Annotated in this window: 61 protein-coding genes, 6 tRNA genes, 1 other RNA gene and 1 pseudogene (1 of these 69 cut by a window edge); 52 read left to right on the top strand and 17 right to left on the bottom strand. The window is 69.8% G+C overall.

Translation table 11 applies throughout. The features are described from left to right. Both serS and VFX14_22195 read left to right on the top strand, forming a co-directional pair. Positions 1-454, top strand: partial view of a serine--tRNA ligase gene (gene serS, locus VFX14_22200; GenBank protein HEU5192405.1) — the final stretch only. Its footprint begins 833 nt before the window's first position; 454 of the gene's 1287 nt are visible here — the last part of the coding sequence; the start codon falls outside the window, past its left edge; the stop codon is at positions 452-454. 46 nt (positions 455-500) lie between these two features. Then, a tRNA-Ser gene (locus VFX14_22195) sits at positions 501-590 on the top strand. Positions 591-610: 20 nt separating this feature from the next. Here VFX14_22195 and VFX14_22190 read toward each other — a convergent pair. Continuing rightward, entirely contained in the window at positions 611-2356 is a 1746-nt protein-coding gene (locus VFX14_22190) for an ABC transporter ATP-binding protein/permease (protein HEU5192404.1), read from the bottom strand. A 54-nt stretch (positions 2357-2410) separates the two neighbouring features. On the opposite strand from VFX14_22190, the gene VFX14_22185 reads away from it, so the two are divergent. The 22 genes from VFX14_22185 to VFX14_22080 all read left to right on the top strand — a co-directional run bounded on the left by VFX14_22185 (position 2411) and on the right by VFX14_22080 (position 15191). Continuing rightward, a tRNA-Ser gene (locus VFX14_22185) sits at positions 2411-2504 on the top strand. A gap of 3 nt (positions 2505-2507) precedes the next feature. Further along, a tRNA-Arg gene (locus VFX14_22180) sits at positions 2508-2584 on the top strand. A 105-nt stretch (positions 2585-2689) separates the two neighbouring features. Next, positions 2690-3148, top strand: a complete 459-nt coding sequence (tadA, locus tag VFX14_22175; GenBank protein HEU5192403.1) for a tRNA adenosine(34) deaminase TadA — start codon at positions 2690-2692, stop codon at positions 3146-3148. A gap of 17 nt (positions 3149-3165) precedes the next feature. Further along, positions 3166-3615: a VOC family protein gene (locus tag VFX14_22170; protein ID HEU5192402.1), complete on the top strand. Its 450-nt coding sequence runs from the start codon at positions 3166-3168 to the stop codon at positions 3613-3615. Positions 3616-3776: 161 nt separating this feature from the next. Further along, complete coding sequence (locus VFX14_22165) at positions 3777-4916, top strand: extracellular solute-binding protein (GenBank protein ID HEU5192401.1); 1140 nt, start codon at positions 3777-3779, stop codon at positions 4914-4916. Beyond that, positions 4916-6823: an ATP-binding protein gene (locus VFX14_22160; GenBank protein ID HEU5192400.1), complete on the top strand. Its 1908-nt coding sequence runs from the start codon at positions 4916-4918 to the stop codon at positions 6821-6823. The genes VFX14_22165 and VFX14_22160 overlap by 1 nt, the downstream gene beginning before the upstream one ends. Next, positions 6820-7194, top strand: coding sequence for a response regulator (locus VFX14_22155; protein ID HEU5192399.1), 375 nt, complete (start codon positions 6820-6822; stop codon positions 7192-7194). Before VFX14_22160 ends, VFX14_22155 begins: the two co-directional genes overlap by 4 nt. Before the next feature lie 5 nt (positions 7195-7199). Continuing rightward, positions 7200-8540: a sigma-54 dependent transcriptional regulator gene (locus VFX14_22150; GenBank protein ID HEU5192398.1), complete on the top strand. Its 1341-nt coding sequence runs from the start codon at positions 7200-7202 to the stop codon at positions 8538-8540. A 161-nt stretch (positions 8541-8701) separates the two neighbouring features. Beyond that, positions 8702-9070: a CidA/LrgA family protein gene (locus VFX14_22145; protein ID HEU5192397.1), complete on the top strand. Its 369-nt coding sequence runs from the start codon at positions 8702-8704 to the stop codon at positions 9068-9070. Beyond that, positions 9067-9762 (top strand): LrgB family protein, encoded by a 696-nt coding sequence (locus tag VFX14_22140; protein ID HEU5192396.1) that lies wholly within the window; start codon positions 9067-9069, stop codon positions 9760-9762. The genes VFX14_22145 and VFX14_22140 overlap by 4 nt, the downstream gene beginning before the upstream one ends. Positions 9763-9785: 23 nt before the next feature. Continuing rightward, on the top strand, positions 9786-10301 hold the full coding sequence (locus VFX14_22135; protein ID HEU5192395.1) for a hypothetical protein: 516 nt from the start codon (positions 9786-9788) through the stop codon (positions 10299-10301). Positions 10302-10315: 14 nt separating this feature from the next. Beyond that, positions 10316-10498 carry a hypothetical protein gene (locus VFX14_22130; protein HEU5192394.1) on the top strand — a complete coding sequence of 61 codons (183 nt, stop codon included), beginning with the start codon at positions 10316-10318 and terminating at the stop codon, positions 10496-10498. A gap of 68 nt (positions 10499-10566) precedes the next feature. Next, entirely contained in the window at positions 10567-10893 is a 327-nt protein-coding gene (locus VFX14_22125) for a hypothetical protein (protein HEU5192393.1), read from the top strand. A gap of 96 nt (positions 10894-10989) precedes the next feature. Further along, positions 10990-11081, top strand: a tRNA-Ser gene (locus VFX14_22120). Between the two features lie 40 nt (positions 11082-11121). Next, positions 11122-11211, top strand: a tRNA-Ser gene (locus tag VFX14_22115). Positions 11212-11245: 34 nt separating this feature from the next. Beyond that, positions 11246-11510: signal recognition particle sRNA large type (gene ffs, locus VFX14_22110), an RNA gene on the top strand. Positions 11511-11529: 19 nt separating this feature from the next. Then, positions 11530-13230: a DNA polymerase III subunit gamma/tau gene (gene dnaX, locus VFX14_22105; protein ID HEU5192392.1), complete on the top strand. Its 1701-nt coding sequence runs from the start codon at positions 11530-11532 to the stop codon at positions 13228-13230. After that, positions 13227-13541 carry a YbaB/EbfC family nucleoid-associated protein gene (locus VFX14_22100; protein ID HEU5192391.1) on the top strand — a complete coding sequence of 105 codons (315 nt, stop codon included), beginning with the start codon at positions 13227-13229 and terminating at the stop codon, positions 13539-13541. Before dnaX ends, VFX14_22100 begins: the two co-directional genes overlap by 4 nt. Further along, complete coding sequence (gene recR / locus VFX14_22095) at positions 13541-14143, top strand: recombination mediator RecR (GenBank protein HEU5192390.1); 603 nt, start codon at positions 13541-13543, stop codon at positions 14141-14143. Before VFX14_22100 ends, recR begins: the two co-directional genes overlap by 1 nt. A gap of 8 nt (positions 14144-14151) precedes the next feature. Beyond that, positions 14152-14379 carry a hypothetical protein gene (locus VFX14_22090; GenBank protein HEU5192389.1) on the top strand — a complete coding sequence of 76 codons (228 nt, stop codon included), beginning with the start codon at positions 14152-14154 and terminating at the stop codon, positions 14377-14379. Between the two features lie 42 nt (positions 14380-14421). Continuing rightward, positions 14422-14496 (top strand) — tRNA-Asn (locus VFX14_22085). Next, a complete protein-coding gene (locus tag VFX14_22080) occupies positions 14496-15191 on the top strand; it encodes an ROK family protein (protein ID HEU5192388.1) in 696 nt (231 codons plus the stop codon). Before VFX14_22085 ends, VFX14_22080 begins: the two co-directional genes overlap by 1 nt. A 12-nt stretch (positions 15192-15203) precedes the next feature. On the opposite strand, the gene VFX14_22075 is transcribed toward VFX14_22080, so the two are convergent. After that, positions 15204-15617, bottom strand: coding sequence for an NUDIX hydrolase (locus VFX14_22075; GenBank protein ID HEU5192387.1), 414 nt, complete (start codon positions 15615-15617; stop codon positions 15204-15206). After that, a complete protein-coding gene (locus VFX14_22070; protein HEU5192386.1) occupies positions 15614-16519 on the bottom strand; it encodes a CHAD domain-containing protein in 906 nt (301 codons plus the stop codon). The genes VFX14_22075 and VFX14_22070 overlap by 4 nt, the downstream gene beginning before the upstream one ends. An 85-nt stretch (positions 16520-16604) precedes the next feature. Here VFX14_22070 and VFX14_22065 point away from each other — a divergent pair, with 85 nt between their 5' ends. From VFX14_22065 to VFX14_22025, 9 genes are all read left to right on the top strand, one after another. Continuing rightward, positions 16605-18077, top strand: coding sequence for an FAD-linked oxidase C-terminal domain-containing protein (locus tag VFX14_22065; GenBank protein ID HEU5192385.1), 1473 nt, complete (start codon positions 16605-16607; stop codon positions 18075-18077). A gap of 39 nt (positions 18078-18116) precedes the next feature. Continuing rightward, positions 18117-19454 (top strand): FAD-binding oxidoreductase, encoded by a 1338-nt coding sequence (locus tag VFX14_22060; GenBank protein HEU5192384.1) that lies wholly within the window; start codon positions 18117-18119, stop codon positions 19452-19454. Between the two features lie 4 nt (positions 19455-19458). Continuing rightward, positions 19459-20775, top strand: coding sequence for a heterodisulfide reductase-related iron-sulfur binding cluster (locus VFX14_22055; protein ID HEU5192383.1), 1317 nt, complete (start codon positions 19459-19461; stop codon positions 20773-20775). Then, positions 20772-21098, top strand: coding sequence for a Rieske 2Fe-2S domain-containing protein (locus tag VFX14_22050; protein HEU5192382.1), 327 nt, complete (start codon positions 20772-20774; stop codon positions 21096-21098). Before VFX14_22055 ends, VFX14_22050 begins: the two co-directional genes overlap by 4 nt. A gap of 12 nt (positions 21099-21110) precedes the next feature. Then, on the top strand, positions 21111-21635 hold the full coding sequence (locus tag VFX14_22045) for a molybdenum cofactor biosynthesis protein B (GenBank protein HEU5192381.1): 525 nt from the start codon (positions 21111-21113) through the stop codon (positions 21633-21635). A 13-nt stretch (positions 21636-21648) separates the two neighbouring features. Continuing rightward, entirely contained in the window at positions 21649-23040 is a 1392-nt protein-coding gene (locus VFX14_22040) for a DUF255 domain-containing protein (GenBank protein HEU5192380.1), read from the top strand. Positions 23041-23164: 124 nt separating this feature from the next. Further along, on the top strand, positions 23165-24343 hold the full coding sequence (locus VFX14_22035; protein ID HEU5192379.1) for a trypsin-like peptidase domain-containing protein: 1179 nt from the start codon (positions 23165-23167) through the stop codon (positions 24341-24343). A gap of 8 nt (positions 24344-24351) precedes the next feature. Beyond that, a complete protein-coding gene (locus tag VFX14_22030) occupies positions 24352-26418 on the top strand; it encodes a hypothetical protein (protein ID HEU5192378.1) in 2067 nt (688 codons plus the stop codon). 35 nt (positions 26419-26453) lie between these two features. Next, positions 26454-27683, top strand: a complete 1230-nt coding sequence (locus tag VFX14_22025; protein HEU5192377.1) for a mandelate racemase/muconate lactonizing enzyme family protein — start codon at positions 26454-26456, stop codon at positions 27681-27683. Positions 27684-27774: 91 nt separating this feature from the next. Here the strand turns inward: VFX14_22025 and VFX14_22020 are convergent, their stop codons facing one another. Further along, positions 27775-28089 (bottom strand): GlsB/YeaQ/YmgE family stress response membrane protein, encoded by a 315-nt coding sequence (locus VFX14_22020; GenBank protein HEU5192376.1) that lies wholly within the window; start codon positions 28087-28089, stop codon positions 27775-27777. A gap of 578 nt (positions 28090-28667) precedes the next feature. Between VFX14_22020 and VFX14_22015 the strand changes: the two genes are divergently transcribed. The 4 genes from VFX14_22015 to VFX14_22000 all read left to right on the top strand — a co-directional run bounded on the left by VFX14_22015 (position 28668) and on the right by VFX14_22000 (position 31360). Beyond that, positions 28668-29021 (top strand): hypothetical protein, encoded by a 354-nt coding sequence (locus VFX14_22015; GenBank protein HEU5192375.1) that lies wholly within the window; start codon positions 28668-28670, stop codon positions 29019-29021. A gap of 48 nt (positions 29022-29069) precedes the next feature. Beyond that, complete coding sequence (locus VFX14_22010) at positions 29070-29408, top strand: phage holin family protein (GenBank protein HEU5192374.1); 339 nt, start codon at positions 29070-29072, stop codon at positions 29406-29408. Positions 29409-30188: 780 nt separating this feature from the next. Further along, positions 30189-30758 (top strand): hypothetical protein, encoded by a 570-nt coding sequence (locus VFX14_22005; protein HEU5192373.1) that lies wholly within the window; start codon positions 30189-30191, stop codon positions 30756-30758. Beyond that, on the top strand, positions 30755-31360 hold the full coding sequence (locus VFX14_22000) for a YajG family lipoprotein (protein HEU5192372.1): 606 nt from the start codon (positions 30755-30757) through the stop codon (positions 31358-31360). Before VFX14_22005 ends, VFX14_22000 begins: the two co-directional genes overlap by 4 nt. Positions 31361-31416: 56 nt before the next feature. Here the strand turns inward: VFX14_22000 and VFX14_21995 are convergent, their stop codons facing one another. After that, a complete protein-coding gene (locus VFX14_21995; GenBank protein ID HEU5192371.1) occupies positions 31417-31647 on the bottom strand; it encodes a putative glycolipid-binding domain-containing protein in 231 nt (76 codons plus the stop codon). After that, positions 31595-32164 (bottom strand): putative glycolipid-binding domain-containing protein, encoded by a 570-nt coding sequence (locus VFX14_21990; GenBank protein ID HEU5192370.1) that lies wholly within the window; start codon positions 32162-32164, stop codon positions 31595-31597. Before VFX14_21990 ends, VFX14_21995 begins: the two co-directional genes overlap by 53 nt. Before the next feature lie 133 nt (positions 32165-32297). On the opposite strand from VFX14_21990, the gene VFX14_21985 reads away from it, so the two are divergent. Next, positions 32298-32795, top strand: a complete 498-nt coding sequence (locus VFX14_21985; protein HEU5192369.1) for a DinB family protein — start codon at positions 32298-32300, stop codon at positions 32793-32795. A gap of 13 nt (positions 32796-32808) precedes the next feature. Here the strand turns inward: VFX14_21985 and VFX14_21980 are convergent, their stop codons facing one another. Further along, complete coding sequence (locus VFX14_21980; protein ID HEU5192368.1) at positions 32809-33177, bottom strand: nuclear transport factor 2 family protein; 369 nt, start codon at positions 33175-33177, stop codon at positions 32809-32811. A gap of 117 nt (positions 33178-33294) precedes the next feature. Between VFX14_21980 and VFX14_21975 the strand changes: the two genes are divergently transcribed. Further along, positions 33295-34209, top strand: coding sequence for an aldo/keto reductase (locus tag VFX14_21975; GenBank protein ID HEU5192367.1), 915 nt, complete (start codon positions 33295-33297; stop codon positions 34207-34209). A 132-nt stretch (positions 34210-34341) separates the two neighbouring features. On the opposite strand, the gene VFX14_21970 is transcribed toward VFX14_21975, so the two are convergent. Beyond that, positions 34342-34470, bottom strand: coding sequence for a hypothetical protein (locus VFX14_21970; protein ID HEU5192366.1), 129 nt, complete (start codon positions 34468-34470; stop codon positions 34342-34344). 262 nt (positions 34471-34732) lie between these two features. Here VFX14_21970 and VFX14_21965 point away from each other — a divergent pair, with 262 nt between their 5' ends. Both VFX14_21965 and VFX14_21960 read left to right on the top strand, forming a co-directional pair. Continuing rightward, positions 34733-36058 (top strand): ATP-binding protein, encoded by a 1326-nt coding sequence (locus VFX14_21965; GenBank protein HEU5192365.1) that lies wholly within the window; start codon positions 34733-34735, stop codon positions 36056-36058. Between the two features lie 2 nt (positions 36059-36060). Beyond that, entirely contained in the window at positions 36061-37443 is a 1383-nt protein-coding gene (locus VFX14_21960; protein HEU5192364.1) for a sigma-54 dependent transcriptional regulator, read from the top strand. A gap of 167 nt (positions 37444-37610) precedes the next feature. Here the strand turns inward: VFX14_21960 and VFX14_21955 are convergent, their stop codons facing one another. Continuing rightward, entirely contained in the window at positions 37611-38441 is an 831-nt protein-coding gene (locus tag VFX14_21955; GenBank protein HEU5192363.1) for a helix-turn-helix transcriptional regulator, read from the bottom strand. 131 nt (positions 38442-38572) lie between these two features. On the opposite strand from VFX14_21955, the gene VFX14_21950 reads away from it, so the two are divergent. Next, positions 38573-39298: a nuclear transport factor 2 family protein gene (locus VFX14_21950; GenBank protein ID HEU5192362.1), complete on the top strand. Its 726-nt coding sequence runs from the start codon at positions 38573-38575 to the stop codon at positions 39296-39298. A 19-nt stretch (positions 39299-39317) separates the two neighbouring features. On the opposite strand, the gene VFX14_21945 is transcribed toward VFX14_21950, so the two are convergent. The 3 genes from VFX14_21945 to VFX14_21935 form a co-directional block, all read right to left on the bottom strand. Continuing rightward, positions 39318-39791, bottom strand: a complete 474-nt coding sequence (locus VFX14_21945) for a hypothetical protein (GenBank protein ID HEU5192361.1) — start codon at positions 39789-39791, stop codon at positions 39318-39320. 2 nt (positions 39792-39793) lie between these two features. Further along, the gene (locus VFX14_21940) at positions 39794-40219 is read right to left on the bottom strand and encodes a hypothetical protein (GenBank protein HEU5192360.1); all 426 of its coding nucleotides are present in this window, start codon (positions 40217-40219) and stop codon (positions 39794-39796) included. 162 nt (positions 40220-40381) lie between these two features. After that, positions 40382-41338 carry a D-2-hydroxyacid dehydrogenase gene (locus VFX14_21935; GenBank protein HEU5192359.1) on the bottom strand — a complete coding sequence of 319 codons (957 nt, stop codon included), beginning with the start codon at positions 41336-41338 and terminating at the stop codon, positions 40382-40384. Positions 41339-41400: 62 nt separating this feature from the next. On the opposite strand from VFX14_21935, the gene VFX14_21930 reads away from it, so the two are divergent. Beyond that, the gene (locus tag VFX14_21930; GenBank protein HEU5192358.1) at positions 41401-42291 is read left to right on the top strand and encodes an SDR family oxidoreductase; all 891 of its coding nucleotides are present in this window, start codon (positions 41401-41403) and stop codon (positions 42289-42291) included. Between the two features lie 83 nt (positions 42292-42374). Here the strand turns inward: VFX14_21930 and VFX14_21925 are convergent, their stop codons facing one another. Beyond that, positions 42375-43370, bottom strand: coding sequence for an ABC transporter substrate-binding protein (locus VFX14_21925; GenBank protein ID HEU5192357.1), 996 nt, complete (start codon positions 43368-43370; stop codon positions 42375-42377). A 390-nt stretch (positions 43371-43760) separates the two neighbouring features. On the opposite strand from VFX14_21925, the gene VFX14_21920 reads away from it, so the two are divergent. Genes VFX14_21920 through VFX14_21905 form a run of 4 tightly spaced genes read left to right on the top strand, consistent with a single transcriptional unit; the run spans position 43761 to position 47533 of the window. Then, entirely contained in the window at positions 43761-45293 is a 1533-nt protein-coding gene (locus VFX14_21920; GenBank protein HEU5192356.1) for an MFS transporter, read from the top strand. Then, positions 45290-45652, top strand: a complete 363-nt coding sequence (locus tag VFX14_21915) for a VOC family protein (protein ID HEU5192355.1) — start codon at positions 45290-45292, stop codon at positions 45650-45652. Before VFX14_21920 ends, VFX14_21915 begins: the two co-directional genes overlap by 4 nt. Positions 45653-45662: 10 nt before the next feature. After that, entirely contained in the window at positions 45663-47144 is a 1482-nt protein-coding gene (locus tag VFX14_21910) for an amidase family protein (protein ID HEU5192354.1), read from the top strand. Between the two features lie 17 nt (positions 47145-47161). Beyond that, the gene (locus tag VFX14_21905) at positions 47162-47533 is read left to right on the top strand and encodes a DoxX family protein (protein ID HEU5192353.1); all 372 of its coding nucleotides are present in this window, start codon (positions 47162-47164) and stop codon (positions 47531-47533) included. Positions 47534-47611: 78 nt separating this feature from the next. Here the strand turns inward: VFX14_21905 and VFX14_21900 are convergent, their stop codons facing one another. Then, a complete protein-coding gene (locus tag VFX14_21900; GenBank protein ID HEU5192352.1) occupies positions 47612-48055 on the bottom strand; it encodes a YciI family protein in 444 nt (147 codons plus the stop codon). Positions 48056-48136: 81 nt separating this feature from the next. On the opposite strand from VFX14_21900, the gene VFX14_21895 reads away from it, so the two are divergent. Genes VFX14_21895 through VFX14_21885 form a run of 3 tightly spaced genes read left to right on the top strand, consistent with a single transcriptional unit; the run spans position 48137 to position 50401 of the window. Next, positions 48137-49345 carry a serine hydrolase domain-containing protein gene (locus tag VFX14_21895; GenBank protein HEU5192351.1) on the top strand — a complete coding sequence of 403 codons (1209 nt, stop codon included), beginning with the start codon at positions 48137-48139 and terminating at the stop codon, positions 49343-49345. A gap of 20 nt (positions 49346-49365) precedes the next feature. Next, the gene (locus tag VFX14_21890) at positions 49366-49851 is read left to right on the top strand and encodes a DUF1579 domain-containing protein (protein HEU5192350.1); all 486 of its coding nucleotides are present in this window, start codon (positions 49366-49368) and stop codon (positions 49849-49851) included. Between the two features lie 7 nt (positions 49852-49858). Continuing rightward, complete coding sequence (locus VFX14_21885) at positions 49859-50401, top strand: SRPBCC family protein (protein HEU5192349.1); 543 nt, start codon at positions 49859-49861, stop codon at positions 50399-50401. A 30-nt stretch (positions 50402-50431) separates the two neighbouring features. Here the strand turns inward: VFX14_21885 and VFX14_21880 are convergent. After that, positions 50432-50632, bottom strand: a pseudogene (locus VFX14_21880) (YciI family protein). Positions 50633-50748: 116 nt separating this feature from the next. On the opposite strand from VFX14_21880, the gene VFX14_21875 reads away from it, so the two are divergent. Continuing rightward, on the top strand, positions 50749-51963 hold the full coding sequence (locus VFX14_21875; protein ID HEU5192348.1) for an MFS transporter: 1215 nt from the start codon (positions 50749-50751) through the stop codon (positions 51961-51963). A gap of 37 nt (positions 51964-52000) precedes the next feature. Beyond that, positions 52001-52393, top strand: a complete 393-nt coding sequence (locus VFX14_21870; protein HEU5192347.1) for a YciI family protein — start codon at positions 52001-52003, stop codon at positions 52391-52393. 14 nt (positions 52394-52407) lie between these two features. Here VFX14_21870 and VFX14_21865 read toward each other — a convergent pair whose 3' ends face one another. Together VFX14_21865 and nrfD are read right to left on the bottom strand one after the other, a co-directional pair. Further along, positions 52408-52920, bottom strand: coding sequence for a cytochrome c (locus VFX14_21865; protein HEU5192346.1), 513 nt, complete (start codon positions 52918-52920; stop codon positions 52408-52410). A gap of 1 nt (position 52921) precedes the next feature. Then, positions 52922-53938, bottom strand: a 1017-nt coding sequence (gene nrfD, locus VFX14_21860; GenBank protein HEU5192345.1) for an NrfD/PsrC family molybdoenzyme membrane anchor subunit, incomplete at its 5' end; no start/stop codon positions are given.

The following is a 53938-nucleotide window of genomic DNA, read 5'->3' as shown; positions in this document are numbered from 1 at the left end:
GATCCGCCAGCATCAGTTCGACAAGGTCGAGCTGGTCAAGGTGACGACGCCGGCCCAGTCCTATGACGAGCTGGAGTCGATGGTCGTCGAGGCGGAAGAGGTGCTGAAGCGCCTCGAGATCCCCTATCGCGTGGTCCTTCACTGCGCCGGCGACATGGGCTTCACCGCCGCGAAGGGCTACGACATCGAGGTGTGGCTCCCGGGGCAGGGGAAGTACCGCGAGATCTCCTCGTGCTCGAACTGCGAGGCCTTCCAGGCCCGCCGCCTCGATCTCAAGTTCCGGCCCGCGGGGGGCGGCAAGCCCGAGCTGTGCCATACCCTCAACGGCTCGGGGCTGGCGGTGGGTCGGACGCTGGTCGCGGTGCTGGAGAACTACCAGGAGGCGGACGGCTCCGTGACCATTCCCGCCGTCCTGCGGCCCTACATGGGCGGGGTCGAGCGGATCACGACCTAGGCGGGCGGCCTCTTACGATAGACTGACGCCGCGCGCCCGCCGCGTCGGAGGGGTGGCCGAGTCCGGTTGAAGGCGCCGGTCTTGAAAACCGGAATCCCGCAAGGGATCGGGGGTTCGAATCCCTCCCCCTCCGCCATTTTTCCCCGCCGCCTCGCCTCAGGCCGGCTGCGCGACCTCCGCGATGCGCCCTGGCCCGGCGCCGCCGTTGTCGGCGGCCGCGGGCGTCACGACCAGTCGCCGCGCGTGGAACGGCCGGAGCGTGCTCCGGTGGCCCACGCTGAACAGGGTGGCGGCGGGGAGCCGCTCGCGCAGGAGGGCGTAGAGGCGCGCCTCGTTCTGCTCGTCGACGGCCGACGTGGCCTCGTCGAGGAAGAGCCAGTCGGGCTTCTGCACGAGGGCGCGGGCGAAGGCGATACGCTGCTGCTCGCCCGGCGACAGGCGCAGCGCCCAGTTGGCGGACTCGTCCAGCCGCCCGGTCAACTCGGGCAGCCCCACGGCCTCGAGGGCCTCACGCAGGGTCGCGTCCGAGGCGCCGTCGGGCGGCGCCGGATAGCTCACGACCTCCCGGATCGTGCCCAGCGGCAGATAGGGCTTCTGCGGCAGGAAGAGGACCCGGTCGCCCGCCGGCATCGTGACGCGGCCGTGGCCGAAGGGCCAGATGCCGGCGATCGCGCGGAACAGCGTGCTCTTGCCCGAGCCGGAGGGGCCGCTGATCAGGGCGGTGTCGCCCTTGCGCAGGCTGAACGAGATGTCGTCCACGAGCGCGCGGCCGTCCGGCAGGCCGAGGCTCACGCGATCGACCACGAGCCCGCGGCCGGTCGCCTCGTCACGACGGATCCCCTGGACGGAGGCCTCTGCCCGCACGTCCTCGAGGGCGCGCCCGAAGCCGCCGAGCCGGGCCACCACGGCGCGCCACTCCGCGATGTCGGTGTAACTCGAGACGATGTAGGAGAGCGCGTCCTGCACCTGGCCGAAGGCGGAGGCGGTTTGCATGAGGCCTCCCAGCGCGAACTCGCCCCGGAAATAGCGCGGCGCCGCCACCACGAAGGGGAAGATGATCGCGGCCTGGCCGTAGCCCGCGGTGAACGAGGTGAGGCGCTTCTGCTGGCGCATGATCGCCCACCAGTTCTGGACCACGTTCCCGAATCGCTCACGGAAGCCGCGCAGCTCGTCGGCCTCGCCGTGATAGAGGGCGACCCCTTCCGTGTTCTCGCGGAAGCGCACCAGCGAGAAGCGAAAGTCCGCCTCGTAGCGCTGCTGATTGTAGTTCAGCATCACGAGGGGGCGGCCGATCAAGTCCGTGAGCCAGGTGCCCACGATCGCGTAGAGCAGGGCGGCCCAGACCATGTAGCCCGGCACGGTGACGTCGACCCACGGGATCGTGAGCGGCCCCGAGAGGGACCAGAGAATCGCCACGAAGGAGACCAGCGTGACCACCGCGCGCAGCATGCCCAGCGAGAGGCCCAGCGTGGTCGAGACGAACAGGCGCAGATCCTCGGAGATGCGCTGGTCGGGGTTGTCGGTCTCGGCGGCGTGGAGCTGCATCCGGTAGTACGATTTGTCGCGCAGCCAGGCGCCCAGGTAGCGCTCGGTGAGCCAGCGGCGCCAGCGGATCTGGAGCATCTGGTTCAGATAGAGCTGATACACCGCCAGCACGATGTAGGCAGCGGCGAGGTAGGTGAACTTGAAGAGCTGCTGCGTGAAGACCGCGTAGTCCTTGTCCTGCAACGCGTTGTAGAACGTGTTGTTCCACTGGTTGAGCAGGACGTTGATGCCCACGATGCCGAGGTTGAGCGCGATGACGGCGACCAGCAGGCCGCGTCCCGCCCAGCGGTCCTCGGAGAACCAGTAGGGTTTGGTGATCGCCCAGGCATCCCGGAACAGCAGCCGCATACGGCTCATAGGGGTCTCCTCCACGCGGGTATAATGCCTTATACTCTGTAGGCTTTACTGTTTGGAGAGGTGGCCGAGTCGGCCGAAGGCAGCCGCCTGCTAAGCGGTTACAGGGGCAAAACCTCTGTCCCGGGTTCGAATCCCGGCCTCTCCGCCAGATGCGCCCTTAGCTCAGTTGGATAGAGCGTCGGACTACGAATCCGAAGGTCAGAGGTTCGACTCCTCTAGGGCGCGCCATTCGGGGCAGGAGGGCGGGGAACCGTCCTCCTGCCGCTCCGAGTGGTCCGGGACTCCGGATCCGGCGGGACACGCCGGGGGGAACAGGCAGTCCGAAGGCGGGAGATGGTCGAGCCACAGGACGAGCGGTTCATGGGGGATGCCCTCGACGAGGCCCGGGCCGCCCTGGCCGCGGGTGAGGTCCCGGTCGGCGCGGTGGTCGTCCTCGACGGCCGTGTGATCGGGCGCGGCCACAATCAACCGATCGGGCTCAAGGACCCCACGGCGCACGCCGAGGTGCTGGCGCTCCGCGCGGCGGCGCAAGTGCTGGGCAACTACCGGCTCGGGGGCGCGACGCTGTATGCCACCGTCGAGCCGTGCGTCATGTGCTGCGGGGCCGCCGTGCTCGCGCGCGTCGCGGGCGTGGTGTACGGCGCGCCCGATCCCAAGGCGGGCGCCGCCCGCACGCTTTACCGGCTCCTCGAGGAGCCGCGGCTCAATCATCAGGCGGAGGTACGCGGGGATGTGCGGGGCGCCGAGAGCGCCGCCCTCCTGCGCGAGTTCTTCGAGGCCAAGCGTCGCTAAACCAGGGAGACTCCACCATGCCGAAGATCAAGCACATCGCGCTCAGCGTGTCCGATCCCGACGTTACCGCCCGGTTTTACATCGACGTCTTCGGCATGAAAGAAGTGGGCAAGATCGATAACCCGAACACCCGCGGCTTCTACCTCACCGACGGCGACCTGAACCTCGCCATCCTCAAGTTCAAGAACGACGCGGTGGCCGGCGTCGAGCGCGGCAAGGACTGGACGGGCATCCACCACTTCGGCTTCCAGGTCGAGAACATCGAGGAGATCACCGAGAAGCTGGCCGCAGCCGGCGCGCCCCTCCGCGACGACATCAACACCGCCCTTGGCGTGGGCGGCGCCCATCGGTACGCGAACGTCGAGGTGAAGTACACGGCGCCCGACGGGGTCACGGTGGACGTGTCGGAGAGCGGCTGGGTGGGGACGCCGAGCTTCGACCCCGCCGCGTCGACGAAGCCGCGCTGACCGGCGTTGGCGGCGCGACGTAGTCATCTCGTAACACCACGTTCGCATTGCGCCCGGATTTCGCCGAGCACGAGCGCGCCCTCGTCGGGTAGACTCCCCCTCTGGTGAGTGCCGATGTAGCGCGCGCGCACGCGCGGTCTCGCGGTCCCTTGGAGCGCTCCATGAGGACGGTTCGGTTCTTCGGCGTCACGGCGGCGGCGCTCTGGCTCGCACTTCTCGCCGCGCCTCACCTCCTCCGCGCGCAGCCCGCCCCGCCCATCGAGGACGAGCTGGTCGTCCAGACCCCGGTGTCGGCGTTCATCGTCGAGGCCATGCTCAAGGAGTTCTCGGCCTACGCGAAGGAGCGCTGGTCGGTGACGCTCAAGGCCCGCGCGCAGCGCGCGGGCACGCCCGTGTCCTACGACCGCATCGTGAGCTGGAAGGGCCAGCCGGAGGCCGACATCTTCTGGGGCGGCGAGCCCGCGCTCTTCCATAGTTTGGCGGATCAGAAGCTCCTCACGCGTCTCGAGCTGCCGCCGGACATCTGGGAGGCGATTCCCGCCTCGATCGGGACCCCCCGCCCGATTCCTCTGAAGGATGTCAACCGGTCGTGGGTCGGTACGGCGCTCGAGGTGTACGGCATCGCCTACAGCCCCCGGCTGCTACGGAAGCTCGGCGTCCCGGAGCCGCGGGATTGGGACGCCGTGCTCAACCCCAAGCTCAAGGGGGCGGTGGCGCAATGCACGCCCCCGCGCTCGTCATCGAGCCACGCGACGTACGAAGTCATCCTGCAGTCCCGGGGCGAGGCCGATGGCTGGGAGTGGCTCAAGCGGCTTGCCGCCAACACCGGCGTGTTCGTGCCGTCGAGCCGCGACGTCCCCACCGTCGTGGCCAAGGGCGAGTACGCGGTGGGATTCGGGGTGCCGTCCTACTTCGTATTCGAGGAAAAGCTCGCCGGCTTCGACATCAAGTTCGCGGCCCCCAAGGGGGCCTTCGTCACCCCCGAGCCCTTCGCAATTCTGGCGGGGGCGCGGCACCCGCGGGCGGCGCGCGAGTTTCTCGCCTTCCTCCTGTCCGAGCACGGGCAGCGGCTCTTCATGGAGCGCGGGCTCTATCCGGTGATGCCGCGGTACAAGGTGCACGGCCCGCCGGGATCGACCATCGAGATGGGGGTGCAGCTCACGGGCGGGATTCGCTCGTTCTTCGAGCCGCCGGTGACCAACGTGTACGACGACGACGTGGCGCGCGCCCGCTTCCGCGAGGTGAACGAGCGGTTCCGCCGCGACATCGAGACCCCCTGGAACGATCAGAAGCGACGGTGATGGTCACCCAGCGCCAGCTCATCCGCCGCTACTTCCTGGTCTCGTTTTTGGTGCTCGCCGGCGGGCTGGTGGCGAGCGGGCTCGCCGAGATGTACTTCCGCTACCACGAGATCCGGGACAACATCGGCCGCCTTCAGCAGGAGGCGGCGTCGAACGCGGCCGCGAAGCTCGGCCTCTTCATGCAGGAGATCTTCAGCTCGATGGTGGCGGCCACGCGGAGCCGCGACGTGGCCTCCGCGAGCCCCGGGTTTCGCGACGGGCCGCTGCGCAAGCTCTTCGACGACATGCTGTCGGGCGAGCTGAACCGCTTGCTGCTCATCGCGCCCGCGATCACGGAGGCCATCGCGCTCGACGCCGACGGCTCGGCGCGCGCTCGCGCCTCACGGCTGCGTCCCGTCCACCCCGAGGACAAGCGCGACTTCTCCGACTCGGTCGGGTTCCAGCGAGCGCTGGGCGCGCAGCGCCATGTCGGGCCCATCCATTTCGTCCGTGACTCGGAGCCGTACGTGACCCTCTCCGTGCCCATCGAGATCCTCGCCGGCGTGACGGTCGGCGTGCTCCAGGCCGAGGTGAGCCTGATCTACGTGGGCGAGCAGGTCGTGGCGCAGCTCGAGGCGAGCGACACCGGCTACGCCTACATCGTCAGCCGCTCGGGGCAGCTCGTCGCGCATCCGCAGGTGGGCCTGGTCCTGGAGCGTCGGGACCTCTCGTCGCTGGAGCAGGTCGCCCAGGCGCTGCGCGCGGATCCCGCGGGGGCGGGCGGCACGCTGGGCACCCTCGGACGCAACATGCGCGGCGAGCGGGTGTTCAGCTCCTACGCCCCGGTCCCGGACCTCGACTGGATCGTCTTCATCGAGCGTCCCGCCGACGAGGTCTACCGGCCGCTCTACGCCTCGATCCGCCGCACCGTGGTGCTGCTGCTGGTCGGTCTCGGCATGGCCTTGGTCGTCAGCGTGCTCCTCGCCCGCCGCATCCTCCGGCCGCTCGAGACGCTCCGCCAGGGCGTGCAGCGCGTGGGCCAGGGCGATCTCGCCTTCCGCTTGCCCGTCGGCTCCGGCGACGAGCTCGCGACGCTGGCGGCGGAGTTCAATCGCATGAGCGCGCGGCTGCAGGAAGCCTACACCGGCCTCGAGCACAAGGTGGCCGAGCGCACGCAGGAGCTGGTGACCCTCAACCAGCAGCTCGACCAGGCCAATCGCCTGAAGTCCCAGTTCCTCGCCAACGTGAGCCATGAGTTCCGCACCCCGATGAACGCCATCATCGGCTTCACGCGCCTCGTGATGCGGAAGACGGAGGCGCAGATCCCGCCGCTGCAGCACGCCAATCTGCAGAAGGTCCTCATCAGCGCCGAGCACCTCCTGGCCCTGATCAACGGGTTGCTCGATCTCTCGAAGATCGAGGCCGGACGCATGGAGGTGTACCCGGTGCGCTTCGACCTCCGGGAGCTCGTCCAGGGCACCGCCGCCACCATCGAGCCCATGCTCAAGGCCGACCGCGTGAGCCTGGTCATCGAGGTAGCCGGAGACCTCCCGCCGCTCTTCACCGACCGGGACAAGCTGAGGCAGATCCTCATGAACCTCCTGAGCAACGCCGCCAAGTTCACCGAGGAGGGCGTGATCACCGTCTCAGCCGCCCGGTCGGACGACACCCTCCGGCTCCGCGTGTCGGACACCGGCATCGGCATGCCGGCGGAGGCCCTCGAGTACATCTTCGAGGAGTTTCGCCAGGTGGACATGTCGAGCACCCGGCGCCACGGCGGCACTGGCCTCGGCCTGGCCATCGTGCGACGTCTCGCCCGTCTCCTCGGCGGCCAGGTCGTCGCGGAGAGCGAGCTCGGCAAGGGTTCGACCTTCACCCTCACGCTCCCGCTCGTGCTCGAGCGGTCCGAGGCGCGGGCGGGGGCATGAGCGCGCGCAAGCGCATCCTCGTGGTGGAGGATCAAGAGCTCAACCGCGACCTCCTCGTCCAGATCCTGGAGGACGCTTACGCGGTGCTCGTCTCCGTGGACGGGGCGGACGCCATCGCCCAGGCGGAGCGCGAGCGCCCCGACCTGATCCTGATGGACTTCGGTATGCCGGTGATGGACGGTTGGGAGGCCACCCGCCGCATCAAGGCCCACCCCGAGCTGCGCCACATCCCCATCATCGCGATCACCTCCCACGCCATGGTGGGCGACGAGCAGCGCGCGCGCGACGCCGGCTGCGACGACTACATGGCCAAGCCCATCCACGAAGACGAGCTCCGGGACAAGATCCGGCATTTTCTCGGCCGAGGGTGACCGCCATGCGAGAGCGAATCCTCATCGTCGACGACGAGCCGTTCAACCTCGACCTCCTCGCCCAGGAGGTGCGCGAGCTGGGCTTTGACGTGGAGCGGGCTCGCGACGGCGCCGAGGCCCTCGCGCGCACCGAGGCGTATCGCCCCGACCTGATCCTGCTCGACTACATGATGCCGGGCATGAGCGGGCTCGACGTGCTGCAGGAGGTTCGCCGGCGGGAGTGGGACGTGCCGGTGATCATGGTCACCGCGCACGGCAGCATCGACGTGGCCGTCCAGGCCATGAAGCTCGGAGCCACGGACTTCATCGAGAAGCCCTTCGCGCCCGACCACATCGCGCTGATCATCCGCAAGGCGCTCGACCACGGCCGCCTCGCCCGCGAGGTCGCAGCCTTCACGGAGAGCATGGACGAGCGCTATCGCCTCGTGGTGGGGACGAGCGCCCGTATGGGGGAAGCGGTCGAGCTGAGCCGGAAGGCGGCGGCGAGCCGCGCCACCGTTCTGCTGCTCGGGGAGAGCGGTGTGGGCAAGGAGGTTTTCGCGCGCGCGATCCACGAGTGGAGCGACCGGCGGGCCGCGCCCTTCATCGCCATCAACTGCGTGGGTCTCTCGCGAGAGCTGCTGGAGAGCGAGCTCTTCGGTCACGAGAAGGGGGCGTTCACCGGCGCGCATCGGCTGAAGAAGGGAAAGCTCGAGCTGGCCGACCGCGGCACCGTTCTCCTCGACGAGGTGGGCGACATCTCGCAGGAGCTCCAGACCAAGCTGCTCCGCTTCCTGCAGGAGCGGGACTTCGAGCGGGTCGGCGGCACCAAGCCGATCTCGGTGGACGTCCGCATCATCGCCGCGACGAACCGCGACCTCGAGGGCGCGGTCAGGGAAGGGCGCTTCCGCGAGGACCTCTACCACCGCCTGAACGTGGTGCCGATCACGCTCCCCCCGCTTCGCGACCGCCGCGACGACATCCCCGGCCTCGCCCAGCACTTCCTGGACCGGTTCTCGCGCGAGACCAAGAAGCGCTTCACCGAGATCGCCCCGGACGCGATGGAACGCCTCATCCAGTACGCGTGGCCGGGGAATGTCCGTGAGCTGGGCAATGTCATCGAGCGCGCGGTGGTCCTTGGGCGCCCGCCCCGGATCGCGCGCGAAGACTTGCCGCCCCGGGTGGCGGCGGGGACGCCGGAGCGGGCCGCGCCTCCGTCCTACCCCGAGGCGGTCAACGCCTACCGTCGCGAGCTGATCACGGCCGCCCTCGCGCGCAGCGGGGGTAATCGCGCGGCGGCCGCCACGGCCCTCGGCGTGCACCGGACGCATCTCCTGCGGCTGCTGAAGGCGCTCAAGATCGACTGAAGCGTATCCGCTCGCCCCCGTCGCGGAAGCGCGACGCTCCGGCCCCCGCGTGGCGCCCGCCGGGGCGAGCTCTGCCGCGCGCCCACTACGCTTTTCGCGCGGTTGCGTGGCACGCGACCTCCCGGGCCCCGTGGTACGGCGCTTGCTGATAGCCCCTGGGCATGAAGACGGCCGCGCTCGTCGCCGCGCAGATTGCGGGCTTGCTCCTGATCAATCAGGCCGGCTACGTCGCCGCGTCGGCCTTCCATCTCCCAGTGCCCGGCAATCTCCTCGGCATGCTGTTCCTGCTGGCCCTGCTCGTCAGCGGCGCCGTTCCGCTCCGTTGGTTCGAGACGACCGCGTCGTTCTTGATCCGCCATCTCGCATTCTTCTTCATCCCGATCACGGTGGGCCTGATGGGCTTCGCCGACCTTTTCATCGCCAATGGCGCCGCCATCCTGCTCACGCTCGTGCTGAGCGCGGCGCTGGGCATCTGCGTGGCGGGCCTCATCGCCCAGGTGCTGGGCGCGCGCCAGCGGAGGACGCCATGAACCCGCGGTCGCTCGGCATCCCGGCCTTCTGCGTCGCCGTCACGGTGAGCGCGTATCTCCTGAGCCGGGTTCTCGCCCGGCGCTATCCGTCGCCGCTCACCACGCCCGTGTTTTTCAGCACCGTCGTGATCATCGCGGTCCTCACGCCGAGCGGGGTGGGCGTGGCCGACTACGAGCCGGCCAAGCGGTTGATGGTGTGGCTACTCGGGCCGGCGACGGTGTGCCTCGCGGTGCCGCTCTACAAGAACCGCCAGACGCTATTGCGGAATACGCTGCCCGCGCTGGTCGGCCTCGGCGTGGGCTCGCTCGTGACGCTGGCCGCAGCCGTGGTGCTGGCGCGGGTGCTCGGTCTGCCCGAGGTGATCCGCGCGTCCATCAGCATCAAGTCGGTGACGACGCCGATCGCCATCGAGCTGGCCCCGATCGTCCATGGCAACCCGACTCTGACTGCAGCATTCGTCATCGTCACCGGGATGATTGGAACCATGCTGGGTCCCTGGCTCTTGAATGTGGCGGGCATTCACGACCCGCTTTCTCGGGGCCTCGCGCTCGGCACGATCTCGCACGGGCAGGGCACCGCGCAGGCCGTCACCGAGGGCGAGCTGCAGGGGGCGGCGGCGGGCATCGCCATGGGGCTGGCCGCGGTCTTCACGTCCTGCGTCGCCCCGTTCCTCGTTCCCATCCTGCGGTAATGCCATTCCAGGAGGAGCCCGTCATGATCAGTGAGCGGCAGGCGCAGCACTGGCTGAGCTGGCGCCGACTCGCCATGTTCGTTCCGTGGGGACTGGCGCTCATCATCGCGCTGATCGCGCTCGCCGGCGGTCGCGGCGAGGGAACCGGCCGAGCCTCCCTCACCGCCCCGCCGGTGCCGCGGGCGGAGCGCTCGCTGGCCGTTCGCCTCGCCGCGCTCGACGAGGCCCTCGCGCGGCGGGACATGAGCCGTGCGGTGTTCGAGTGGCGCGAGGCCTATGGCGTGGCCCTGCGGTCCCGGCAATGGGACTCGATGACCTCGGTAGGACACGCCGCGGTGCGGATCGACCGCATCGCCCGCCTTCCGTCCGACCATCCCACCGGGTTCCGCGCCGAGGCCCGCCAGGCGTATCTCCGCGCGCTGGTCGATGCGCGCGCGGCGCATTCGCGCGAGGGCATCGAGCATGTGGCCGACGCCTTCGCCGCGCTGGGCGACGCCGAGATGGCCGCGCGCATCCGGACCCTGGCGGCCGCCCGTTGAGGCCGCCGGGACGCGTGATCTCGGTCGGCCTGGCGCTCTATGTGCTGCTGGTGGGTCTCCTGGGTGGCATGCTCGTCGAGCGCATCCGGTTCGACCGCGCGCGCAACCAGACCTTTGAGCGCTTCGAGGCGGCCGAGCACCGGCTCCACGAGCAGCTTATGGCGCTCGAGCTGCGGGAGGCAGCCGAGCGGCGCTGATAGCTGGACCGACACCGGCTACCCCGGAAGTAATTGCAGCGCGGCCGCTCCGGGGTGAGGCTGAAGGCATGGAGATCGCGGTGTGGCTCCTGGCGGGGCTGGCCGCGGCCGGCGGGATCTGGGCCGCGACGCGCGGTATTCGGCTGATCGTCCGGGGGCTCCGCGCCGCGGGTGAGGACGACGGCGCCCTCTGGCTCATTCGCGGGCTTCGCAGCCTCATCGTCGGGATCTGCCTCGGCTGCGCCGCGCTGGGCGCGGCGTTCGACGAGGTGTGGCTGCTCGTGTTCGCCGGGCTCTGGCTGCTCGAGGAGATCTACGAGACTGGGGTACTGGCCTCTATCCTTCGCGACGGCGCGCACCCTCACGCCGCGCCGGGCTCCGCACGCGCTCGGTAGCGCCGCCGCGCCCTTACTTTTGCCGTTCCCCTCCGCGCGGCTGCGGTAGACTGGCCCTCTGTACCGCGGAGCCGCAACATGCTGATAACATTTCGCGGAGGGGTGGCCGAGCCCGGTTGAAGGCGTCCGACTCGAAATCGGATAGGGGCGTAAGTCCCTCGGGGGTTCAAATCCTCTCCCCTCCGCCAAATTTCACGTTTCGCGCCTTCGTAGGTCGTCGATCAGTGTGGAGGGGTGGCCGAGTGGCCGAAGGTGCGGCACTGGAAATGCCGTGTACGGGCAACTGTACCGTGGGTTCGAATCCCACCCCCTCCGCCATTTTTGCTCACGCTGGCAATTCGTTTCCGCTGGGCCGTGCTAGACGGGGAGGTAGCGGTGCCCTGTAGCCCGCAATCCGCTACAGCGGGGTCGAACTCCCCCTTGAGGGCCGCTCGTGTCGAATGAGTCGTTCGGGACGGCGTTGAGGGTTGGGCCCCACGCGACGGGAAGTGTCGAACCCCGCCAGGCCCGGAAGGGAGCAACGGTAAGACACCCCTCCCGAGTGCCGTGGGAGTACCTGACCGGAGCAGGTTTCGGACGGAGTTCGCGGTACGGACGGTTCGATTGGGGGTGCACGGTCTTTTCCTTGGTAACCACATGACGTATCAGGTGCTTGCTCGGAAATGGCGGCCGCAGGCCTTCGACGCGGTGGTCGGGCAGGACGCCATCACGCGGACGCTTCGCAACGCGCTCGCCTCAGGCCGCGTCGCGCACGCGTATCTGTTCACCGGGCCGCGCGGCGTGGGCAAGACGACCACCGCGCGCCTCCTCGCCAAGGCGCTGGCATGCACGGGGCGCAGCACCGAGCCCGAGGCCTGTGGGAAATGTCCCTCGTGTCTCGACTTCGTCGCGAGCGCGCCGGTGGACGTGCTGGAGATCGACGCCGCGTCGAACAACGGCGTCGAGGAGATCCGTACGCTGCGGGAGAACGTGAAGTACGCGCCCGCGCGCGGCCGCTTCAAGGTCTACATCGTGGACGAGGTGCACATGCTCTCGGGGCCGGCGTTCAACGCCTTCCTCAAGACGCTCGAGGAGCCGCCCGATCACGTGGTGTTTATTCTCGCCACCACGGATCCCAAGAAGATCCCGCCCACCGTGCTGTCGCGGTGCCAGCGCTTCGACTTCCGGCCCATCCCCGCCGATCTCCTCACGCGCGGCCTCATCGAGATCCTGACCCAGGAGAAGGTGGAGTTCGACGCGGCCGCGCTCCCCCTGCTGGTCCGCGCGGCGGAAGGCAGCTTGCGCGACGCGCTCTCGCTGCTCGACGCCGCCATCGCATATGGCGAGGGGCGGCTCGAGGAGGCGAGTGTGGCGCGGCTGCTCGGCACCTCCTCGCCGGTGCAGGTGCGGGCGCTCGCGGGCGCGCTGCTCGGGCGCGATCCCGCCGCCGCCCTCGAGGCCATCGACCGCGCCGCGCGGCAGGGCGAAGACCTCGACGGGTTCTGCCGCGACGTCGTCGAGATGCTGCGGCGGCTGCTGGTCGTGAAGGTGGCGCCGGCGTCGCCGCCCGCCGAATTGACGCCCGCGGAAGCGCAGGAGCTGGCGGCCGTCGCCGAGCCTGCCGGCGTGGACGACCTCGTCTATCTGCTCCGCGTGCTCCTGGAGAGCCAGGCGGAGATGCGGCGCTCGCCGTATCCGCGCATCGAGCTCGAGATCGCGGCGGTGCGGGCGACGCGCCGTCCGCAGCCCCAGGCCATTGACGCGCTGATCAGCAAGGTCGAGGAGGCGGAGAAGCGTCTGCGCGCCGGCGGCGCCGCCGGCGTCGTCCCCGCGCGGCCCGCGTCGACGCAGGGCAGCCTGCTGGACTCGCCCGCGCCCCGTCCCTCCTCCGTCCCCCCTCAGGGGAGAGGGCAGGGTGAGGCGAGTCGTCCGGCTACCGCGCCCGCTCCTCAGCCCCGGACCGAGATGCCCGCGCCTGCGGCGGCCCCGGCCAACGATCTGGGCGAGGCTTGGCAGCGCGTGGTCTCCGCCGTCCTCGCGCGCAAGGCCCTGCTCGGCTCCGTGCTCCAGCACGCCACCCCCATCGTCGTGCGCGACGGGGCGCTCGCCGTCAACCTGGTCGCCAGCCGCTTCCACCAGGAGCTGCTCGCCGACCGCGCCAACCGAGAGCTCATTCACCAGGTCATCGCCGAGCACGTGCCCGGCGCGCGCCGCCTCGAGCTCACCGCCGAGTCCGCGCCCGCCACCGGCGCCGCCGCGCATCCCGCCGTGGAGGCCGCACGCGCGGCCTTCGGCGCGGAGATCGTGGCGGTGCGGCCGCGCATGCCCGACGAGCCTCAGGAAGGAGAAGGCCAGTGAAAGGCTTCGGCAACATCATGAAGGAGGCCCAGAAGCTCCAGGCCCAGATGGCCGCGCTTCAGGCCGAGGCCTCGAAGAAGCAGGTCGAGGCGACCGCGGGCGGCGGCATGGTCACCGTCACCGCCAACGGTATGCAGGAGATCGTCGCAATCAAGATCGACAAGGAAGTGATCAACCCCGAGGACAGCCAGATGCTCGAGGACCTCGTCCTCGCCGCCTGCAACGAGGCGCTGCGCAAGTCCAAGGAGATGATGCAGACCGAGATGGGCAAGCTCACCGGCGGGCTCAAGATCCCCGGCCTCGGAATGTGATGGCCTACTTCCCCGAGCCCGTCGCGCGCCTCATCGAGGCGCTGCAGCGACTGCCGGGCGTCGGGCCGAAGACCGCGCAGCGGCTCACCTTCTTCCTGCTCAAGCGGCCCGCCGACGAGGTCAACGAGCTCTCGGTGGCGCTGACCGAGCTCAAGACCCGTATCGTGCACTGCACGCGCTGCTGGAACGTCACCGAGCACGACCCCTGCCGCATCTGCCGCGATCCCGCGCGTGACGCCCGCAGCCTCTGCGTGGTGGAGGAGCCGAACGATCTCCTCGCTCTCGAGCGCACGGGCGAATTCAAGGGCCGCTACCATGTGCTGCTCGGCGCGCTCTCACCGCTGGACGGGATCGGGCCGGAGGACATCAAGGTGCGCGAGCTGCTCGCCCGGCTCGAGGCCGAGTCGGTGGACGAGGTGATCCTCGCCACCAACCCGAGCGTGGAGGGGGAGGCCACCGCGATCTATCTCGCCAAGCTGCTGCGGCCTCTCGGCGTGCGCATCACCCGCATCGCCCGCGGGCTGCCGGTCGGCGGCGACCTCGAGTACGCCGACGAGGTGACCCTCAGCAAGGCCCTCGAGGGCCGGAAGGAGATGGGATAGCTCCCGCCATGCAGAACCAGGTGATCATGGGCGTGTTCTTCTGGTCGACGCTGATCTTCTTCGCGTGCTGGCTCGTCATCGAGCTCGCGGAGCTCATCCGCAAGTTCCGGCGCGATGCCGCGGTCCGCGATCGGCTCGGCCTCGAGGCGCGGCCCGGGGAGTCGGCCCTGGAAGAGCGGATGCGCATCGACGCGGCCGAGACCCGGGGGGAGCCGGGGCCCACTCACCGGCCTTAGCGTGTGATATAAAAAGGTTCCGGATCAGTGCGGCCCGCGCACTCCCCGATAGCTCAATGGTAGAGCACCCGGCTGTTAACCGGGGGGTTGTAGGTTCGAGTCCTACTCGGGGAGCCATTCCTCGCCGTGTCCTCGCCATCGACATCGGCGGCTCCGGCCTCAAGGCCTCCCTGATCGACGCCACCGGGAAACTCATGGTTCCCCGCCTCCGCGTGGACACCCCGGTGGGCCAGCCTCCGCGGCAGGTCGTCCAGACCCTCGTGCGCCTGGTCGCGCCCCTCCGCGGCTACGAGCGCGTGGCTGTCGGCTTTCCGGGCGTGGTGCGGGGGGGCCGTGTCTTTACCGCCGCCAATCTCGACCACGACGGGTGGAAGGGCTACGATCTGGCCCGCGCCCTCCGGCAGGCCCTTGGCAAGCCGGTGCGGGTTGCAAACGACGCCGACATGCAGGGTCTCGCCGCCATCAAGGGCAAGGGCGTCGAGATGGTCATCACGCTGGGCACCGGCTTCGGCACCGGGCTCTATCTCGACGGCCGGCTCGCGCCCCATCTGGAGCTGGGGCACCATCCCTTCCGCAAGGGCGAGACCTACGAGGAGCAGCTCGGCAACGATGCCCTACGCCGTGTGGGCCTGCGCCGGTGGAACCGCCGGCTGAAGAAGGCCATCCGCATGCTGCGCAGGCTCACCACCTTCGATCACCTCTACATCGGCGGAGGCAACGCGCGGAAGGTCCGCCTCGAGCTCGATCCCGACGTGAGCCTCATCGACAACGAGGCCGGGCTTCGCGGCGGCGCCGCCCTCTGGAAGGACTGAGCGGGGTCCGCGTCAGGAGCGGGCGAGGACGGCGAACGGGGCGAGCAGGACGTGGTCCCGCTCGTACGTGAGCATTTCGAAGGCGCGGTCGAGAGACACCCAGCGGACGGCGTCGATCTCGTTGCGGGGCTGGGCCACGCCCGACACCGGCACCATCATCCAGTAGCGGACGATTTTCCGCCTGCCCTTTCGGGTCTGATAGGACACGCTCGGCATCTCCTCCTGGAGCGCGCAGCGGAGACCCGTCTCCTCCCAGACCTCGCGGAGGGCGCAGGCCTCGTGGGTCTCGCCCAGCTCGAGCTTGCCCTTGGGGAAGGTCCAGTCCTCGCGGTGGGACCGGTGCACGAGGAGGACTTCGGTGTCGCCGCGGCGGTTCTGGCGGTAGATCACGCCACCGGCCGCGCGCGTCGTCGCCCGGGTCTTCAGGCGTTCCTCCAGGCCTTGCGGCCGCGACGCTCGAGCCCCGGCCAGGCGTCGAGAAACTCGGCTCGTGCTTCCTGCCGGCGCGTGCGCTGCTTGTCCACGAGCCGCCTCGAGAGCGCGACGGCGAGCGGCTTCCGCTCGGCCCGGAGAAGGCGGCGCACCCGCTGCTCGGCCACCGCCGCGTCCTGATGCTCGCCGAGGGCGTCCTGGAGCTTCTTGGCCCGCTTGATGAAGCGCTGCGCCGGCTTGCCGGCCATGGGCTCGGCCAGCTCGGCGGCGTAGCGGGCTCGCTTCACCCGGATCCGCACCTTGTGCAGCTCGGCGTCGGCGGGCTTGTCGGGCAGCTGCTCGACCGCCTTCTTGAGCTTCTTGAACGCGCGCGCGGCGACCTCGGGCAGCGAGACGTCCGGATCCACCACCGGCGGATGCTCGGCGCCCGCGCGCAGCCGCTCGAGCAGGCGGGCGTAGCGTGGGCCCTCGACGGCGTCACGCGCCCGCTCGCCGGCGCGGATGCGCTGCCGGTCCAGGCGCTCGAGCATGTGCCGGGCGGCCACGCGGCCGGCGCGGAGCGGGGCCACCTCGGCGCGCAGGTGCTCATAGAGCACGTCGAGGTCGCGGCGCGCGCCGAGCGTCTCGCCGAGCCAGTCGAGCTCCTTCCGGAGACGGGCGAGCCAGCGCGGCTCGAACATGTCCCGCACCGCGCCGAGGACGGCGCGCAGCCGCCGGACGGCGGTGCGCATCTTGTGAACCTCCTCGGGATCCCGGCCGACACGGACGCCCGGCTCGGCGTCCCGAAGCGCATCGATCTGCTCGCGCAGGAGCTCGATGACGCGATCCCGCGCCTCGCCGCCCGGCGCCAGCGCGACCTCGTCGACGATCGCTTCCGGCATCATCGTCCTCAGCATCGCACGCTCCGTGAAAAGTCTGGACGGATTTCGTCGGCTCGGCGGGCCCATCGCCTCGCCCCCGCCGCGGAGTTATAATCGATCGATGGCCTCGCTGACCCCCGAGCGGAAGACGGCCCTGCGCCGGGAGATGGAAGCCCTCCTCGGCAAGGGAGCCGTGCTCTCCGACCCCGACGAGCTGCTGGTCTACGAGTCGGACGGCCTGACGCTGTTCCGCGCGCTCGCCGACTTCGTAGCATTCCCGCAAACTGCCGAGCACGTGGCCGCCCTCGTGCGCCTCGCCAACCGCGAGGGCATGCCCTTCGTGGCTCGCGGCGCCGGCACGGGGCTGTCCGGCGGGTGCCTGCCCGCCGAGGGCGGCCTCGTCATTTCGCTGATGCGGATGAATCGGGTGCTCGAGGTCGACTACGCGAACCAGTACGCGGTGGTGGAGCCAGGCCTGGTCAACCTCCACCTCTCCTGGGCGGTCGGGCCCAACGGCTTTTACTACGCGCCGGATCCCTCGAGCCAGCAGGCCTGCACGATCGGCGGAAACATCGCCAACAACTCGGGCGGCCCCCATACCTTGAAGTACGGCGTCACCACCAACCACGTCCTGGGCCTCGAGGTGGTGCTGCCGGACGGCGAGCTGATGTGGATCGGCGGGAAGACCCGGGACCCGCAGGGCTACGACCTCACCGGCCTCTTCGTGGGCTCCGAGGGCACCTTCGGCATCGCCACCAAGATCATCGTGCGCATCCTGAAGAAGCCCCAGGCCGTGAAGACCGTGCTGGCGGTGTTCGACGAGATCGACCAGGGTTCCAACGCGGTGTCGGCCATCATCGCCCGCGGCCTCATCCCCGCTGCGATGGAGATGATCGATCACCTCACGATCGAGGCGGTCGAAGACGCCTTCGGCTGCGGCTACCCGCGGGACGCGGCCGCCGCGCTCCTCATCGAGGTGGACGGCATCGCCGCCGGCATGGACGAGCAGGCCACGCGCATCATGGAGGCCTGCCGCGAGGCGGGCGCGCGGGACGTGCGGGTGGCGCGCGACGCCGAGGAGCGCGAGCTCCTGTGGAAGGGGCGCAAGTCCGCCTTCGGGGCATTCGGCCGCATCTCGCCCGCCTACATGGTCATGGACGGGGTGATCCCGCGCAGCAAGCTGCCCTACGTGCTCCGCCGCGTGAACGAGATCGCCGCCTCGTATGGTCTCCGGGTGGGCAATGTCTTCCATGCCGGCGACGGCAATCTCCACCCGAACCTCCTCTACGACCCGCGCGAGCCCGGCATCGAGGCCCGCGTGCTGGCGGCGGGCGGCGACATCCTCAGGGTCTGCGCCGAGGTGGGCGGCTCCATCTCGGGCGAGCACGGGATCGGGCTCGAGAAGGCGGACTACATGCCGCTGATCTTCTCGGGCGCCGACATCGAGTGCATGCGCCGGCTCAAGCACGCCTTCAACCCGTCAGGGCTCTGCAATCCCGGCAAGATGTTCCCGAGCCGCAAGGCCTGCGGCGAGGCGGGCATCGCGTATCGCCCGCACCCCATCGAAGAGAAAGGCCTCGCTCAGCGCTTCTAGCGCGGGCGCGGCGCGACCTCCCCTCGTAGCGGCCTCGCAATGGACGCCGAGCTGATCCGACGCCTCACTGCCCTCGTCGGCGAGCGCCATGTGCTGACCGGCGTGGAGTGCTCGCCCTATGTCCTCGAGGGCCGGACGCCCGAGGCGGTGGTGTTCCCCGGCACCAAGGAGGAAGTCGCGGGCGTGCTGGCGGCGGCGGACGCCGCCGGGATTCCGGTGACCCCGTGGGGGAGTGGCACCCGCATCTCGGTGGGCATGCCGCCGGCGCGGCCGGGCCTGGTGCTCTCGCTCAAGCGGCTCGATCGGCTACTCGAGCACGAGCCCGCCGATCTGACGGCCACCGCCGAGGCGGGCATGACCCTCGGGGCGTTCCAGGACGCGCTGGGCCAGCGGGGCCAGTGGCTCTCGCTGGACCCGCCGCACGCGCGCCAGGGCACCCTCGGCGGTGTCCTCGCCAGCAATGCGTCCGGGCCGCGGCGGCACCTCTACGGGACGGCGCGCGATCTCCTCATCGGCCTCACCATGGTGCTGGCCGACGGCTCCATCGTGCGCGGCGGCGGCAAGGTCGTGAAGAACGTGGCGGGCTACGATCTGCCCAAGCTTGCCATCGGCTCCTTCGGCACGCTCGGGGTGATCGTCGAGGCGACCTTCAAGCTCCGGCCGCGCCCCGACATGGACCGCCTGATCGTGGCGACCTTCGAGCGCGTGAAGGATGCGGGGCAGGGCGCCCGGGCCATCATGGCCTCCGATCTCATCCCCTCGGCGGTGGATCTGCTCGACGCCGAGGCCATGCGCGCGCTGGGCCTCGGCGGCCGCGAGGGGGCCGCCCTCCTGGTCGGGCTCGACGGCCTGCCGGAGCAGGTGGAGTGGCAGAGTGCCGAGCTGGCGCGGCTGCTCGCGTCCGGTGCCCGGGTCGAGACGCGGGCCCTCGACGGCGCGGAGCGGGACGGCGCCTGGCAGGCGGTGGGCGAGCTGTCGCGCTGCGCATTCCCCGAGACCACCGCGGTGATGACCTGGGGCGCGCTGCCGACCCAGGTCGCCGATCTCGTGGAGCACGGCGGCGACATCGCGCGCCGCCACGGGCTCAACGCGGCCTTTGCCGCGCATGCCGCGGTCGGGATCATCACCGCCGTGCTCGGCGCGGGCGCCGAGGCGAAGATCGCGGCGACGACGGTGGCGGCGACCCTCGGTGACTGGCGCGCGCTGGTCCGCGACGCCGGAGGCCACGGCATGCTCGAGTGGGCGCCTCTCGCGGTGAAGGAGCGCGTGCCGGTGTGGGAGCCGCCCGGGGCGCCCTTTCGGATCATGCAGCGGATCAAGGCCGAGCTGGATCCCAACGGCATCCTGAATCCCGGCCGCTTCGTGGGAGGGATCTGACGGCATGGCGCACGGCAGCGAGACCCTCGCCGCGCCGCCGGGCCCGCTCACCCTGCACGGCCACGACGTGGAGGGGGTCAACCGCTGCGTGCATTGCGGCCTCTGCCTAGCGTACTGCCCGACGTTTTCCTTGCTCGGCACGGAGATGGACTCGCCGCGTGGCCGCATTTTCCTCATCAAGTCGATGGCGGAAGGGCGCATCGCCCTCACCGAGTCGACCGCCGCGCACCTGGACCTCTGTCTGGGCTGCCGCGCCTGCGAGACGGTGTGCCCGTCGGGCGTGCCCTACGGCCAGCTGATCGAGGCGGCGCGCGCCGACGTCGAGCGGCAGCGCCCGGGCGGCGTGCTGCGCCGGCTCTTCCGCTGGGTGAACTTTAGCGTGCTCCTGCCGCACCCACGCCTGCTCTCGCTCGCCGCCGCCGGTCTCCGCCTCTATCAGGTCAGTGGGCTTCAGCGCCTGGCCCGCGCCACGGGGATCGTCCGCCTGCTCCCGTCGCCGCTCCCCGCGTGGGAGCCCTTACTGCCGCACATTCCCTCCCGCGCCGACCGGGCGCCCTTGCCCGAGGTCATCCGCGCCGAGGGCGGGAAGCGCGTCACCGTGGGGCTCCTCACCGGCTGCGTGCAGCAGGTGGCCTTCGGCCCCCAGAACCGTGCCACCGCGCGCGTGCTGGCCAAGAACGGCGTCGAGGTCGTGGCCCCGCGCACCCAGACCTGCTGTGGCGCGCTCCACGCGCATGGCGGCGAGCACACGACGGCGCTCGAGCAGGCCAAGAAGACGATCGAGGCCTTCGAGTCGGCCGGCGTGGAGCAGGTGGTGGTGAACACGTCGGGCTGCGGCGCCCACATGAAGGCCTACGGCGCGCTCCTCGCGGACGATCCTGCATGGGCCGCGCGCGCCGCGCGCTTTGCCGCGCGCGTGAGCGACGTGTCGGAGTTCCTCGCGCGGGAGCCCCTGCGCGGACCCCTCGCCGCCGTCAGGCGAAAAATTACGTATCACGACCCCTGTCACGTCGTCCACGGGCAGAAGATCCGCAAGGAGCCTCGGAAGCTCCTGGCCCAGATCCCCGGGCTCGAGGTGGTGGAGCTACGCGAGGCCGACTGGTGCTGCGGCTCCGCCGGCACGTACAATCTCACCCAGCCCGAGATGGCGACGCGGCTCCAGGAGCGCAAGGTCCAGAACATCCGCGCCACCGGCGCCGACGCCGTGGTCACCGCGAACCCGGGCTGCATCATCCAGATCGCGCAGGGGCTGGCCCAGGGCGGGGGCAAGCCCGTGCAGGTGCTCCACATCGTGGAGCTGCTCGACGAAGCATATAGATGAAGACGAAAGTGATGGACCTCGCCAGCCTGCCGCCGCTCACGCCCGTGCTGGTGACGGTCGACGGCAACGACGTGTTCCTGTACCGGCGGGGCGCGGAGGGCTCGGGCCCGAACGGCGAGATCCTCGCCATCGGCAACGAGTGCCCGCATCAGGGCGGCAATCTCTGCGACGGCTGGCTCGACGGCGACATCGTCACCTGCCCGCTGCATGGCTGGGAGTTCGACCTCCGCACCGGGGTCTGCATGACGATCCCCGGCGAGCGCGTGCCGGGCTACCGGGCCACGGTGGAGGACGGCGCGGTGTACCTCGAGCCCGCGGACTGAGGCCACGCGCGCATGGCGGACCCGAGACCCGATCAGGTTGCCCAGGAGCATCGGAGCACCGGCCACAAGACCGCCGGCTGCTTTGTGCTCACGATCTCGGACTCGAAGACCCCGAAGGACGACACCAGCGGCAACCTGATCCGCGAGCTCCTGACCGCCGCCGGCCACACCGTGGTCGGCCACGGCATCGTGCGCGACGAGCCCACCCAGGTAGTCGCGGTGATCCGCGAGGGCCTGATCAAGCCCGACCACCAGGTATTCATCCTCACCGGCGGGACGGGCATCACCTCGCGCGATTCCACGTTCGAGGCGGTGGAGGCCCTCCTCACCAAGCGCATCACGGGCTTCGGCGAGCTGTTCCGCATGCTCTCCTACGGAGAAATCGGCGCCGCCGCGATGATGTCGCGCGCGCAGGCCGGCGTGGTGCAGGGGCGCCTCGTCTTCTCGCTGCCCGGCTCGCCGCATGCCTGCCGGCTCGCGCTCGAGAAGCTGATCATTCCCGAGCTGGGCCACCTGCTCCGCGAAGTCAACCGCTAGCGCGGCGGCGGCGATGAGCGTCAAGTGGCTCCCCTGGGGCGATGCCGCCTTCGCCCACGCGCGCGAGACCGGCCGGCCCCTGCTCCTGTCGCTGAGCGCGCGCTGGTGCGGCGCCTGCCACCGCATGGACGAGGAAACCTGGGACGATCCCGGCGTGGCCGCAGTGGTCGAGGGGAGCACCGTGCCGGTGCGCGTGGACGCGGACGAGCGTCCCGATCTCTACGGCCGCTACCACCTGGGCGGCTTGCCTTCCACCGCCGTGCTGAGCCCGGACGGCGAGTTCCTCCGGGGTGGGACCTTTCTCTCGCCCACCCAGCTCCTCGGGCTGCTGGACTCGGCGCGCGCCGACCTCCGAGAAGGCCGGCGGCCTTCGCCTCGCGTCCGGGCCGTCGCAGCGCCTGCCGCGCCGCTGGTCACCGAGATGGTCGCGCGCCTTCGGCGCCGCGCGGATCGCGAGCACGGCGGATTCGGCGTGGGGGCGAAGCTCCCGGAGCCCGACGCGGTGACGCTGCTTCTGCGCGAGTGGCAGCGAACAGGCGACGCGGAGCTGGCGGCGATCGCGCGCGAGAGCCTCGACGCCATCGCGACGCATCTCGTGGACCCGGCCGACGGCGGCTTCTTCCGCTACGCGGCGGCGGCCGACTGGTCCGGCCCACACACCGAGAAGGTGACGGTGGACCAGGCCGCGCTGATCGCGCTCTACCTCGAGGCCTCCGCGGCGCTGGGGTTGGCGGAGTATCGGGGCGTGGCGCTGCGCGCGCTCGATCACGCGCGGACGCGCCTGGCCGATGCCGAGGGCCGCGCCTACGCGAGCATCGCCGCGGCGCCGCGCGACGAGGTGGACGACCGGCGCTTCGCCGACGCGGGCGCGGCGCTGGTGCGCGCGGGGCTGCTGGCGTGCGCGCTCGCGGACGTGGACACAGGCCTCGTGCTCGAGGCGCCCGGCGCGGCGCCCCACGGGGCCGTGCCGCACTGGCTGGACGCGCCCGCAGGCGTCGCGACGCCGCGCGGCCTCCTGCGTGATCAAGCCCTCACGATTGCCGCGGCCGTGGAGACGCATCGGGTACGCGGCGACGCGGCGCTGCTCGACTGGGCGACGCGCGCTGCCGCGTGGAGCTTCGCGAATCTCTGGAACGAGTCCCGCGGCGCCTTCCGCGACGCCGTTTCCTCATCCCGCTCCCCCCAGGGAAGAGGGCAGGGTGAGGGGTTTTTCTTCCCCCTCCTCGCCAACGGCGAGATGGCCCAGGCTCTGCTGGTGCTGTCGGACGCCTCCGGCGATGCGCGCTGGCGCCGCCTCGCCGCCGCGCTCGTTCGGAGCCTCGCCGTCGAGGCCGCGCGCTCGCCCGCGGGCGCCGCCCTGGCGCTGGCCGCGCAGCGGCTCGATCCCGGCGCGGCCACAACCTGATGGGCCCATGTCGCAGCGGGCGGCCACAGCGGTAGCGTCCCGTCGCTCCACGAAGATGAAGCGAACCCATGCGGTATACTCGAAGCCGGTCGAATTGGGTCCCTTCCAGGAGGCAGATGTTCCCATGAGCCATCGGGTTTCGGCGGTTGTCCTGGTCTCGCTCATCCCGCTTCTGGCCGGTGTCGCAACCGCCCAGCAACCCGCCCCCGCGTCGACCGCGCCGCCCGTCCAGTACTGGACGGAGACCCCGGCCGCGCCGGTCCCCCCCGATATCCAGCGACTCAACGACTTCATGAACGGCCTCACCGAGCGCATGAAGCCCGCGCTCGTGCAGGTGCGCGTGCGCCGTATGGTCGATCCCTCCGATCTGCCCGAGCAGCAGCCGCGCACGCCGGGGCAGCCGCCTTCGCCCCCCGATGAGCCCCGCCGCGCCTCCGGCTCCGGCTTCATCATCCGGCAGGACGGCTACCTCGTGACCAACGCCCACGTGGTGGACGACGCCGAGCAGATCCAGGTCAAGCTCTCCGACGGGCGCCGCTTCGCGGGCCGCCTCGTCGGGGTGGATACTCGGGTCGACCTCGCCCTCATCAAGATCGACACCACCGGCCTTCCCGTCGCGGCGCTGGGCGACTCGAACAAGCTCCGCGTCGGCGAGTTCGTGCTGGCGCTGGGCCATCCGTTCGGGCTCGAGCAGACAGTGTCGTTCGGCATCGTGAGCCGCAAGGGCGCGCCGCTCGAGGTGGCCGCGCCGGGCTTCGACTTCATCCAGACCGACGCCGCGGTGAATCCCGGCAATTCCGGCGGGCCCCTCATCAGCATGGCGGGCGAGGTCGTGGGCGTGAACAGCATGGCCGCCCGCAACGGCTCCATCGGCTTCGCGATCCCCATCAACCTGGTCAAGGGGCTGCTGCCGCAGCTCGCGGAAAAGGGTCGGGTGGAATGGGGCTGGCTCGGCGTCACCATCGCCGAGATCGGCGAGGACGAGGCGCCCAAGTACGGCCTGGCCGAGCCGCGCGGTGTGCTGATCCGCAACGTGGTGGTGGGCCAGCCCGCGGACAAGGGCGGCGTGAAGGCCAACGATGTGATCCTCGGCGTCGACGGCGCCTCGCTCGAGGGCCCGCGGGATCTCCAGCGCATCATCTCGTCGACGCCCGTCGGCCGCACCGTGAAGCTCAAGGTGTGGCGCGAGGGCAAGCCCACCGAGCTGGACGTGACGGTGGGCGCCTATCAGGGTCCGAACCGAGGCACTCCGCCGCGCCGGGTTCCCGAGCGCGCGCCCGCCGAGCCGGCGCCCCCCAAGTAGCTGCGCGGATGAATCGGGCGCGCTGGAGCAGGCGCGGCACCGGGTTGATCGCGCGGGCGATCCTCGCCGCTGCGCTGCTCGGCGGCCCGGCGCTCGCGCCTCCGGCCTCCGCGACGGAGGCCATCGCGATCTTCCCCAACGATCGCCTCACGACCCCTGATCCTGCCCAGCTCACCGGCCGGCGCGTCGCGCTGCTCACGCCGAGCTGCCCCGTCGATCCCGCAGGCTGTGACGACGTCGCGCTGCTGAATCAGCTCGACGGGTTCTCGGTGAACCCGCGCGTCGCCATCACGTTTGACCGCCCGATCCGCATCGAGAGCGTCACGCGCGACACCGCCTTCATCGTCCCGGTGGCCGCGGAGGGCGCCGCGGTGCCGATCCCGCTAGGGCAGTTCGTCTGGGACGAGGAGAGTAAGGTGCTCTACGCGCGGCCCGAGCGCGCGCTGCTCCAGTCCCGCGTCCATGCCCTCGTGGTGACCACCCGCATCCTCGACGGCGAGGGCAAGCGCCTGCGGCCCGCCCCCGAGTTCCTCAAGCCGCGCGAGGGCACCGACCACGGCCGCAAGGTCGAGACCCAGATGTGGAAGGCCATCTCACCCACCGGGCTCAAGTGGGCGGACATCGCGGGCATCGCGCTCTTCACCACCCAGTCCGTCACTGCCGACCTCGAGCGCATGCGCGCCGTGCTGGACAGCCGCGCGCCGCCCGCGGTCACGTTCGATCTGGCTCCGGGCGGGGCCAGGTCCGTCTTCGCGCGCGACTACGTCCAGGCCATCGACTTCCGTCGCCACGTCGCCACCAGCGGTCTGCTCCTCGGCGATCCCGTGCCGATCGCGCTCGATCTGCTGCCGCCCACCGAGGTGAAGGCGATCGCCTTCGGGCGTTACCGCAGCCCGTCCTTCCTCTCGGCCGACCGGCACATTGTCCCGGTGCCGACCCGCCGGCCGTTTCCCCAGCCCCAGGTGGAGGAGGAGATTCACCTCACGCTTTTCCTGCCCGCCGGCGAGCGGCCGGCCGGCGGCTGGCCGGTCGCCATCTTCGGCCACGGCTTCGGCAATGACCGGCACGTGATCCCGCCGGCGATCGCGGGGGGACTGGCCCGCGCGGGCTTCGCCACAGTGGCCATCAACGTGGTGGGCCACGGGTCCGGGCATGATGGCACGCTCACGGTGACGCGCGCGGGGGCGCCGCCCGTGGTGCTCCCGTCCGGCGGTCGCGGCACGGACCTGAACGAGGACGGCGAGATCGGCCTTACCGAGGGCGTGGGCACGCGCATTGGGTCGCCCCTCCAGCCGATCGGTTCGACCGACGGGCTCAAGCAGACGGTGGTCGATCTCATGCAGCTCGTGCGCGCGATCCGGCGGGGCATCGACGTGGACGGCGACGGCCAGCCCGATCTGGACCGTGAGCAGATCTACTACGTCGGCCAGTCGTTCGGCGGCATGTACGGCACGCTGCTGATGGCGGTGGAGCCGCGCATCCGCGCGGGCGTGCTCAACGTGCCGGGCGGCCCGGTGATCGAGATCGGGCGCCAGGCCGCCGCCTTCCGCCCTAACGTGATCGCGGCGCTGCAAGCACGCAACCCCTCGCTGATGAACGGCGAGAAGGACTTCGTCGAGGCGATCCCGCTGCCCGGCGAGCCGCCGGTGAAGGCGCCGCCGCCGGGGGCGCTCGAGATACAAGACTACTTCGATCGTGTGGAATGGCTCGGCCAGACGGCGAACCCCGTGGCCTTCGCGCCGTATCTCCTGCAGACGCCGCTGCGCGGCGGCCCGCCGCGCGCCGTCATGGTCCAGTGGGCGGTGGGTGATCGCACGGTGCCGAATCCCACCACCGAGAACATCCTCCGCGCCGGCGACCTCACCAAGGTCGCCTCGCTCTACCGCCACGATCAGGTGGCCGCGAGCCTCCCCGAGCGCTTCCGCGCCAACCCGCACGGCTTCCTTACCTGGACGTTCTTCCCCGACGTGGCCGACATCGCGCGCGCGGCGCAGGAGCAGGTCGTGCGCTTCTTCCTCACCGGCAAGATCGAGCAGGTGGATCCGCGATTCGAGATTCCGCCCGCCCGCCCCTGACCTACCCTCACCCGGCAAGTCCCCGAGGAGCTCCGATGAAGATCACCGGTGTCGAGACCCTGCATGCCGACGGCGGCTGGCGCCCCTGGACCTTCGTGAAGGTCAGCACCGACGAGGGCATCACCGGCTGGGGGGAGTGCAGCGACAACCGGAGCCCTCACGGCATCGCCGGCTGCGTGCGCGACATGACCGATCTCCTGATCGGCCAGGATCCGCGGCCGGTGGAGCGGCTGTACTGGGACATGCTCCGGCGCACGCGCCAGAACCTGGGCGGCGTCACCCACAAGGCCATCGCGGGCGTGGAGCTGGCCCTGTGGGATATCAAGGCCAAGGCGCTGAGCGTCCCGGTGTACGAGCTCTTCGGCGGGCCCATGCGCGACCGGATGCGGCTCTACTGGTCGCACTGCGGGACCACACGAGCGCGGCTGGGCCACGTGCTGGGCACGCCGCCGCTGCGGAGCTACGACGACATCGCGGCGCTCGGGCGCGAGGTGGTGGCGAAGGGCTTCACCGCCTTGAAGACCAACATGGTGATTCCCGGGGATCCGGCCACCGTGTACTTCCCGGGCTTCAGCAGCGGCATCAACACCACCGACGGCGCGCCGACCGTGGAGATCCTGGGCGCCATCGAGAAGCTCATCGGCACCTTCCGCGACGCCGTCGGGCCCAAGGTCGGCCTGTGCCTCGACCTCAACTACAACTTCCGGACCGAGGGCGTGCTGCGGGTGGCGAAGCTTCTCGAGAAGTTCGACATGCAGTGGGTCGAGTACGACAACTGGGACCCGCAGGCGCTACTTCAGATCAAGCAGTCGACGTCCACGCGGCTCGCCTCCTGCGAGAGCCTCGTGACGACACGCCAATATCGCCCGTTTCTGGAAAAACAGGCAATGGACGTCGCGATCATCGACGTGCCGTGGAACGGCTTCTCCCAGTCCGCGCAGATCGGGCGTATGGCCGAGTGCTACGAGATCAACATCGCCCCGCACAACTACTACAGCCACCTCGCCGATCTCCATTCCCTCCACCTCTGCGCGGTGCTCCCCAACGTGCGCATCATGGAGATCGACATCGACGACGTGGCGTGGAAGAAGGACCTCGTCACGCGCGCGCCCCAGATCCGCGACGGCCACATCTTCCTCCCGGAAGGACCGGGCTGGGGCGCGGACATCAACGAGGAGGTCCTGCGCGCGCATCCCTGGCCGGCCAAGGGCAGCAAGCCCCTGTTCTACGGCATGGACGCCGAGCAGATGGGACGCCGCACCTAGCCAGCCTCACGCAGTGAATCCGGGTGAGTTGGAACCGGAGTGAAACCAGGGCGGCCCCGGAATGGTGGCGGCCGGCCTAGGGGCTTCTGTATTAGGCCCGCGCAGTCCTCACGAACGCGAAGCGATAGATCGTCAGCAAGATGATCGAGCCGACCACAGCCATGATGAAGCCGACGGGATCGCCCTCGCCGTACAAGCCGATCAGACGACCCACGAACCCACCGACGAGAGCGCCGACGATCCCTAGGATCGCGGTGATGACGAAGCCACCAGGATCGCGGCCCGGCATTACAAACTTGGCGACAAGGCCGACGACCAGACCGAACACGATCCATCCGATTATGTGCACGATGTTCTCCTCAGCCGCCTCATTGGCGGCGCTCAACTGTTGCGCCTTCCCGCTCATCCCGGAGCCGATGATTCGGTTCCGCGACAGGTTCCGTTCCTAAACGCAGCCCGAGGTATCCGAGGACAGCCAGGGACAGCTGCCCGGTAGAAGTACGCAAGTGTCATGCCGGCCACCAGTCGCTGCCAGGCCTTCTTCATCACGTCAATCGCGGCCTGTTGACGCCGTCGGCGGCGAGGTCGCCACTTTCCTGGTCTTGGCCGTGTGTTGGCGACGAGTCGCTCGGCATGCAAGGTTCCATGCCGTTGTACTTGGCAGACGCCTTGCTCATCCAAGGAAGGGAACTCAATGAGCCAGTTGTTTTTTACCGGTTTGGCCGTGAAGATTGGTCTCGCGCCGGCGTGCCCTCTAGAGGGACTCACGACCGTCCGACCCCAGGAAAGCCCGCTCGATCGACGCCGTGAAGCACGGCCAGGGGCTTCAGGCACTCGTCACCGCGGCGCGCGCAACACAGGGTCGGCGACGAACGAGCCGAAGCTCGCCACGCTCAACTCCGACCCGGTCCTCGGTAGTCGTTACCGGGTAACCCAGACCACCAAAGACCCCTAAACCCTTCAACGCACGAGAAAGGACGCTTCATGAACGCCCATACCTCTGACGAAAAAACGGTTGGGACCGGCACCACAATCACCGCCGCCGCTCAGGAGCTCGGGGCGACCACCGCCACCAAGGCGAACGAGGCGGCCACAGTCGTCGGCGAGAAGATCGGATCGCTCGCGACCGTGATCCGGGAACACGCTCCGCAGGAAGGCGCGGTGGCGACAGCCGCCTCCACGGTGGCGAATGGGCTCGAGTCGGCGAGCTCGTATTTGCGGGAGAAGAAATTCGACGGCCTGGCACACGAGGTGACTAATGTAGTCCGTACCTATCCTCTCCAGTCGTTACTGATAGGTGTCGGCCTTGGTTATCTGCTTGCCCGACGTTCGAGGTAAAGCATGGAGCGCGGATCGTCACGGCGCGTAGGGCCAGGCTTCGTGTCATTGATCGGCGGCATCGCGAGTGATGCCAAAGAATTGCTGCTGCGGGAAGTAGCACTCATAAGGCTCGAAGTGCAGTACGAACTGCACAAGGCTAAGAGCAAGGCGATCGCAATGGGCGTTGGAATAGGAGTCACCATCTCGGGTGGAATATGCCTGGTGCTCATGCTGGTCCACCTGCTGTCGTCAGTGACATCGTTTCCTCTGTGGGAGTGCTACGGGATTGTGGGAGGCCTGCTTCTCGTCGTGGGCGGAGTCCTGCTCAAGGGCGCCAAAACCAAAGCAGCTGAACTGGACGCGGTGCTGCTGCGGCCGGTGAAGAGGATCAAGGAGAGTGCCTAATGGCTGACACACCCGACGAGAGCCGACGAAAGATTGAAAGAGGTCGTCAAGATGTCGCCGACACCAGTTCGGCAATAGCAGAGAAGCTGGCAATTTTGGAACATCGAGCCCAGGAGACGGTTGACGCGGTGAAGCACGGGGTCGATTTTCGCTATCAGATGAAGCAACGGCCCTGGCTTATGATTGGCGGGGCCGTGGTCCTGGGCTATGCCCTCGGGCGCCGGCGTGGTTGTTCAAGCAGGACACCTGATACGCCATGGGTACCGTCCGCGCGTACTCAGTCCCCGCAGAGTGTTGCGAGTCGAGCCACAAGTCCGGCTCAGGACCACCTTGCCAGCGTCAAAGGGGCAGCCTTGGCGGCTGTCACCAGTACGCTGTGGGCCATGGCCAAACAGGTTCTGCGGCCAGCGGCCCGACGGGTCGGTGATGTTATCGCCGAGGCAGGGGCTCAACCGGTCAATAGCCCAAAGGTAAACGGCGCGAAATCGCGAGCCTCGGAACCGGCGACGGCTTCACTTTCCAGGTTCGCTGAAACTCGTTGACGGGATCGGCGACATGAACTATCCCGCGTTTCTCGCTTCTTCTCCGGAGCGCCGCCCGAACTCACGTTCGGAAAGCCGGGGAAACGTCCTGATCCATCGCGCCGTTGCCGTCCTGTTGGTGCTGATCGTCGTTGTGCTCTCGGGGTGCGCTTCGACGTCTCCGCCGCAACCCACCGCGCGTCCGTTCGAGAACCTCCGACAGCTCGTTGTCGTTGCGTCCGGCGATAGCACCTTCGCGGTGACCGAGCACAACGCGGAGCCCGGCCGCACGTTCGACGAGATTCTCAAGTGGGGCTCATTTGGCGGCTGGTGGTGGAAGCCCGCCGCCGACCTCGCCCACCGAGGGATCAACTGGCTGCTCCAGCTCAACCGCAAGTCCGACGTCAGCGCGGGCCTCGGGGGCGTCTCGCCGCGCGAGGTGGTCGCCGCCGCCTTCGCCTCAACTCTCCGCGCAAGCGGACAGTACGACGAGATCAGCACACTCACGGCCGAGCCCACCAGCGACGATCGCCGAGGCGTGGACGCGATCGTACGTCTCGCCGTGCCGGCCTGGGGCCTGGTGCGTGTGCGCGAGGGCGAACCCGACCTTCACTCCGCCTTCGCGGACGTGCGCGCCGAAGTGGTCGTGCCGGGCACGGGCGTCGTCGTCTGGGAGCGCTCCGAGGACGTCACGGATCTCGAGCGAGTACCCCTCGCCACGTTCACCGCCGATCGTAAGTTCACGCGCCAGCAGCTGATCGACGTGCTGGAACGCGCGGGCCAACGCCTCGCCAGCGAGCTGCTCTATGCGCGGAGCGCCGGCCAATGAACGCCGGCCGCTCGCTGGCGATTGCGACGCTCCTGTGCAGTTTGGCGCTGGCTTCGGGCGCCGGGTGCGCGCGCAATCAGAGGCTCGACGTGGGCTATCCGGAGGCCAGCGTCAACCGCGCCCTGCTGGCCTCGGTACCACCGCAGCGCGTCGGCATCAGCCCGGTCGTCGATCGTCGACTGGACACGAGCCGTATCGGCTCCCTGCGGAACGACGGCCGGGCCATCGTGACGCGCCGCCCCGTCAGCGACATTGTTCACGACGCGCTCACGGTCGAGGTCAGCCGTAACGGTCACGCGGTGCTTACCGACGCCCAGGATGTGGTGCTCGCTGCCGAGGTCGAAGAATTCTGGCTCGACGTGGTCGTCGGCCACTCGCATGCGCAGTACGTCGGCAAGGTCGTGCTGGCGCTCGCCGTGGTCGACGGCCGCAACGGCGAAACGTTGTTCACCCGCCACTACGCCGGCACTAAACGTCGCGAGGCCGATGCTGACGCCAAGGACGTCGCCCGCGAGGTGATGGATGCGGCGCTGGCGCGCACACTGCACGACTTCGCCACTGACCCGAAAGTGGCCGCCGCGTTCGACCGTCGCGCTCGCTGACGGTCCGAAGCTCCCTCGGCCCAAATGCGCGTCGCCGCGCGATGGTACGCTAGGGCTCACCCGTTCGACGTCAATCTGCGCATGAAGTCGCTGTCGAGCGACTCCAAGCGGCAGCGCTGCCGCGGCTCCAGGCGGACGTAGCGCTGCGGATCGACCGTGACGCTGCGCGCCGGCATCACGATGTACACCACGCGCAGATCCGCCGACTCCCCGGCGCGGAGAGCCTGAGCCCCCTCAGGAGACGCGTCGGAACATCTCGGGGTAGGTGACGACGAGCCCGTCGGCATCGACTTCGATCTCGCGGACGAAGTCGATGTCGAGGGCCGCGTAGCGGTAGCGGCGGCGCGGCGCGAGACAGGTGTAGCGCTGAGGATCGGTCACCGCCCTTGGCGCCGTGCCCCCTCCCAGGACGATGTAGACCGTCTCGAGATCGGCGGATTCGCCCGCGGCGAGCCCGAGGCGGCGTATGGGCAGCGTGTTGGTGAAAGGCGTGATCGGCAGGTCCACGTCGATCGCGCCCTCGAGATCCGGGCGGGGCGCGCCTGCGCCGTCGCGCCAATGCCCCGCGCCGTCGCCCAGCAGCACCAGCGGCCGCTCATCGCCGATCAGCCCCGCCTCCACCCGCCGGACGCGCCAGCCCGCGTCGCACTCGATGCGGAAGCGCGCGGCGAAGGGGCGCCCGTCCTCCTCGGTGCCGATCACCACGGCATCGGCGACGAGCTCCTCCGGCCCCTCGCGAAGCACCAGGTGCTGGAGTCCAGTGCCCGCCCAATCCTGCCAGCGGGCCACGAGCGTCCGGCTCATTACCCGGCTGTTCCGCCGCGCTCGAGGTGCTTCTTCATGGCGTTCATGCCCTGCTCGATGAGGCCGCGCATGTACCCGGAGCCATGTCGACTCCCCTTTCACACGCCCCGCTGTCCGGGGTCTCATGGGTGTCATGCCACATCCACTGGTGACCCAACTCCGCTTCACCCGTAGTGAATGGATCCGGGGCCTCAAACGTGTGACACCGGAGGAGGCGGCGCGTCACATCGCGCCGATCAACCCGATTTCATGGATGATCGGGCACCTCGCCTGGCAGGAGCAGCTCTACTTCCTCGAGCGGGCCCAGGGGCTGACGCCGGTGCCCGAGGTCAGGCAGTTCGGCTTCGGGAAACTTCTGACCGTGCCACCCCTGGAGGATGCCTGGCGGTGGTGGCGGCAGGTGACGACGGCTGCCGATCCCTACCTGGACACCCTCGAGGGCTCAATGCTCACGCGCAAGTGGAAGCGGGAGACCGGCGGCGAGACGCCGGGGACCAAGCTGCTCCGGACGACCTATCACTACTGGTTCCACCTGGGCGAGTCGCAGGCCGTGCGCCAGATGCTGGGGCACAAGGGCTTGCCGACCTTCGTTGGCGGCTTCGGGAGGAGCGTCTACCGCCCCGAGCCCTAGCCGCCGCAGAGGGTCAGCTCGTCCGCGTCTTCAAGTACGAGTTCTTCACCGCGATCTTGTCGCCCTTGAAGGTGAAGACGTCGCAGCCCGTGACCTCCACCTTCTTGCCGTCGGTGGTGGTGCCGGTGAAGAGCCACTCGGAGAGCCCGCGATCGCCCGACACGAAGTGCCGCGCATTGCCGAAGTGCACGTCGGGGAACCGCTTGAACACGCCGGCGAAGCCCTCACGCACGGCGTTCTTCCCGACGAAGCGCTTCCCCCACGGATCGGGGCCGGCGGAGATCTCGAACACGCAGTCGTCCGCCATGAACGTCATGAGGTAGTCCACGTCGTGCCGGTTCCAGCCGTCGCCGAACGCCTCCAGATCCTTGACCGTGACCATGGTGTTGTCCTCCGTGCGCGCGACGATGCCGCCGAAGCGCGCGCGCGTCAAGCGACGATTTTCCGTGCGCGTTGTATGGGGGCGCGGGGAAGCCGCGGCCGGATGTATGGTGGAGGCGTGCTGACGAGGCGAGACCTTCTCGCATGGCTGGCCGCGGGCGCGGCGAGCGCCGTCGCCGCCGGGCCTCGCGCGCAGGTCGCCGCCGCGAGCAATCTCCTCGAGCGGCGGATTCCGTCGAGTCGCGAGATGCTGCCCGCCGTCGGCATCGGCACCTGGCGCGTGTTCGACGTCGGCGCGTCCGACGAGGCGCGCGCGCCCATCAAGGACGTGCTGCGCCGCTTCGCGGAGCTGGGCGGGCGCGCCATCGACTCCTCGCCGATGTACGGCGCCGCCGAGACGGTGGTGGGTGACGTGGCCACCGAGGTCGGTGTGCTCGACCGGCTCTTCCTCGCCACCAAGGTCTGGACGAGCGGCCGCGAGGCGGGCATCCGTCAGATGGACGAGTCGTTCCGACGTTTGCGCGCGTCGCGGGTGGATCTCATGCAGATCCACAACCTGCTCGACTGGTCCACGCATCTCCGGACGCTGCGCGAGTGGAAAGCGAAGGGCCGGATCCGCTATGTGGGCGTCACCCACTACACCGAGAGCGCCTACGACGAGCTGGAGCGCGTGCTACGCGCCGAGGCGCTCGACTTCGTCCAGGTCAACTACTCAGTGGACGAGCGCGAGTCGGAGCGCCGCATCCTGCCGCTCGCCCACGAGCGGGGCGTGGCCGTCATCGCCAATCGCCCCTTCGCGGAGGGCGCGCTCTTCGGGCGCGTGCGGGGCAAGCCGGTGCCCGCGTGGGCGGCGGAGATCGAGTGCGACTCGTGGGCCCAGATCTTTCTCAAATGGATTCTGGGCAATCCGGCAGTCACCTGCGTCATCCCGGGCACGGGCAAGCCGGAGCACCTCCTGGACAACATGAAGGCGGCCACGGGGCGGCTCCCCGATGCGGCGATGCGGGCCCAGATCGCCGCGGCCCTGCGCTAGGCGGCCGCAGCGGCGGGTCGCGCTCGACCTGCGTCCTGACGAGACGCGCCGAGCGCGCCAGGTCTTCGGCGCGCTCGGCCTCCAGGGTCTCGATCAGGAACAGCTCGCTGGCGTCGAGCCAGCCCATCAGGCTCAGACCGCCACGCTGTCCTGACCGCGCGGGGCATTCACTTCGTCGGGCGGCGCGGCGAAGGCTCCCGAGGTCACGAACAGCGTCATTGCGAAGGCCACGACCCACAGCGCGATTCCGATCTTCCGCATGTGCTGATTCCTCCTGAGCGTGATGGACTGCATGGCCGCTCAGGAGAGCAGACTCCGTGCCAGCCCGTAGCCGCGCGAATTCATTGAATACGCCCACGCGGCGGCTCGGGCAATGGTTCCAGGTCGAAAGCCTCGCGTTTCGTATTGGAACGGGGGGCGCGCCCGCGCCGTCACGCATTCGTGATTTTTCGCGGCTCTACGCGGGGCCGTGCCCGGCACGCGATTTGCCTTGGAGAGTAGACTTACTCCGGGGAGGGTGTGCATGCCCGCGCCGATGATCCTGACGTGCGTGTCGATGGTCGCGTTCGCCATTCAGCTCCTGATCTTCGTCTATCTCTACCAGTCCCACCGCGTGCGCTTCTTCCAGTATCTGCTCCTCGCCTGGGGCGCGTACACGCTGTCCAAGGCGCTCAAGCTCTTCGACGTGCTCGTGCTCCAGATGGACCAGTCGAGCTTCGTCACCGAGCTGGCGCCCATTGCCGCCGTCGGCTTCACCCTCGCCGCCGCCTTCGCGCACCGCTGGGACTATCGGTTGACCGCGCGCGATGCCCTCGCCGGCTTCGGTGTCGCTGTGATCCTCGCGTTCGCGGGCTGTCTGGGGCCTTACGATCTAGGTCAACGTTTGGTCGGCGCGGGGCTGGGCGGGGCTCAGATCGCCGCGGGCCTGCTCTTCTGGCCGCAGAGCGGGCCGACCCCGCGCTTCCGCGGCGCCCGCCTGCTGGCGGGGCTCCTCACGCTGTGGGGCCTCCACCGCATCGCGACCCAGTTCGTCAACACCGAGGACGGTTCCACCGGCTACATGACCGTGCACGGCGTCTACATCACGATCTACTTCCTCTCGACGTTCGCGGTCATCATTATGGTCCTCGAGCGCGCGCGCAGCGAGAGCGAGCGGCTGCACGCGCGGCTGCGCGAGGCCGAGCGGCTCGCCACCGCCGGCGAGATGGCCGCGGGCATGGCGCACGAGATCCGCAACCCGCTGGCCGCTATCGTCAACGCCACCGCGCTCCTGACGGAAGAGAGCGCCCTCACGCCCGCGGAGCGCGCGGCCACGTTGGGCGCGATTCGCACGGAGGCGCGCCGCCTCAATCGCATCCTGTCCGACTTCCTGCGCTTCGCCCGACCTCAGGAGGCGCACCGCGCCCCCGCCGACATCGGTGAGGTCGTGGAGCACGTGGGGGCGCTGGTCCGGGACGACCGCTCGCGCGCCGCGCGGGTGGACGTGCGCGTGGCCATCGATCCCGCGGTGCCGCGCTTCCGCTTCGATCGCGACCAGATCACCCAGGTGCTGTGGAACGTGGCGCTGAACGGCGTGGAGGCGATGGACGGCAAGGGCAAGCTCTCGCTGGAGGTGGCGCGGCAGAACGGCGACGTGGCCCTCGCGGTGTCGGACACGGGCCCCGGCATCCCGCACGAGAAGCTGCCACGGGTGTTCGAGCCCTTCTACTCGGGCAAGCCCAACGGCAGCGGGCTCGGCCTGACCATCGCCGAGCGCATCGTCTCCGCCCACGGCGGGCGCATCCACATCGACTCCGAGCCCGGCCGTGGGACGCGCGTGACCATGCTCTTCCCCCTCGAGGCGGCCTGACGATGGCCCATCTCCTGGTCGTCGACGACGAGACCTCGGCGCGCACGACGCTCGCGCTCCTCCTCCGCAAGCGCGGGCATCGCGTGCTGGAGGCCGACGGGGTCGGGGCTGCGGCGAAGAGCCTCACCGAGGAGGTGTTCGACCTCGTGGTGACGGACCTCCGCATGCCGGACGGCGACGGCCTGGATGTGCTGCGCGCGGCCAAGGCGCATGCCCCTGCCACCGAGGTGATCCTCCTCACCGCCTACGCCGAGTGGAAGTCGGCGAAGGAAGCGATACGCCTGGGCGCGCTGGACTACTTCGAGAAGGGCCAGGAGCCGGACGAGCTCTACCACCGCATCGACAAGGCGCTGGCCGGCCGCGAGCTGCGCCGCGAGAACGAGAACCTCCGCGCGCAGCTCCGGGAGCGCTTCGGGCTGGCGGGGATCGTCGCGCAGGCGCCCGGCATGCACGCCGTGCTGGAGCTGGTGGCGCGCGTGGCGCCCACCGACGCCACGCTCCTCATCCAGGGCGAGTCCGGCACGGGGAAGGAAGTCATCGCCAAGGCCGTGCACCACGCGAGCCTGCGCGCGGCGCAGCCCTTCGTGGCCGTCAACTGCGGCGCGGTGCCGGAGACCCTCCTCGAGTCCGAGCTGTTCGGCTACATGCGGGGCGCCTTCACCGGCGCCACCGTGAACAAGGTCGGCCTCTTCGAGGAGGCGCACGGGGGCACCCTCTTCCTCGACGAGATCGCCGAGATGCCCGCCGCGCTCCAGGTGAAGCTGCTGCGGGCGCTCCAGAGCGGCGAGGTGCGGCGGCTCGGCGCCACCCAGCCTTCCATCATCGACGTGCGGGTGATTGCGGCCACCCATGGTGACCTGGGCGCGTTGATCAACGAGGGGCGGTTCCGGGAGGACCTCTTCTATCGGCTGAACGTCATCCAGATCTCGCTGCCGCCGCTGCGCGACCGGCGGGAGGACATTCCCGCGCTGGCCGAGCACTTCATGGCGCAGGCAGCGAAGAAGCTCGGCCGCCCGCTGCGGCTCTCCCCAGACGCGGTGGAGCGTCTGCTCCGCTACCCCTGGCCGGGTAACGTCCGCGAGCTCGAGAACGCCATCGAGCGCGCGGCCATCCTGGCTCGGCACGAGGCCATCACGCCAGAGGATCTGCCGCCCCATGTCTCCGCGGGGCTGCATCTCGGTCCCTCGCCGGCGCTCCCACGCCAGATCACGCTGGCCGAGGCGGAGCGCGAGCACATCCTCCAGACCCTCGAGCGGGCGGGCGGGAACCACTCCGGCGCGGCCGAGGCCCTGGGCATCGGCCGGACCACGCTCTGGCGCAAGCTCAAGGAATACGGAATCGAGCGCTGGTCAGGTGTTTCAGGCCGGAACGGACGTTCCATGTAGAAACGTCCCAAGTCTTCCCCGGCGTCTCGCAAGGGGCCGGAAATGCGAACCCTGTAAATGGCACCCGCCTTGAATACGTCTCACGGTCATGCTGAGACTCATCAAGAACGACTCGCCGCGGCGGATCGATCAAGTCATCGACTACTTCGGGGAGCGTGCGCGTAGGATCAGGGCGCGGCGGCGGGCTGCTTCGACGGGTTCGCCCTCACGGCTGGGGCGGTTAAGGCTCGTACCGTCTTCTCGGTGAACGCGTCGGCAGGATAGAGCACCTCGAGGGCGATCTCCTCGAGGGTCACGTCCGCCGGGGTGCCGAACACCGTGGTGGCGCCCATGAATCGGAGCCGCCCGAAGCGCGTCGCGATCTCGAGCGGCATGGCCGGTCCGTCGGCTGTCGCGTGCGCCCCGTCCTCCGCGCTCCCGCCCGGATAGGCGAGGGCCTCCCGCAGCAGAGGCTCCAGCACCGGATCGGCGGTGAGGCTCAGCTGCCGTCGGAGCTGGGCCAGGAGATGCACGCGCCAGGCGGCGAGGTTCACGATCCGTGACGCCATCCCACCGGGATCCAGCATCAGCCGGATCACGTTGATCGGCTGGCGTAAGAGCTTCGGCGCCACTCCCTCGTACATCTCCGGGATCGCAGCGTTCGACGCCACCACCGTCCAGTGCCGGTCGATCACGTAGGCGGGGAAGGGCTTGTGCTTCTCGAGCGCCAGCTCGAGGATCGCGCGAACCGAATCGAAGGACGGGTCCGAGAAGGGGCGGTGCTGGAACACCGGCGCGAAGCCCGCGGACACCAGGAGGGCGTTCCGGTCGCGCAGCGGGATCTGGAGCTCCTCGGCGAGCCGCAGGATCAGCTCCCGCCCTGGCCGCGCGCGGCCCGTCTCCACAAAGCTTAGATGGCGTGACGACACCTCGGCGCGGAGCGACAGGTCCATCTGGCTCAGATGGCGCCGCTCGCGCCATGCCCGCAGTCGATCGCCGATTCCCGGCCCCTTGCGCACCCTGTGGGGCAGCCTAGCAGAGGGTTGCCGGGGCTGCCACGCGGCCATCGCGAGCCATTACCTCCGCGTAATCGACAGGCCCGCGCCTCGCTTCCACACTGAGCCCATCAACCTATCGAGGAGGCGGCGTGATGGACATCAAGGCCCTGGTCGATCGCTACGTGGCGGTGTGGAACGAGCGGGACGTGGAGGCCCGGCGGCGGCGCATCGCGGAGCTCTGGCCGGCAGATGGGCGAACGTGCTACCGCGAGCTCGACTCGCGGGGGCACGCCGCCATCGAGCAGCGGGTGGCGAGTGCCAACGAAACGTGGGTGCGCGACGGGGGCTTCGTTTTCCGGCCGCGCTCGGTCGCGGGGCATCGAGGCGCGGTGAAACTCGTCTGGGAGATGCTGCCTGCGGGCGGCGGCGCGATCGCGGCCGCCGGCCTCAGCGTGCTCGTGCTGGACGACGCCGGCCTGATCCAGGAGGACTGCCAGTTCAGCGAGCCGCCGGGGGCGGCCGCGCCCGAGGTGGAGCGCCTGGTGAGCCGCTACGTCGACTTCTGGAACCAGACGGACGACGGCGCGCGGCTGGGCCGGCTCCCCGCGCTCTGGACGCCTGACACCGTGTTCACCACGGAAACCGGCACCCGGCACGGCCACGCGGGCATCGAGGCGGAGTGGCAGGCCGCCTACGACGTCTGCGGCGCCAAGGGCTTCGCCTTCCGTTCGGCCGGGCTCACCGACGGCCACCACGACATGATCCGCATGAGCTGGGAAATGGTCCCCGAGGGCGGCGGCCCCGCCGCGGCGACCGGTTTCGCACTACTGCTGCTGGGCGAGGACGGACGGATCCGGGCGGACTACCAGATCGCGTGAGCGGCCATCGGGCGAGAGCCTAGTCTGCCCTGAGGGCCGCCAGCACTTCCTTGGCCCAGCGCGACTCGAGGCGATGCGGGGGCGAGTAGTTGATCCCGCTCGTGATCCGCACGCTGCCCTCCGCCTCCTCGGGCGTGTCCTCGAGCACGTCCTCGACGGTGATGTCGAAGCGCGCCAGCCCGTTGAACACGCGGGGCGGCGCCCCGGCCCGGCACTTCAGATAGACGATGCGCTCGGGATCCACCAACAGGAAGGTCGCGACCCGCCGCGACTGAAGGTTCGACGCGCTCCGGCTGCGCAGGCCGATCGCCACGCGCAGGTTCTTGGGGTCGAGAGCGAGGACCTCCAGGTAGGTGCACAGCATCGGGTGCGGATGCCCATCCGGCCCCAGCGTGATCATCGGGAGCACGCGGCCGAGCAGACGCGTGAGGTCCTTCTGGGAGAGCAGCTCGAGCAGGTCGCGCGGCAGAACGCGGCCCAGCGATCGCGACATGACTACCCTCCGTCCCCGCGGAGATCTTCCACGAAGCTGGCGACCAGATCGTCCACCAGACCCATGATCTCCGCGCCCGAGCGCCGCCAGGGCGCTCGCGCCTGACGCTCTACCTGCCAGACCAGCGCGGGGATGGGCGCGCCCGCACCCGACCCGCGCTCGCCGACCACCACGACCTGCCGCTCCACCGTGAGCCGCACCGAGCCGATACCGTAGGCGCCCGACATCGGGAGATAGAAGCCACGCAGCTCGTTGCCGCTCACCTCGCGCACCGCCACCACCAGCCGCAGCCGGTCCGGGCTCTTGGCATCGGGCGCGGGCGCGTTGGGGCTCGCCAGCAGCGCGTCCTCCAGGCGCTTCTCGACCACCTCGGGCGCCAGCTGCGGATGATCCGGCGTGAAGATCACCTCGATGCCCACGCGCTTCAAGCCGCGCAACCCCGCCCAAGCGGCCGCGTTAGCGGCCGCGAGGGGGAGAGCGGGGGCGTTTGGCGAGCCGCAGCCGAAGGCGAGGCGAGCGGATACGATGTCGAGGCCCCCGCTGATGATAGTAATAGCGGCCAGCCCTGCCACCGCGTACCGCATGCGGCGTCAGTACCCGCGCGCGCGGTCGACGGCGTGGAGGAGCGGCTGGCCCGCGAGGAAGCGCTTGAGGTTCTCCACGAACAGCTCGGCCACCACGGTGTCACGCTGGGGATGGAGACCCCCGATGTGCGGGAGCACGGTGATGCCGGGCGTCCGCCAGAAGGGATGCTCGACGGGCAGGGGCTCCACGGCGAACACGTCCAGGATTGCCCCGGCGATGACTCTTCGTTGAACCGCGTCCACGAGATCGGGGTCCACGACCAATTCGCCGCGCCCGAAGTTGAGGAGATGCGCGCTGGGCTTCATCTTGGCAAGCTTGGCCGCGTCGATGTAGCCCCGCGTCCCGGGCGTCACCGGAAGGAGCAGCAGCACGAAGTCGGACTGGGCGAGCACGTCACCCGTCTCCTCCGTCGAGTAGACGCGCTCGACGTGGGGGACGGGCCCGCGCGAGAGCTTGGTGCCGATCACGCGCATCTCGAGGGCGGCGGCCTTGCGCGCCACCTCCACGCCGATGGCGCCGAGGCCCAGGATGCCGAGGGTCTTCCCCGCGAGCGTGTCCGACACGCGACGCGTCCACTTCGACTGCTTCTGGTCCTCCACGATCGCGGCGTAGGGCTTGGTGATGTGAAAAAGCGCGCCCAGGATGTTCTCCGGCATCTGCACCCGGTGCGTGCCCCGCGCGCCGGTAAGCGTCACCGACGGCGGAAGATCGGGCAGGGCGAGCCAGCCCTCCACGCCGGCGGTGAGCGCCTGTATCCAGCGCAGGCGCTCGGCCTTGGGGAGGAGGCCAGGCTTGGCGCGGAAGGCGAGGAGGGCCTCGCAGCGAGCCCAGTGATTCGCGGGCGGCTCGGCCGCGCCCTTCACGGCGATCACCTGCACCTCGCCGGCGAGGCCGGCGTCCGAGATGGCCTCGCGATAGGGCGCGTCGTTGTCGTGCCAGAGAATGACGAGCGGGGCGGGCATAGGGCGAGTGGCAGTGTAAACTCGCTCCAATCATGGCGCAACCCGTGATGGGCTCCGGGAATGTGAGGCCGGCGCGCGCGCTGGTCGTGGGCGCCTCCGGCCAGGTGGGCGGCGCTCTCATGGAAGCCCTGCGCACCCGCGGCCACGAAGCTACGGGCACCTACGCCGCGCATCCGGTTGAGGGCGCCTGGCCGCTGGACGTGACCAGCGTGGACGCGGTCGAGCACGCGGTGATGTTCGTGAAGCCCGACTGGATCTTCTGCCCGGCGGGGCTCAGCCACGTGGACTACTGCGAGGCGCATCCCGACGAGGCCATGCGGCTCAACCGCGACGCGCCGCTGCACCTGGCGCGGATGGGCCAGCGGCTCGGCGCGCGCTTCGTCTACTACTCCACGGACTACGTGTTCGACGGCGTGGGCGGCCCGTTCAAGGAGGAGGATACGGCCCGGCCGCTCAACGTCTACGGCCGCAGCAAGCTCGAAGGCGAGCGCGCGCTGCTGGACGCGATCCCGCGCGCGCTCGTGCTGCGCACCAGCGTGGTGTACGGGCCGGAGGCGCAGGAGAAGAACTTCGTCTACCAGCTCATCCGCGCCTGCCGGGAGGGCCGCCCGTTCCGCCCCGCGTCGGATCAGCGCGCCAGCTCTACGTACAACCCGGACCTGGCCGCGGCCAGCGTGGAGCTCTGCGAGCAGGGCGCTGAGGGCCTCTTCCACGTGGCGGGCAGCGAGACGCTCGACCGCTGGGCCTTCGCCCAGCTCATCGTGAAGACGTTCGAGCTGGACGGCTCGGCGCTCACGCCGGTGAAGACCGCCGAGCTGGCCCAGCCCGCCGCGCGCCCGCTGGCCGGCGGCCTCAACGTGGCGAAGGCGCAAGCCCGGGTGCGGGCGCGCCTTCGCGGCGCCGCCGAGGGGCTGCGGGCGATGCGCGAGGCGCTGGCGGCGCGCGACCGGTAAGACCCGATAAGATCACGTCCCGGTAGGACCACCCCCGGCCAGCAGCTCACGCGGATGCTCGATCCACGATCATGCGCTCTTTGTCACTCGATCACCTGATCCGCCCGCGCCAGCAGCGACGGCGGGATCGTCAGGCCGAGCGCCTTGGCGGTCTTGAGGTTGATGACCAACTCGAACTTGGTCGGCTGCTCGACGGGCAGGTCGCCGGGCTTGGCCCCCTTGAGGATCTTGTCCACGTAGGTCGCGGCCCGGCGAAAGAGATCGGAGATGTCCGGCCCGTAGGACATGAGGCCGCCGGTATCGGCAAAAGGCCTGAACGTGTAGACGGCCGGCAGCCGGTTCCTCGCCGCCAACTCGACCAGGCGCCGTGGCGCAGCGTCGAAGACCGGGGTCGAAACCACCGTCAGCGCGCCCGCCCGCTCCCGGGTCATGTCCGAGAAGGCCCGCGCGAAGTCCTCCGGATCACGTGCCTCGACCACCTGCAGTCGCATGCTCAGCGCCCGCGCGGCGGCGTCCCAAGTCTTGAGTCGCTCCTTTGTGACGGCCGGAGGCGCCGCATCCGGCTTGTGGAGCAGGGCCACCCGACTCAGCCCCGGAATCGCCTGCTTGAGCAGCTCCAGCGACTTGCTGGCCAGCTCCGGTGAGTTGACCGCCAAACCGGTAACATTACCGCCGGGCCGAGCGAAGCTCGCGACAAGTCCCTCGCTCACGGGATCGCCAGCCGCGCCGAAGACGACCGGGATAGTTGATGTCGCCCGCTTGGCGGCCAGGGCCCCGAGGGTACCGCCGCCGGTCAGGATGAGCCTCACGTTGAGCGCCGCGAGTTCAGCGGCCAGCGCGGGGAATCGGTCGGGCCTTCCCTGAGCGTCACGGTACTCGATGACCAGGTTCTTCCCTTCGACGTAGCCAAGATCACGCAGCCCTTGGAAGAGCGCCTCGCGGGGTCGAGTATCGCCGGCAGTGAGATTGAGCGACAGGAAGCCGATCCGAGGGATGTCGGAGGATGGCTGCGCCTCGGCGGCGAGCGGCGCGGCGAGGAGACCCCCTGAGACCATCGCCAGGAAGGTCCGTCGCTCCATCAGGGGTCCTCCCTGAACTTGTTGAGACCAAGAGTTGCCCACCGCTGGATGGCCCTCACCGTCGCCGTTCCACCAGGGCGAGCATGTCGTCAACCTCGGCGCGGAGCAGAAGCAGGCCGTCGCGCACCGCAGTGCGCCGCCGGTGCTGGAGACGCCGCCAGCGACACGTACTCGAGCACGCCATCTTGCCCTTTCGGGGCCGCATCGGGCGGCCGCACACCACGCAGCGGTCGGGGGCTTCCGGGGAGCCTAGCACAGGGCCGCTAGGCCCCGTATCCAACGGCTTCGAGGCGGCGATCTGGCGCGGGGAGGGGTCGCGACATAGGCTAGAGGCTCAGCCCTGTCGAATCGGCGGGGACCGCTCGACCATCCCATGAGGACAGGTGTGAGATGAGTGCGCCGATCGACACCCAGAAGGCCGGCCGCCGCGAGTGGATGGGGCTCGCCGTGCTTGTCTTGCCCTGTCTGCTGGTGGCGATGGACCTCACCGTGCTCAACCTCGCGGTGCCGTCGCTGAGCGCCGCGCTGGCGCCCAGCGCGTCCCAGCTGCTGTGGATCGTGGACATCTACGGCTTCTTGATCGCGGGCTCGCTGATCACCATGGGCACGCTGGGCGATCGCATCGGCCGGCGCCGCCTGCTCCTGATGGGCGCGACCGCGTTCGGCGCGGCGTCCGTGCTCGCCGCCTTCGCCACGAGCGCGGGCACGCTGATCGCCGCGCGCGCGGTGCTGGGCGTGGCCGGCGCCACGCTCATGCCGTCCACGCTCTCGCTGATCCGCAACATGTTCCACGACCCGCGCCAGCGCACGGCCGCCATCGGCATCTGGACCACGAGCTTCTCCATCGGCGGCATCCTGGGCCCGCTGCTTGGCGGCATGCTGCTCGCGCATTTCTGGTGGGGCTCCGTGTTCCTGCTCGCGGTGCCGGCGATGGCGCTGCTGCTCGTGCTGGGCCCGATGCTCCTGCCCGAGTTTCGCGAAGAGCAGCCTGGCCACTTCGACATCCCGAGCGCGGCGCTGTCCCTGTTCGCGATCCTCGCGGTGATCTTCGGCGTGAAACGCATCGCGGAGTACGGCCTGGGGCACACGCCGCTCGCGTCGATCGGCGTCGGCGTCCTGCTGGGCGCCGCCTTCATCCGCCGTCAGCGCCAACCCGAAGACCCGCTGATCGATCTGGGCCTCTTCGAGCGCGCGGCCTTCAGCGCCTCGCTCGGCATCAACACCCTGGCGTTCTTCGTGATGTACGGCGTGTTCTTCTTCATGGCCCAGTTCCTCCAGCTCGTGCTGGGGCTCTCGCCGCTCGCCGCCGGGCTCTGGACGGTGCCGTCTTCTGCCGCGTTCATCGTGGGCTCGCTGCTGACGCCGGTGGTGCTGCGGCACGTGCGGCCGTGGCTCATGATGGCGGGCGGGCTGATCATTTGCGCCGTCGGGTTGAGCGTGCTCACCTGGGTGGACGGGGAGTACGGACTTCCCCCCATCGTGATCGGCTCCATCGTGGTGCTGCTGGGCCTGGCGCCCGTGTACATCCTGGCCACGGACATGATCGTGGCGAGCGCACCGCCCGAACGAGCCGGCGCGGCCTCCGCTATGTCGGAGACCAGCGCCGAGCTGGGCGGGGCGCTCGGCATCGCGATCCTGGGAAGTATCGGCGCGGCGGTGTACCGCGGGATGATGGCGGAGGCGCTGCCCGCGGGTATCCCCGCGGAGAAGGCCGAGACGGCGCGAGCCACGCTGGGCGGGGCGCTCTCGGCGGCGGCCAGCGTCGGGGGCCCGCTGGGCGTGGAGCTGATGGCACGTGCCCGGGAGGCCTTCGCACAGGGGCTCGAGATGACGGCGGTGATCGGCGCGGCGGTGGTATTGGCCGCGGCGGTCACGGCCGTGATGACGCTGCGCCGGGTGGCGTGGCAAGGAGGTTCGTCATGATCAAGGGATTCGGCGGTGCGACGATCTGGAGCGAGGACCTCAACAAGCAGCTGCTCCCGTTCTACCGGGACACGCTCGGCCTTTCCGTGGGCGTGCAGACGGAGGGCTTCGTGGTGCTCGGGCAGCCGGGCACACCCGTCTTGTGTCTCGGCACGCACAGCGAGGTGCATGGGAAGAACGCGGACCCCGCACGGCACATGGTGAGCCTGATCACCGACGACGCGAAGGCGGAGTTCCAGCGGCTCAAGGACGCCGGCGTCGAGTTCGTGGAGCGGCCCACCGACTACGGTCAGTTCCGCATCGCCACGCTCAAGGACCCCGAGGGGAACCTCATCCAGCTCCTGGAGCGGGTGGGATAGGGAGGGAACGGTGGCGCGCACCGTGTTCGATCCCGACTTCGGCACGGCGACCCAGGCCTTGGCCGCGCTCCGGCGCGGCGCGATGTCTTCACGTGAATTGACGGAACACGTGCTGGCGCGCATCGACAAGCTGAACCCCGCGCTCAACTGCTTCGTCACGGTCACGCCCAACGAGGCGCTGGCCGCGGCGAAGCGCGCCGACGCGCAACGGGGGAAGCGGAGCGGCAAGAGCGCGAAGCTCGGGCCGCTCCACGGCCTCCCCATCGTGGTGAAGGACACCTATGCGACCAAGGGCGTGCGCACCACCGCGGGCTCGAAGATGCTCGAGCGGCACGTGCCGGAGGAGGACGCGGTGGTGGTCGCGCGCCTCAAGGCCGCCGGCGCGGTGATCGTGGGCAAGACCAACACGCCGGAATGGGCGGCAGACTGGCAGGCCTTCAACGACGTGACGGGCCAGTCGAACAACCCCTGGGATCTGACGCGCACGCCGGGCGGCTCCACCGGCGGCGGGGCGGCGGCGCTGGCGGCGGGGCTGGGCTTTCTCGAGGTTGGCAGCGACATCGCCGGCTCGATCCGCGTCCCCGCCCACTTTTGCGGAATCTACGGCCACAAGCCCACGTGGAACGTCGTGCCGATGCGCGGCCACATCCCGCCGCTCCCCGGCCAGGGCGGCACCTACTCGGAGCTGCCGGTGGCCGGGCCGATGGCGCGAAGCGCCGAGGATCTACGGCTCGAGCTGGGCGTGCTCGCGGGGCCCGACGCCCCCGATGCGGTGGCCTACGCGTACCGGCCGCCGCCGTCGCGCGGCAAGACGCTTCGCGACTACCGCATCGGCTACGTGCTCGACGATCCGAGCTACCCCGTGGACTCGGGGATGAAAGCCGTGCTCGCGGAGGCGACTGCGGCGCTGCGCAAGGCGGGCGCGCGGCTGACGGAAGGCTGGCCCGCGGGCGTGGACCCGATCGGGCAGTATCAGCTCTACGGCTGGCTGCTGGGCGCGTTCTTCTCGATGACGCTGCCCGACGCCGACTTCAAGCGCACGCAGGACGAGGTCGCCAGGGGCACCGACAAAGTCTTTTCCCACGGCACCGTCGCATTCCATCGCGAGTGGCTGCCGCAGACCGGGAGGCGCCTGGCCGCGCGCGCCACCTGGGCGGAGTACTTCAAAACCCATGACGCGTTCCTCCTGCCCACCGCGTTCATGCCCGCGTTCCCGCACGACCACTCGCCCATCGAAGGCCGCACGCTCAAGCCCGAGGGCAGCGGCACGCGGCCTTACGCCGGGATGAGCCGGTGGATTTCCTACGCCACACTCACCGGTTGTCCCGCTACCACGCTGCCGGTGGGGCGCACGCGGGGCGGGCTGCCGGTGGGCTTGCAGATCGTGGGCCCATTTCTCGAAGACGCGACGCCGCTCGACATCGCGGCGCGCGTCGAGCAGGTCGTCGGCGGCTTCGTGCCGCCACCGCTCGCGTCCGGCGCGCGCGGCTAACTCACAAGGAGGGCTACGTGGCCGCGAGCAAGGTCGTGTGGGTGGGACGGGGCCTCTCGGTGCTGATCACGCTGCTGTTCCTGTTCAGCGCCGCCATGAAGTTCGTCAACAACGCCGAGGTGAAGGAAGGCATCGCTCATCTGGGGCTTCCCGAGCGCATGCTGATCCCCCTGGGCATTCTCGAGGCATCCTGCGCCATCCTCTACCTGATCCGACCCGTGGCCGTGCTCGGCACCGTGCTGCTCACCGGCTACATCGGCGGCGCCATCTGCACGCACTGGCGGGTGGGGGATCCTTTCTGGCTGCAGATTCTCCTGGCGCTCTTCGTCTGGCTGGCGATGTATCTGAGGGAGCCGCGGCTGAAGGAGGTCCTGCCCGTCCGGCGCTGATGACGAGGACGCTGATCGCGGGGTCTCCGCGACGAAAGACGGCCCGGCCCGCGGTGGGCCGGGCCGCGTGTGCGTGGGCTAGGAGCGGCCCGCGCTTCGGTGCTCGAGCTCCTTGCGCAGCGCCTGTTCCTTCGCCACCTCCTCGGGCGGCATCACCTCCGCGGGGAAGTCCTCCACCTCGAACACCGGGCGGATCTCCACTTCCTCGCCCTCGCTGAACGGGATGCGCTTTGCCCAGTCGATGGCCTCGTCCTTCGACTTCACCTGTATCATCCAGAAGCCCGCGAGCTGCTCGCTCACCGGCGTGAAGGGGCCGTTCTTGATCGTGGGGGTGGCGCCCTTCGACTTGCCGAACTTCACGCGGACGCCCTGGGAGGTCTCCTTCAGGCCCTCGCCGGCCAGCATCACGCCCGCCTTCACCATCTCCTCGTTGTAACGCCCCATAGCCGCGATGAGCTCGGCGCTGGGCATTCTCCCCAACTCGGAATCTTTGTTCGCTTTCACCAGGATCATGAATCGCATGTCACTCCTCCTTACCCCTTGTCGAATGAGGCAGGGCCTGTTCGACTAGGGGTGATTACAGGGTGAAGGAGAAATGAGCCAATGACTAGCGGACTTTCAAAGGCGCGGCTGGGCCGGATGCACGACGTCATGGCCGGCCACGTCGAGCATGGCGGCATTCCCGGCCTGGTCACGCTGGTATGCCGACGGGGCGAGACACACGTGGACGCGATCGGGCGCATGGCGTTGAGCGGGCGCGCGTCCGTCCAGCGGGACACCATCTTCCGCGTGGCCTCGATGTCCAAGCCGGTCGTCGCGGTGGCCGCGCTCATCCTCGTGGAGGAGGGCCGGCTGCGCCTCGACGATCCCGTCGACGCGCTCCTTCCCGAGCTCGGCAATCGCCGGGTGCTCAAGCGCCTCGACGGGCCGCTCGAGGAGACGGTGCCCGCGGCCCGGCCCATCACGCTGCGCGACCTCCTCACGTTCCGCCTGGGCTTCGGCCTCGTCATGGCGCCGCCCGGCGCCTATCCGATCCTGAAGGCGCTTCAGGACACGGGCCTCGCGGTGGGCCCGCCGCGGCCGCAGGACGCGCCCGCGCCCGATGAGTGGATGCGCCGCTTCGGCACGCTGCCCCTCATGCATCAGCCCGGCGATCGGTGGATGTACCACACGGGCTCGGACATTCTCGGCGTGCTCGTGGCGCGCGCCGCGGGACAGCCGCTCGGCGAGTTCCTCCGCACACGTATCTTCGAGCCGCTCGGCATGAAGGACACGGCCTTCAGCGTCCCGGCGGGGAAGATCGACCGCCTCGCCACGAGCTACTGGACCAATTTCCAGACCGGCGCCTTCGAGGTGTTCGACGAGGCGCGCGGCGGGCACTGGAGCAAGCCGCCCGCGTTTCCCTCCGGCGGGGGTGGGCTCGTCTCCACCGTGGACGACTTCCTCGCCTTCTCGCAGATGCTGCTCGACAGGGGGCGCTTCGGCCACGAGCGCATCATCTCGCGGCCCTCGGTCGAGACCATGACCACCGATCAGCTCACAGCCTCGCAGAAGGCGAGCTCGGGCCTGGTGGGCGGCTACTTCGACTCCCACGGCTGGGGATTCGGCGTCGGCGTGGTCACGCGGCGCGAGGATCCCGGCGAGCCCCTGGGGCAGTACGGCTGGGACGGCGGCCTCGGCACCACGTGGCGCTGTGATCCCGCCGAGCAGATGGTGACGATTCTCTTGACTCAGCGCGCGTGGACCTCGCCGGTGCTACCAGGCGTCCACCGCGACTTCCTGACCCTGGCCTATCAGGCGATCGACGACTGATCGCGCGACAAGGAGACACGATGGAGATGCAAGCGGCGACGACGCAGCACAAGTGGCTACAGCAGCTGGTCGGCGAGTGGACCTTCGAGGGCGAATGCATCATGGGGCCCGACAAGCCGGCCGAGCGGAGCAAGGGGCGCGAAAGCGTGCGCCCGCTGGGCGAGTTCTGGGTGATCGGCGAGGGCGAAGGCGAGATGCCGGGCGGCGGCCTCGCGAAGATGCTGATCACGCTCGGCTACGATCCCGCGAAGGGCTCGTTCGTCGGCACGTGGGTGGGCTCGATGATGCCGACGCTCTGGGTCTACGACGGCCGCCTCGATCCCGCTGAGAAGGTGCTGACGCTCAGCGCCGAGGGGCCGAGCTTTACCGGCGACGGCAAGATCGCGCAGTACCAGGACGTGATCACGCTCGAGAGCGAGGATCACCGCATCCTCCACTCGCAGGTGCAGGGCGAGGACGGTGCGTGGAACCGCTTCATGACCGCGCACTACCGGCGGGTGAGGTAGGCCGCCGATGCTGCTGAGGATCCTGATCGGGCTCGTGGTGGTGACTGCCGGGGTGGCCGCGGTGGTCGCCACCCGGCCCGCGGAGTTTCGCGTGGCGCGCGCGACGACCATCGCCGCGCCGCCCGCGGCGGTGTTCGCGCAGATCAACGACTTCCACAAGTGGGAGGCGTGGAACCCCTGGGGCAAGATGGACCCGGGCATGAAGCAGTCGTACGAGGGCGAGCCCGCGGGAGTCGGCGCGGTCTACCGCTGGTCGGGCAACAACGAGGTGGGCGAGGGGCGCATGACCATCGTGGAGAGCCGCCCCAGCGAGCAGGTGAAGGTGCAGCTCGAGTTCTACAAGCCCTTCGCCGCCACCAGCCTCGCCACGTTCACGCTGATGCCCCAGGGGACCAACCAGACCCTGGTGATGTGGAGCATGGAGGGCCAGAACAACTTCATGGCCAAGGCAGTGCACATGGTCATGAACATGGATAAGATGATCGGCGGCCAGTTCGAGAAGGGCCTGGCCGCGATGAAGACGGCGGCGGAGGCGGCCTCGAAGTCGTAGCGCACGGGCCCCGCGCGGCCACAGGGGAGGCTAGCCGCGCGTGAGCTCCAGGATCGGTCGCACCTCGATGCTCCAGAGGCGCGCCATGGGAATCCCGGCTGCGATCTCCACGGCCTGGTCCATGTCGCGCGCGTCTATCAAGATGAACCCCCCCAACTGTTCTTTCGTCTCCGCGAACGGGCCGTCGGTCCTGAGGACCTTGCCGCCGCGGACCTTCACGGTGCGGGCGGTCCTGGGGCCCCTCCTCGCCTCTGGTCGCCCGGGGACCGGCCAATCGACATTTTCCCGGACCCGGCCATGTGTCGAACCTGGCCCCCGGCATTCGACCATGGTAGGGGAGGGCTGACATGTTCTACGGGTGGACCCTCGTGGCCGTGGGCTTCGTCGTGACCTGCATCGGCATGGGCGCGATGATGTCGCTGAGCATCTTCCTCCAGCCGCTCAGCCAGGCCATGGGCTGGTCCCGCGCCGGCATCTCGGCCGCCGGCCTCCTGAACTTCCTCGGCATGGGCCTGGGCTCCTTCCTCTGGGGGGCCATGTCCGACCGCTTCGGCACGCGCACCGTCGTCATCTCCGGGGCCGTGCTCCTGGGCGGCGGGCTCGTGGCGGCCAGCCAGGTCTCGACGCTGCTCCAGTTCCAGCTCGCCTTCGGCATCTTGGTCGGCCTCGCGGTCGGGGCCTTCTACGCCCCGCTGACCGCCCTCACCACGAAGTGGTTCACCGAGAACCGGAGCCTGGCGGTGGCCCTGGTCTCCGCGGGCATGGGGCTCGGCTCCACCGTGCTGGGTCCGCTGGTGCGCGGGCTCATCACGAATTACGACTGGCGCGTGGCCATGATGGTCGTGGGCAACATCGCCTGGCTCGTGATCATCCCCATGGCGCTCCTCGTGCGCGAGCCAGCGAGCGTGGCCGGCTCCTCGCCCGCCGCGGCGGGCATCCCGGCGGGGCCCGAGCTGACGGCGGCCCAGGCCTTTCGCACGCCCCAATTCGCCGCGGTCGCCTTCACGCACTTCTTCTGCTGCGCGGCGCACTCGGGCCCCATCTTCCACATGGTGAGCAACGCCATGGACCACGGCGTCAGCGCCATGACCGCGGCCACCGTGTTCGGCGTGGCGGGCATTGGCTCCCTCGGCGGCAAGATCCTCTGCGGGCTCATCGCCGACCGCATCGGCGCCAAGCGCATGATCCTGATCGGTCTCACCGCGCAGGCCACGGCCATCGCGCTCTACACCGTGATCGGGACGACGGCGGCCTTCTACGCCCTCGCGCTCGGGTTCGGCTTCTCCTACGGCGGCGTGATGCCGCTCTACGCCATCGTGGTGCGCGAGTACTTCGGCGCCAAGATCATGGGCACGGTGTTCGGCGCCCTCGGCGCGGTGGCCACGCTCGGCATGGCCATCGGTCCCGTGGCGGGCGGCTTCTTCTACGATTCCTTCGGCAGCTACTTCTGGCTCTTCGCGGGCTCGGCCGGCATCGGGCTGGGCGCGGTGGCCATCGCCGCCACCTTCCGCCCGCCGCAGCCGGTGCAGGTACCCCTGCCCACGCCGAGCGTGGCGGGCTGACGCGCGGGGCGCCGGACCCCGCCTCGGGAGGCACGCGATGCGCTACATGCTCCTCATCTACAAGGACGAGAAGTGGTGGGACGCCCTCACGGCGGCGGAGCAGCGCGGGCTCGTGCAGAAGGCCATCGACTATGCGGAGCCTCGGAGAGCCGGTGGCTTCTATCTGGGCGGCGAGCGCCTGCAGGGCACGGACACCACCACGATGGTCCGGATCAAGGACGGCCGGCCCCTCATCACCGACGGGCCTTTCGCCGAGACCAAGGAGCAGCTCGCCGGCTACATGATCCTGGAGGCGCCGAACCTCGACGAGGTGCTCGACTTCACCCGGCATCACCCGCTGGCGCAGGCGGGCCTGGCCATCGAGATTCGCCCGCTGCGCGACGGGCTGGAGGGGATGGACACGGGCCCGCGGCCCGCGCCGCGCTTCTGAGCGAGCGCCGCTCGCTAGTGGGGTAGCGCCAGCAGCGTGTCGAACGCCTTGGCGATCGCCACCGCCTGATCCGGCCGCACGCCCGATCCGGGCAGCGCCGCCATGCGCCTGATGGTGGCGAGGCGCTCCGGCGCGGTCTTCAGCACCATCAGGTTTACCGTCGTCTCGTCATGGCAGCGCGCGCAGCGCAGCACCAGCATCGAGGCGCCGATCTTCTCGAGCTCGTCGTCCGTGATGTCGGCGCCCGGATGCGTCTGCATGCGCTCGATGGTCTTCTGGAGCTGCGCGGGCTCGAGCACCGCCGCCGCGCCGAGCCGCCGCGCGGTGTGACAGCCGATGCAGTTCTGCGTGAGGATCTGCCGGATGGGCAGCGGGCGCAGAGCGGCGATGTCGCGCTTGGTGGCCACGTCCGCCGGCAGGGCCGCCACGCGCTGCCGCACCTCGCGCACCTGCGCGATCAGCGCGAGGGTCAGGATGAGATTGGCCAGCACCACCAGCGTGACGACGATGCGGACGCCGGAGATCATGTCAGGACGCGGTGGCCCGGCCCGCGCCATGAACGGCCCCGGCGGGCGCGGCGTGCGGGCGCGACGCCGCGTGAGGCGCGCGCAGCTCCTCGTGGATCGGCAGCACGCGGATCAGCACACCGTAGACGAACACGGCCCCCGCCGTGATCCCCAGCGTGATCCCGACCTCGGCCAGCGCCGGCACATAGGTCTCCCAGTGCCGGACGCGGAGGCCGATGACTGCCACGTTGAGCCGGTGTAGCAGCACCCCGCCCACGATGAGAGCGCACGCCGTGGCCAGCCCGGCCGGGCGCTGCCGCACCTCCGGGAGCATGAGGAGCACCAGCGGGACCAGGAGCCCCAGCCCCACCTCCACCCAGAACGAGACGGCGAACCAGTTCCAGGCGAGCATGGCGTCGGAAGCGCCGCGGGCCAGGAGATCGCCCATCTGGAACGCGAGGAAGAGGCCGACGACCCACACCTCGATGCGCGCCAGGCTCCCCAGCATCGCCATGCGCGGCGTGAAGCCCAGCCAGCGTGCGGCGGCCAGGTGCTCGAGGATGGCCAGCGCGGGGCCCGCCATCATGGCCGAGAAGAGGAAGAGCAGCGGGAGATTCTCCGACCACCAGAGCACGTTGATCTTGTGGGGGATCAGCACCAGCAGCGTGCCCAGCGAGGACTGGTGGAGATGCGAGAGCGTCACGCCCAGCAGCATGATGGGCATGTAGATGGTCCGGATCACGCGGAGCGCGCGGCCCCAGCCGAGCTCCTCCGCCGGCACCTGCGCGAACTCGATGGCGAGCACGGAGAGGTAGAGGAAGGCGCACCAGCCGACCTCGTAGAGCGCGGCGGTGGGCGCCCAGGACACGAGGATCATCCACACCATCCACGGCCGCCCGAGCTCCACCATCAGCATGACGATGGCGCTGGCGTACAGGAGCAGCCCCATGAGCACGGCCGGGCGCAGGAGCGCATGGTAACGATGGCGGCCCAGGATCTCGACCAGGGCGGTAATCGTGAAGCCGACGCCGCCGAGGGC

Source organism: Candidatus Methylomirabilota bacterium (assembly GCA_035764725.1).
Lineage (GTDB): Bacteria > Methylomirabilota > Methylomirabilia > Rokubacteriales > CSP1-6 > DASRWT01.
The sequence above is the reverse complement of the archived record's forward strand: the minus strand, read 5'-3'. Positions and strand labels throughout refer to the sequence as shown.

What these genes read in the sequence shown, in the direction of transcription:
- VFX14_21995 (HEU5192371.1), bottom strand. Translation starts at nt 31,647, where the DNA reads ATGCCGACGGGCTCGTCGTCACCTACCCCGAGATGTTCCGACGCGTCT.
- VFX14_21870 (HEU5192347.1), top strand. Translation starts at nt 52,001, where the DNA reads ATGCGCTACATGCTCCTCATCTACAAGGACGAGAAGTGGTGGGACGCC.
- VFX14_22150 (HEU5192398.1), top strand. Translation starts at nt 7,200, where the DNA reads ATGCGAGAGCGAATCCTCATCGTCGACGACGAGCCGTTCAACCTCGAC.
- VFX14_22025 (HEU5192377.1), top strand. Translation starts at nt 26,454, where the DNA reads ATGAAGATCACCGGTGTCGAGACCCTGCATGCCGACGGCGGCTGGCGC.
- VFX14_21970 (HEU5192366.1), bottom strand. Translation starts at nt 34,470, where the DNA reads ATGCGGAAGATCGGAATCGCGCTGTGGGTCGTGGCCTTCGCAATGACG.
- VFX14_21925 (HEU5192357.1), bottom strand. Translation starts at nt 43,370, where the DNA reads ATGGAGCGACGGACCTTCCTGGCGATGGTCTCAGGGGGTCTCCTCGCC.
- VFX14_22125 (HEU5192393.1), top strand. Translation starts at nt 10,567, where the DNA reads ATGGAGATCGCGGTGTGGCTCCTGGCGGGGCTGGCCGCGGCCGGCGGG.
- VFX14_22160 (HEU5192400.1), top strand. Translation starts at nt 4,916, where the DNA reads ATGGTCACCCAGCGCCAGCTCATCCGCCGCTACTTCCTGGTCTCGTTT.
- VFX14_21960 (HEU5192364.1), top strand. Translation starts at nt 36,061, where the DNA reads ATGGCCCATCTCCTGGTCGTCGACGACGAGACCTCGGCGCGCACGACG.
- VFX14_21875 (HEU5192348.1), top strand. Translation starts at nt 50,749, where the DNA reads ATGTTCTACGGGTGGACCCTCGTGGCCGTGGGCTTCGTCGTGACCTGC.
- VFX14_21965 (HEU5192365.1), top strand. Translation starts at nt 34,733, where the DNA reads ATGCCCGCGCCGATGATCCTGACGTGCGTGTCGATGGTCGCGTTCGCC.
- VFX14_21920 (HEU5192356.1), top strand. Translation starts at nt 43,761, where the DNA reads ATGAGTGCGCCGATCGACACCCAGAAGGCCGGCCGCCGCGAGTGGATG.
- VFX14_22020 (HEU5192376.1), bottom strand. Translation starts at nt 28,089, where the DNA reads ATGAGCGGGAAGGCGCAACAGTTGAGCGCCGCCAATGAGGCGGCTGAG.
- VFX14_22015 (HEU5192375.1), top strand. Translation starts at nt 28,668, where the DNA reads ATGAACGCCCATACCTCTGACGAAAAAACGGTTGGGACCGGCACCACA.
- VFX14_22170 (HEU5192402.1), top strand. Translation starts at nt 3,166, where the DNA reads ATGCCGAAGATCAAGCACATCGCGCTCAGCGTGTCCGATCCCGACGTT.
- VFX14_22070 (HEU5192386.1), bottom strand. Translation starts at nt 16,519, where the DNA reads ATGCTGAGGACGATGATGCCGGAAGCGATCGTCGACGAGGTCGCGCTG.
- VFX14_21890 (HEU5192350.1), top strand. Translation starts at nt 49,366, where the DNA reads ATGGAGATGCAAGCGGCGACGACGCAGCACAAGTGGCTACAGCAGCTG.
- VFX14_21900 (HEU5192352.1), bottom strand. Translation starts at nt 48,055, where the DNA reads ATGCGATTCATGATCCTGGTGAAAGCGAACAAAGATTCCGAGTTGGGG.
- dnaX (HEU5192392.1), top strand. Translation starts at nt 11,530, where the DNA reads ATGACGTATCAGGTGCTTGCTCGGAAATGGCGGCCGCAGGCCTTCGAC.
- VFX14_21990 (HEU5192370.1), bottom strand. Translation starts at nt 32,164, where the DNA reads ATGAGCCGGACGCTCGTGGCCCGCTGGCAGGATTGGGCGGGCACTGGA.
- VFX14_22000 (HEU5192372.1), top strand. Translation starts at nt 30,755, where the DNA reads ATGAACGCCGGCCGCTCGCTGGCGATTGCGACGCTCCTGTGCAGTTTG.
- VFX14_21985 (HEU5192369.1), top strand. Translation starts at nt 32,298, where the DNA reads ATGCCACATCCACTGGTGACCCAACTCCGCTTCACCCGTAGTGAATGG.
- VFX14_21885 (HEU5192349.1), top strand. Translation starts at nt 49,859, where the DNA reads ATGCTGCTGAGGATCCTGATCGGGCTCGTGGTGGTGACTGCCGGGGTG.
- VFX14_22055 (HEU5192383.1), top strand. Translation starts at nt 19,459, where the DNA reads ATGGCGCACGGCAGCGAGACCCTCGCCGCGCCGCCGGGCCCGCTCACC.
- VFX14_22060 (HEU5192384.1), top strand. Translation starts at nt 18,117, where the DNA reads ATGGACGCCGAGCTGATCCGACGCCTCACTGCCCTCGTCGGCGAGCGC.
- VFX14_21935 (HEU5192359.1), bottom strand. Translation starts at nt 41,338, where the DNA reads ATGCCCGCCCCGCTCGTCATTCTCTGGCACGACAACGACGCGCCCTAT.
- tadA (HEU5192403.1), top strand. Translation starts at nt 2,690, where the DNA reads ATGGTCGAGCCACAGGACGAGCGGTTCATGGGGGATGCCCTCGACGAG.
- recR (HEU5192390.1), top strand. Translation starts at nt 13,541, where the DNA reads ATGGCCTACTTCCCCGAGCCCGTCGCGCGCCTCATCGAGGCGCTGCAG.
- VFX14_22065 (HEU5192385.1), top strand. Translation starts at nt 16,605, where the DNA reads ATGGCCTCGCTGACCCCCGAGCGGAAGACGGCCCTGCGCCGGGAGATG.
- VFX14_22040 (HEU5192380.1), top strand. Translation starts at nt 21,649, where the DNA reads ATGAGCGTCAAGTGGCTCCCCTGGGGCGATGCCGCCTTCGCCCACGCG.
- VFX14_22140 (HEU5192396.1), top strand. Translation starts at nt 9,067, where the DNA reads ATGAACCCGCGGTCGCTCGGCATCCCGGCCTTCTGCGTCGCCGTCACG.
- VFX14_21865 (HEU5192346.1), bottom strand. Translation starts at nt 52,920, where the DNA reads ATGATCTCCGGCGTCCGCATCGTCGTCACGCTGGTGGTGCTGGCCAAT.
- VFX14_22190 (HEU5192404.1), bottom strand. Translation starts at nt 2,356, where the DNA reads ATGAGCCGTATGCGGCTGCTGTTCCGGGATGCCTGGGCGATCACCAAA.
- VFX14_22155 (HEU5192399.1), top strand. Translation starts at nt 6,820, where the DNA reads ATGAGCGCGCGCAAGCGCATCCTCGTGGTGGAGGATCAAGAGCTCAAC.
- VFX14_21980 (HEU5192368.1), bottom strand. Translation starts at nt 33,177, where the DNA reads ATGGTCACGGTCAAGGATCTGGAGGCGTTCGGCGACGGCTGGAACCGG.
- VFX14_21895 (HEU5192351.1), top strand. Translation starts at nt 48,137, where the DNA reads ATGACTAGCGGACTTTCAAAGGCGCGGCTGGGCCGGATGCACGACGTC.
- VFX14_22030 (HEU5192378.1), top strand. Translation starts at nt 24,352, where the DNA reads ATGAATCGGGCGCGCTGGAGCAGGCGCGGCACCGGGTTGATCGCGCGG.
- VFX14_22165 (HEU5192401.1), top strand. Translation starts at nt 3,777, where the DNA reads ATGAGGACGGTTCGGTTCTTCGGCGTCACGGCGGCGGCGCTCTGGCTC.
- VFX14_21945 (HEU5192361.1), bottom strand. Translation starts at nt 39,791, where the DNA reads ATGTCGCGATCGCTGGGCCGCGTTCTGCCGCGCGACCTGCTCGAGCTG.
- VFX14_22050 (HEU5192382.1), top strand. Translation starts at nt 20,772, where the DNA reads ATGAAGACGAAAGTGATGGACCTCGCCAGCCTGCCGCCGCTCACGCCC.
- VFX14_22035 (HEU5192379.1), top strand. Translation starts at nt 23,165, where the DNA reads ATGAGCCATCGGGTTTCGGCGGTTGTCCTGGTCTCGCTCATCCCGCTT.
- VFX14_22090 (HEU5192389.1), top strand. Translation starts at nt 14,152, where the DNA reads ATGCAGAACCAGGTGATCATGGGCGTGTTCTTCTGGTCGACGCTGATC.
- VFX14_22045 (HEU5192381.1), top strand. Translation starts at nt 21,111, where the DNA reads ATGGCGGACCCGAGACCCGATCAGGTTGCCCAGGAGCATCGGAGCACC.
- VFX14_22145 (HEU5192397.1), top strand. Translation starts at nt 8,702, where the DNA reads ATGAAGACGGCCGCGCTCGTCGCCGCGCAGATTGCGGGCTTGCTCCTG.
- VFX14_21915 (HEU5192355.1), top strand. Translation starts at nt 45,290, where the DNA reads ATGATCAAGGGATTCGGCGGTGCGACGATCTGGAGCGAGGACCTCAAC.
- VFX14_21950 (HEU5192362.1), top strand. Translation starts at nt 38,573, where the DNA reads ATGGACATCAAGGCCCTGGTCGATCGCTACGTGGCGGTGTGGAACGAG.
- VFX14_22135 (HEU5192395.1), top strand. Translation starts at nt 9,786, where the DNA reads ATGATCAGTGAGCGGCAGGCGCAGCACTGGCTGAGCTGGCGCCGACTC.